At 47.0% G+C, this 57,671-nt stretch carries 47 protein-coding genes and 1 other RNA gene (1 of these 48 running past the window's edge); 34 read left to right on the top strand and 14 right to left on the bottom strand.

Features of this window, described 5'->3' with window-relative positions; translation table 11 throughout:
* Nucleotides 1-614: the 3' portion of an MFS transporter gene (locus Q1A08_RS14605; protein ID WP_299774184.1), read on the top strand. 589 nt of this gene lie to the left of the window's left edge; only the last 614 of its 1,203 coding nucleotides appear in the window; its start codon lies beyond the left edge, outside the window; the stop codon is at nucleotides 612-614.
* Nucleotides 615-739: 125 nt separating this feature from the next.
* Nucleotides 740-1,639: a hypothetical protein gene (locus Q1A08_RS14600; RefSeq protein ID WP_299774182.1), complete on the top strand. Its 900-nt coding sequence runs from the start codon at nucleotides 740-742 to the stop codon at nucleotides 1,637-1,639.
* Here Q1A08_RS14600 and Q1A08_RS14595 read toward each other — a convergent pair.
* Nucleotides 1,608-2,480, bottom strand: coding sequence for a LysR family transcriptional regulator (locus Q1A08_RS14595; protein ID WP_299774180.1), 873 nt, complete (start codon nucleotides 2,478-2,480; stop codon nucleotides 1,608-1,610). The two genes, Q1A08_RS14600 and Q1A08_RS14595, sit on opposite strands and share 32 nt — an antisense overlap.
* A gap of 243 nt (nucleotides 2,481-2,723) precedes the next feature.
* Between Q1A08_RS14595 and leuC the strand changes: the two genes are divergently transcribed.
* The 18 genes from leuC (at nucleotide 2,724) to Q1A08_RS14505 (ending at nucleotide 27,256) form a co-directional block, all read left to right on the top strand.
* Nucleotides 2,724-4,151, top strand: a complete 1,428-nt coding sequence (gene leuC, locus Q1A08_RS14590) for a 3-isopropylmalate dehydratase large subunit (protein WP_299774517.1) — start codon at nucleotides 2,724-2,726, stop codon at nucleotides 4,149-4,151.
* Nucleotides 4,152-4,171: 20 nt separating this feature from the next.
* On the top strand, nucleotides 4,172-4,816 hold the full coding sequence (gene leuD, locus Q1A08_RS14585; RefSeq protein WP_299774178.1) for a 3-isopropylmalate dehydratase small subunit: 645 nt from the start codon (nucleotides 4,172-4,174) through the stop codon (nucleotides 4,814-4,816).
* Nucleotides 4,817-4,874: 58 nt separating this feature from the next.
* A complete protein-coding gene (leuB, locus tag Q1A08_RS14580; RefSeq protein ID WP_299774176.1) occupies nucleotides 4,875-5,948 on the top strand; it encodes a 3-isopropylmalate dehydrogenase in 1,074 nt (357 codons plus the stop codon).
* A 279-nt stretch (nucleotides 5,949-6,227) separates the two neighbouring features.
* A complete protein-coding gene (asd, locus tag Q1A08_RS14575) occupies nucleotides 6,228-7,343 on the top strand; it encodes an aspartate-semialdehyde dehydrogenase (protein WP_299774174.1) in 1,116 nt (371 codons plus the stop codon).
* A gap of 530 nt (nucleotides 7,344-7,873) precedes the next feature.
* Nucleotides 7,874-11,092, top strand: a complete 3,219-nt coding sequence (locus Q1A08_RS14570) for a FimV/HubP family polar landmark protein (protein WP_299774172.1) — start codon at nucleotides 7,874-7,876, stop codon at nucleotides 11,090-11,092.
* A gap of 171 nt (nucleotides 11,093-11,263) precedes the next feature.
* Nucleotides 11,264-12,157: a tRNA pseudouridine(38-40) synthase TruA gene (gene truA / locus Q1A08_RS14565; protein ID WP_299774170.1), complete on the top strand. Its 894-nt coding sequence runs from the start codon at nucleotides 11,264-11,266 to the stop codon at nucleotides 12,155-12,157.
* Between the two features lie 21 nt (nucleotides 12,158-12,178).
* Nucleotides 12,179-12,838, top strand: coding sequence for a phosphoribosylanthranilate isomerase (locus Q1A08_RS14560; protein ID WP_299774168.1), 660 nt, complete (start codon nucleotides 12,179-12,181; stop codon nucleotides 12,836-12,838).
* Between the two features lie 393 nt (nucleotides 12,839-13,231).
* Entirely contained in the window at nucleotides 13,232-14,185 is a 954-nt protein-coding gene (gene accD, locus Q1A08_RS14555; protein ID WP_299774166.1) for an acetyl-CoA carboxylase, carboxyltransferase subunit beta, read from the top strand.
* A gap of 220 nt (nucleotides 14,186-14,405) precedes the next feature.
* Nucleotides 14,406-15,686, top strand: a complete 1,281-nt coding sequence (locus tag Q1A08_RS14550) for a folylpolyglutamate synthase/dihydrofolate synthase family protein (protein WP_299774164.1) — start codon at nucleotides 14,406-14,408, stop codon at nucleotides 15,684-15,686.
* Between the two features lie 89 nt (nucleotides 15,687-15,775).
* Nucleotides 15,776-16,519: an SPOR domain-containing protein gene (locus tag Q1A08_RS14545; RefSeq protein WP_299774162.1), complete on the top strand. Its 744-nt coding sequence runs from the start codon at nucleotides 15,776-15,778 to the stop codon at nucleotides 16,517-16,519.
* 61 nt (nucleotides 16,520-16,580) lie between these two features.
* Nucleotides 16,581-17,081 carry a CvpA family protein gene (locus Q1A08_RS14540; protein ID WP_299774160.1) on the top strand — a complete coding sequence of 167 codons (501 nt, stop codon included), beginning with the start codon at nucleotides 16,581-16,583 and terminating at the stop codon, nucleotides 17,079-17,081.
* A 51-nt stretch (nucleotides 17,082-17,132) separates the two neighbouring features.
* Nucleotides 17,133-18,656: an amidophosphoribosyltransferase gene (purF, locus tag Q1A08_RS14535; protein WP_299774158.1), complete on the top strand. Its 1,524-nt coding sequence runs from the start codon at nucleotides 17,133-17,135 to the stop codon at nucleotides 18,654-18,656.
* Nucleotides 18,657-18,914: 258 nt separating this feature from the next.
* The gene (locus tag Q1A08_RS14530; protein WP_299774156.1) at nucleotides 18,915-20,117 is read left to right on the top strand and encodes an O-succinylhomoserine sulfhydrylase; all 1,203 of its coding nucleotides are present in this window, start codon (nucleotides 18,915-18,917) and stop codon (nucleotides 20,115-20,117) included.
* A gap of 85 nt (nucleotides 20,118-20,202) precedes the next feature.
* On the top strand, nucleotides 20,203-21,114 hold the full coding sequence (locus Q1A08_RS14525; protein WP_299774516.1) for an AAA family ATPase: 912 nt from the start codon (nucleotides 20,203-20,205) through the stop codon (nucleotides 21,112-21,114).
* A 4-nt stretch (nucleotides 21,115-21,118) separates the two neighbouring features.
* On the top strand, nucleotides 21,119-22,192 hold the full coding sequence (locus Q1A08_RS14520) for a DUF58 domain-containing protein (protein ID WP_299774154.1): 1,074 nt from the start codon (nucleotides 21,119-21,121) through the stop codon (nucleotides 22,190-22,192).
* A complete protein-coding gene (locus Q1A08_RS14515; protein WP_299774152.1) occupies nucleotides 22,189-24,234 on the top strand; it encodes a DUF3488 and transglutaminase-like domain-containing protein in 2,046 nt (681 codons plus the stop codon). Before Q1A08_RS14520 ends, Q1A08_RS14515 begins: the two co-directional genes overlap by 4 nt.
* Before the next feature lie 204 nt (nucleotides 24,235-24,438).
* Entirely contained in the window at nucleotides 24,439-25,683 is a 1,245-nt protein-coding gene (locus tag Q1A08_RS14510; RefSeq protein WP_299774150.1) for a D-alanyl-D-alanine carboxypeptidase, read from the top strand.
* Between the two features lie 283 nt (nucleotides 25,684-25,966).
* Nucleotides 25,967-27,256 (top strand): ammonium transporter, encoded by a 1,290-nt coding sequence (locus tag Q1A08_RS14505; RefSeq protein WP_299774148.1) that lies wholly within the window; start codon nucleotides 25,967-25,969, stop codon nucleotides 27,254-27,256.
* Between the two features lie 105 nt (nucleotides 27,257-27,361).
* On the opposite strand, the gene Q1A08_RS14500 is transcribed toward Q1A08_RS14505, so the two are convergent.
* The 3 genes from Q1A08_RS14500 to Q1A08_RS14490 all read right to left on the bottom strand — a co-directional run bounded on the left by Q1A08_RS14500 (nucleotide 27,362) and on the right by Q1A08_RS14490 (nucleotide 30,891).
* Complete coding sequence (locus Q1A08_RS14500) at nucleotides 27,362-28,144, bottom strand: hypothetical protein (RefSeq protein WP_299774146.1); 783 nt, start codon at nucleotides 28,142-28,144, stop codon at nucleotides 27,362-27,364.
* A gap of 105 nt (nucleotides 28,145-28,249) precedes the next feature.
* Nucleotides 28,250-29,980, bottom strand: coding sequence for a sulfate permease (sulP, locus tag Q1A08_RS14495; protein WP_299774144.1), 1,731 nt, complete (start codon nucleotides 29,978-29,980; stop codon nucleotides 28,250-28,252).
* 38 nt (nucleotides 29,981-30,018) lie between these two features.
* Nucleotides 30,019-30,891, bottom strand: a complete 873-nt coding sequence (locus Q1A08_RS14490) for an MBL fold metallo-hydrolase (RefSeq protein ID WP_299774142.1) — start codon at nucleotides 30,889-30,891, stop codon at nucleotides 30,019-30,021.
* Between the two features lie 230 nt (nucleotides 30,892-31,121).
* On the opposite strand from Q1A08_RS14490, the gene Q1A08_RS14485 reads away from it, so the two are divergent.
* Genes Q1A08_RS14485 through Q1A08_RS14475 form a run of 3 tightly spaced genes read left to right on the top strand, consistent with a single transcriptional unit; the run spans nucleotide 31,122 to nucleotide 33,117 of the window.
* On the top strand, nucleotides 31,122-31,337 hold the full coding sequence (locus Q1A08_RS14485) for a hypothetical protein (RefSeq protein WP_299774140.1): 216 nt from the start codon (nucleotides 31,122-31,124) through the stop codon (nucleotides 31,335-31,337).
* An 11-nt stretch (nucleotides 31,338-31,348) separates the two neighbouring features.
* Nucleotides 31,349-31,552: a helix-turn-helix transcriptional regulator gene (locus tag Q1A08_RS14480; RefSeq protein ID WP_299774138.1), complete on the top strand. Its 204-nt coding sequence runs from the start codon at nucleotides 31,349-31,351 to the stop codon at nucleotides 31,550-31,552.
* Nucleotides 31,553-31,605: 53 nt separating this feature from the next.
* Entirely contained in the window at nucleotides 31,606-33,117 is a 1,512-nt protein-coding gene (locus Q1A08_RS14475) for a DUF1570 domain-containing protein (RefSeq protein WP_299774137.1), read from the top strand.
* A gap of 94 nt (nucleotides 33,118-33,211) precedes the next feature.
* On the opposite strand, the gene Q1A08_RS14470 is transcribed toward Q1A08_RS14475, so the two are convergent.
* Nucleotides 33,212-33,583, bottom strand: a complete 372-nt coding sequence (locus tag Q1A08_RS14470) for a YacL family protein (protein ID WP_299774135.1) — start codon at nucleotides 33,581-33,583, stop codon at nucleotides 33,212-33,214.
* A gap of 32 nt (nucleotides 33,584-33,615) precedes the next feature.
* A complete protein-coding gene (locus Q1A08_RS14465) occupies nucleotides 33,616-34,338 on the bottom strand; it encodes a spermidine synthase (RefSeq protein ID WP_299774134.1) in 723 nt (240 codons plus the stop codon).
* Between the two features lie 215 nt (nucleotides 34,339-34,553).
* Between Q1A08_RS14465 and Q1A08_RS14460 the strand changes: the two genes are divergently transcribed.
* Nucleotides 34,554-35,348 carry a hypothetical protein gene (locus tag Q1A08_RS14460; RefSeq protein ID WP_299774132.1) on the top strand — a complete coding sequence of 265 codons (795 nt, stop codon included), beginning with the start codon at nucleotides 34,554-34,556 and terminating at the stop codon, nucleotides 35,346-35,348.
* A gap of 91 nt (nucleotides 35,349-35,439) precedes the next feature.
* Here Q1A08_RS14460 and Q1A08_RS14455 read toward each other — a convergent pair whose 3' ends face one another.
* A complete protein-coding gene (locus Q1A08_RS14455; RefSeq protein ID WP_299774131.1) occupies nucleotides 35,440-35,997 on the bottom strand; it encodes a carboxymuconolactone decarboxylase family protein in 558 nt (185 codons plus the stop codon).
* 200 nt (nucleotides 35,998-36,197) lie between these two features.
* On the opposite strand from Q1A08_RS14455, the gene Q1A08_RS14450 reads away from it, so the two are divergent.
* On the top strand, nucleotides 36,198-36,776 hold the full coding sequence (locus Q1A08_RS14450) for a TetR/AcrR family transcriptional regulator (protein ID WP_299774129.1): 579 nt from the start codon (nucleotides 36,198-36,200) through the stop codon (nucleotides 36,774-36,776).
* A 55-nt stretch (nucleotides 36,777-36,831) separates the two neighbouring features.
* Here the strand turns inward: Q1A08_RS14450 and Q1A08_RS14445 are convergent, their stop codons facing one another.
* On the bottom strand, nucleotides 36,832-39,696 hold the full coding sequence (locus tag Q1A08_RS14445; RefSeq protein ID WP_299774128.1) for a hypothetical protein: 2,865 nt from the start codon (nucleotides 39,694-39,696) through the stop codon (nucleotides 36,832-36,834).
* Nucleotides 39,697-40,043: 347 nt separating this feature from the next.
* Between Q1A08_RS14445 and Q1A08_RS14440 the strand changes: the two genes are divergently transcribed.
* Nucleotides 40,044-40,424: a hypothetical protein gene (locus Q1A08_RS14440; protein ID WP_299774126.1), complete on the top strand. Its 381-nt coding sequence runs from the start codon at nucleotides 40,044-40,046 to the stop codon at nucleotides 40,422-40,424.
* Nucleotides 40,425-40,605: 181 nt separating this feature from the next.
* On the opposite strand, the gene Q1A08_RS14435 is transcribed toward Q1A08_RS14440, so the two are convergent.
* A complete protein-coding gene (locus Q1A08_RS14435; protein ID WP_299774124.1) occupies nucleotides 40,606-41,232 on the bottom strand; it encodes a CatA-like O-acetyltransferase in 627 nt (208 codons plus the stop codon).
* A 237-nt stretch (nucleotides 41,233-41,469) separates the two neighbouring features.
* Here Q1A08_RS14435 and Q1A08_RS14430 point away from each other — a divergent pair, with 237 nt between their 5' ends.
* Nucleotides 41,470-42,390 carry a sterol desaturase family protein gene (locus tag Q1A08_RS14430; protein ID WP_299774122.1) on the top strand — a complete coding sequence of 307 codons (921 nt, stop codon included), beginning with the start codon at nucleotides 41,470-41,472 and terminating at the stop codon, nucleotides 42,388-42,390.
* A 108-nt stretch (nucleotides 42,391-42,498) separates the two neighbouring features.
* The gene (gene chrA, locus Q1A08_RS14425; RefSeq protein WP_299774120.1) at nucleotides 42,499-43,710 is read left to right on the top strand and encodes a chromate efflux transporter; all 1,212 of its coding nucleotides are present in this window, start codon (nucleotides 42,499-42,501) and stop codon (nucleotides 43,708-43,710) included.
* Nucleotides 43,711-43,742: 32 nt separating this feature from the next.
* Here the strand turns inward: chrA and Q1A08_RS14420 are convergent, their stop codons facing one another.
* The 3 genes from Q1A08_RS14420 to rapA form a co-directional block, all read right to left on the bottom strand.
* A complete protein-coding gene (locus tag Q1A08_RS14420) occupies nucleotides 43,743-44,600 on the bottom strand; it encodes an RluA family pseudouridine synthase (RefSeq protein WP_299774119.1) in 858 nt (285 codons plus the stop codon).
* Nucleotides 44,601-44,619: 19 nt separating this feature from the next.
* On the bottom strand, nucleotides 44,620-44,901 hold the full coding sequence (locus Q1A08_RS14415; protein ID WP_299774117.1) for a hypothetical protein: 282 nt from the start codon (nucleotides 44,899-44,901) through the stop codon (nucleotides 44,620-44,622).
* A gap of 64 nt (nucleotides 44,902-44,965) precedes the next feature.
* Nucleotides 44,966-47,806 (bottom strand): RNA polymerase-associated protein RapA, encoded by a 2,841-nt coding sequence (gene rapA / locus Q1A08_RS14410; protein WP_299774115.1) that lies wholly within the window; start codon nucleotides 47,804-47,806, stop codon nucleotides 44,966-44,968.
* Between the two features lie 242 nt (nucleotides 47,807-48,048).
* Here rapA and Q1A08_RS14405 point away from each other — a divergent pair, with 242 nt between their 5' ends.
* The 3 genes from Q1A08_RS14405 (at nucleotide 48,049) to trxA (ending at nucleotide 51,414) form a co-directional block, all read left to right on the top strand.
* Nucleotides 48,049-48,948 carry an MBL fold metallo-hydrolase gene (locus Q1A08_RS14405; RefSeq protein ID WP_299774114.1) on the top strand — a complete coding sequence of 300 codons (900 nt, stop codon included), beginning with the start codon at nucleotides 48,049-48,051 and terminating at the stop codon, nucleotides 48,946-48,948.
* 513 nt (nucleotides 48,949-49,461) lie between these two features.
* The gene (locus tag Q1A08_RS14400; protein WP_299774113.1) at nucleotides 49,462-50,376 is read left to right on the top strand and encodes a GAF domain-containing protein; all 915 of its coding nucleotides are present in this window, start codon (nucleotides 49,462-49,464) and stop codon (nucleotides 50,374-50,376) included.
* Between the two features lie 183 nt (nucleotides 50,377-50,559).
* Entirely contained in the window at nucleotides 50,560-51,414 is an 855-nt protein-coding gene (gene trxA / locus Q1A08_RS14395; RefSeq protein WP_299774111.1) for a thioredoxin, read from the top strand.
* Nucleotides 51,415-51,548: 134 nt separating this feature from the next.
* Here trxA and Q1A08_RS14390 read toward each other — a convergent pair whose 3' ends face one another.
* On the bottom strand, nucleotides 51,549-52,160 hold the full coding sequence (locus Q1A08_RS14390) for a glutathione S-transferase (protein ID WP_299774109.1): 612 nt from the start codon (nucleotides 52,158-52,160) through the stop codon (nucleotides 51,549-51,551).
* Nucleotides 52,161-52,317: 157 nt separating this feature from the next.
* The gene (locus Q1A08_RS14385) at nucleotides 52,318-54,237 is read right to left on the bottom strand and encodes an EAL domain-containing protein (protein WP_299774108.1); all 1,920 of its coding nucleotides are present in this window, start codon (nucleotides 54,235-54,237) and stop codon (nucleotides 52,318-52,320) included.
* Between the two features lie 572 nt (nucleotides 54,238-54,809).
* On the opposite strand from Q1A08_RS14385, the gene Q1A08_RS14380 reads away from it, so the two are divergent.
* The 3 genes from Q1A08_RS14380 to dnaX form a co-directional block, all read left to right on the top strand.
* On the top strand, nucleotides 54,810-55,952 hold the full coding sequence (locus Q1A08_RS14380; protein WP_299774106.1) for a phosphoserine transaminase: 1,143 nt from the start codon (nucleotides 54,810-54,812) through the stop codon (nucleotides 55,950-55,952).
* Nucleotides 55,953-56,069: 117 nt separating this feature from the next.
* Nucleotides 56,070-56,166: signal recognition particle sRNA small type (gene ffs, locus Q1A08_RS14375), an RNA gene on the top strand.
* Between the two features lie 212 nt (nucleotides 56,167-56,378).
* Nucleotides 56,379-57,671: DNA polymerase III subunit gamma/tau (dnaX, locus tag Q1A08_RS14370; RefSeq protein WP_299774104.1), on the top strand; the 1,293-nt coding region annotated here is incomplete at its 3' end.

Raw genomic sequence — 57,671 nt, 5'->3', positions numbered from 1 at the left:
CTGTACTTGATAAAAGCAGTGACAATGCCCCAAGGGCAGGCTTTCTTGCCATTGTTAGTCGACGTGAAGTGTGGGTCTTTTTTACCGCCTCATTTTTCCTGCAGGTCAGTCACGGCGCCTATTACACATTTTTTTCTGTGTTATTGGAGCAGCATGGATATTCCGGCTTTGCCATTGGTTTGCTTTGGGCGCTGGGAGTGTTGGCCGAAATTATTTTATTTATGTATATGCCGGCCTTGCTAAGGCGGTTTGGTGCTCGTCTGCTGTTTTGGGCGGCCTTATTAGCGGCGGCGGCGCGTTGGTTATTAACGCCTGTGCTGGTAGATTCTTTGCTAGTGCTCATATTATTGCAGTGCTTACATGCTTTAACCTTTGGTGCGGCGCACGCTGTTTCTATCGAGTGGGTTCACCGCTTTTTTCCGAACAGTAGTCATGGCCAAGGACAAGCTTTGTATACAGCAATGTGTTTTGGGGCAGGTGGTGCTTTAGGTGCAATCCTGTGTGGGTACCTCTGGGACATTAGTCCATTTTGGTGTTTTGCTTTCTGTGCTGGAGCGGCATTAATTGGCTTTCTGCTGTCTTATTGGGGCATGCGTAAAGCTCGGCTCGATTAAGCTAAGATACAGCTTCTACTTGACGTCTTTGGGCGGCAAGAGTAGCGTATTTACAGTCTTGCCCGTCGGCAACAAGGATGTTCACAAATATAACAACTCGGGCGAATTTTGTACGGGGGTTTCTTATGTCAGCCAAGCTACGCTCTGCCTTATTGTATTCACAGTCAGTGGTTTTCTTTTTTTTAGCAAGCGCTGTGCATGTCTCAGCGCAAAACATAGAGCAGTGCCAGAAGATTAACTGTCGCTGCGATGGTTTGTGGAATGCCTGGGGTGAGGCCTGTAAAACGCAGGAAAGCCAGCTAATTGAACAGTGTTCCGATAATGAAGGGAAGATAAGCCGTTATTGCCATTGGCAGGGAGCGAATGCTTTTCCAACGGTTTTGTCTTCCCTGCAACCAGCCAAAGCCTATCGGGCTGATCAGCTAGAGCAAGCAGAAACCACTTTTAATTCGAAGCTGTGGTCAATGCAGCAGGATTTTAGCAGCAGCCAAGAGTTGTATAACAACGGGGATGCCAAATCCGCCGCTGCGATTGCAAAGCGAGTTGATAAGCAAGCAGCTGCGGCTATTTCACAGGGATTAGTGTTATTTAATTTGTATCGCCAACAAGAAGATGAAGAGACCCGAAACATAGCACTGGATCAATTACGCGGTAGCTTATCCGATCAGGAAAACCGCTTTTTGGCCTGGTCAGCGGCGATGTCAAAAGATGGGCAGCTTAAACTGGCAAGGCGTTTTGCGAGATACAGTGGCAATATGGCAGAAGCACAAGGGCTGCTGTTAGATGCTTTGGCTGAATTTGATTCTGCGGCCAATGCTTGGCAGCGTGCTGCTAATAGGGCAAAACAGCTGTTAGAGGCCAGCACCAAACCGAGAATATGGAAGTTCTATCGCGCCCAAGCGGCCAGCCGATATAGCAAGGCGGCATCTTCCGCACGCCGTTATTCTGGTAATGGTGACTCTCTTGCTGCTCAGGCTAATGACCTTTGGGAGATCAGTCTTCCGAGCGCTGCAAAGCCTGAATAAACGCCTGTGCGGCTTTAGATAGGCTGCGCCCCTGATGGTAAATGCAGCCGAGCTCTCGGCTGACTTCAAGCTGAGGTACTTCAATAGATGTCAGGGGACCATCAATCAAACTTTCGGGCAATACACTCCAACCAAGACCAATTGAAACCATCATTTTGATGGTTTCTAAATAGTTGGTAGCCATGCTGACATCAAGCGGTAAATGAAACTGATCGAATTGTCGCTTTAAAATTTGCCCGGTGAAAGTGCTCAAGTCAGGCAATATAGCTGGATGTTCACTAAGAGTTTTTAGCTCGATGGCTTTACCGTTGTTGAGCGGGTGTTCTTTGGCAACTACGCAGATCAATGGGTCGTGCCAGATATGTTCCGCAATCATCTTCTCGTGCTTCTGCGGTGCAAGGGTTACTACCGCAAGTTCCAATTGTCCGTGCAGAATTTTATCAGTAGCTTTTTCTGAATCGATAAAGTCTATAGCCAGTTTTACTTTGGGGTACTGTTGGGAAAACTGACGTAATACCGGTGGCAGCCGGTGTAGGCCGATATGGTGACTGGTGGCCATATTGAGCGTGCCACTGATCTCGCCGCTTTTGTCACTGATTAGGCGTCGGGTCTCCTCAACTTCCATCAGTATTTTATTGGCTCGTGGTAGCAGGGTTCTCCCGGCTTCAGTCAGATCGACAGTGCGGCCAATTCGGTCGAATAATTTACAGTCGAGCTGCTCTTCCAAGCTGGAAATACGTTTGCTAACCGCGGGCTGGGTCAAATGAAGTTTTTGTGCTGCGGCTGAAAAAGAGCGCAATTCAGCAACCGCACAAAAAGCATTCAGTGATTGTGTGTCCATAGTCCTTATTTCCAGTGCTCACTCAAAGGGTGAATAAGATTTATTCGAATTCCAAAATGGAATCGAATGTATGAAAAATATAAATTGGATTTATACATTTTGGGGGCATAGAATGCAATGCATACCCTGTAAAAAGCTGGGACTTTACTTCCCATGCAGCTGTATGGTTGGTGAAACACAAAGACCTGATAAGTAGACCTAAACAGCCTTGCCTAGCAGGCTGTTGCAATGAGAGACAAGAATATGTCCGCCAAGACCTTGTATGACAAGCTCTGGGATAGCCACTTCGTTAAAGAGCGCGATGATGGTTCGGCCCTGATTTATATTGATCGCCACGTGATTCATGAGGTGACTTCACCCCAGGCCTTTGAAGGTCTGCGTCTTGCGGAGCGCGATCTTTGGCGGGTTAACTCTGTTATTGCCACGCCAGATCACAATGTCCCGACCACTTCTGCAGAGCGCAGTGCGGGTGTCGCAGGCATTAAAGACGATGTCGCCCGTATCCAGGTGCAAACGCTTGATGATAACTGTGCTGATTTCGGCGTACGAGAATTCAAAATTAACGATCAGCGTCAAGGCATTGTGCATGTCATTGGCCCTGAGAGTGGCGCTTGCTTGCCGGGTATGACCATTGTTTGTGGTGATTCCCATACTTCTACCAATGGTGCCTTAGGGGCCTTAGCGCACGGTATTGGTACCTCAGAGGTTGAGCATGTGTTCGCAAGCCAGTGTTTGGTTGCCAAGAAAATGAAGAACATGCTGGTTAAGGTCGATGGCGAGCTTGGCCCGGGCGTTAGCCCGAAAGATGTGGTGTTAGCCATTATTGGCCAAATCGGCACTGCAGGTGGAACGGGTTTCGCTATTGAGTTCGGTGGTCAGGTATTTCGAGATATGTCCATGGAAGGCCGTATGACTGTGTGCAATATGGCTATTGAAGCCGGTGCTCGAGTAGGCATGGTTGCTGTGGACCAAACGACTTTGGATTATGTGAAAGGGCGCCCATATGCCCCCGCTGGCGATCAGTGGGATCTAGCTGAAGCGCAGTGGCGAGATCTGCACTCAGATGCGGATGCTCATTTTGATGCGGTAGTAGAAATCGATGGTGCTAGTATTGAGCCGCAAGTCAGCTGGGGTACGTCGCCAGAAATGGTACTTCCGGTATCGGCCAGTGTGCCAAACCCGGACAAAGAAAATGACCCGGTTAAGAAAGAAGGTATCGAGCGTGCCTTAGAATATATGGGCTTAAATGCCGATCAAGCGATTACCGATATCCAACTTGATCGAGTGTTTATTGGTTCTTGCACAAATTCCCGTATAGAAGATATGCGAGCCGCCGCAGCCGTTGTCAAAGGCCGCAAAAAAGCGGACAACGTTAAAGAAGCTATTGTTGTGCCTGGCTCAGGTTTGGTTAAAGCCCAAGCTGAAGAAGAAGGGCTTGATAAGATCTTTATCGAGGCGGGCCTCGAATGGCGCGAGCCGGGTTGTTCTATGTGCTTGGCCATGAATGCCGATAAGCTCGGTGCCGGCGAACATTGTGCCTCCACGTCAAATCGAAACTTTGAAGGTCGTCAAGGCTATGGTGGTCGCACCCATTTGGTTGGCCCAGAGATGGCAGCGGCGGCTGCGATTGCCGGCCATTTTATTGATGTACGTGAATTGATGCAGCAGTAAGTCAAGCAAAGGAAAATATTATGAAAGCATTTAGCCGTTTGCAGGGCTTGGTTGCACCGATGGATCGCGCCAATGTTGATACGGATTTGATTATCCCTAAGCAATTTTTGAAATCCATTAAGCGCAGTGGATTTGGCCCTAACTTATTTGATGAGTTGCGTTATTTGGATGAGGGCTATCCAGGTCAAGATAATAGTCAGCGCCCAATAAACCCAGAGTTTGCCTTAAATCAAGAGCGTTATCAGGGTGCGCAGATATTATTGGCACGTAAGAATTTTGGTTGCGGCTCAAGTCGTGAGCATGCTCCTTGGGCGCTTGATGATTTTGGTATTCGCTGCGTTATTGCGCCAAGTTTTGCCGATATCTTTTTTAACAACTGTTTTAAGAATGGCTTGTTGCCAGTGGTATTGCCTGAAGAAGTAGTCGATCAGCTGTTTCAGCAAATGTATGACAATGTAGGCTATAGCATTGTTGTAGATCTTGAAGCGCAAAAGGTAATTAGCCCAGACGGCAGTGAATACAGCTTTGAAGTTGATGCCTTCCGTCGCCGTTGCTTGTTAAATGGTTTGGATGATATAGGTTTAACCTTGCAGCATAGTGACGATATTAAACAGTTTGAACAGCAGCGCCGCGCCAGTTCGCCTTGGCTGTTTCAAGATTTATAAGTTGAATTGCTGCTTCCTTAAAGAGAAAGCAGCGCTAAATATTTAATTGGAATTTAGCATGTCAAAAACGGTATTGATTTTACCCGGTGACGGAATTGGTCCTGAGATTGTCGCCGAAGCAAAAAAAGTTCTCGATGCGATAAATAAGAGTGGCTCACTAGGCATTGAGTATAGCCATGGCAAGCTTGGGGGGGGCTCCATTGATGAGTGTGGTGTACCTCTGAGTGATGAAACCTTGGCGCTGGCGCGCGAGTCTGATGCGATTTTACTAGGCGCTGTTGGCGGCCCTAAATGGGATCAAATAGACGCCGCAATTCGCCCAGAGAAAGGTTTGTTGAAAATTCGCTCTGAGCTAGAGTTGTTCGCCAATTTGCGCCCAGCTATTTTGTATCCGCAGTTGGCCGAAGCGTCTACCTTAAAACCAGAAGTGGTTTCTGGTCTGGATATTTTGATTGTACGGGAGCTGACTGGCGGTATTTATTTTGGCCAGCCGCGTGGCATCCGCACACTAGAGAATGGTGAACGCCAAGGTTACAACACCTATGTTTATGCCGAGCATGAAATCGAGCGCATTGGTCGTAATGCTTTCGAAATGGCTCGCAAGCGTGGCAAGAAAGTGTGTTCAGTTGATAAGGCTAACGTGCTTGAGGCTACGGTATTGTGGCGCGAGGTGATGGATCGCTTGTCAGCTGAATATCCAGATGTAGAGCTAAGCCATATGTACGTGGATAACGCCGCGATGCAATTGGTTCGTGCGCCAAAACAGTTCGATGTGATTGTTACCGGTAATATGTTTGGTGATATTTTATCGGATGCAGCAGCAATGTTAACCGGTTCTATTGGTATGTTGCCTTCAGCATCTTTGGATAAAAACGGTTGCGGCATGTACGAGCCTTGTCATGGTTCGGCGCCAGATATCGCAGGGCAGGGCATCGCTAACCCACTGGCGACTATTTTGTCGGTAGCGATGATGTTGCGCTATTCACTGGATATGCCAGAGGCTGCCGTGCAAGTCGAAGAAGCTGTATCTAAAGTATTGGATCAAGGTTTGCGTACTGCTGACATTTATACCGATGGCATGCAAAAGGTTAGTACCAGCGAAATGGGTGATGCTGTAGTAGCTGCTCTTTAGTACTTGTTTAAAAAGTTAAAACCGCGAGCGCCATAGTTGTAGCACAAGTCGTATCAAAAAATAGTACGCTCGTTAAAAACCTAGGATGCAAACTCAAAAAGAGAAGCTCCTAGGAATTTAAGATCACCCATTGCCGTTTTTTAGTCAGTTAAAAAGTGGCTAAAAGATCGGTAAATAGGGTGGCTAGAATTAAAAGCTTAAGTGCGGTTATTAAACACCGCTTAAGCACCACAATAGCACCACATATAGCACGTCGAAGTACGTGAAAGAGAGAAAACAATGCGTGTAGGTTTTGTAGGTTGGCGCGGCATGGTGGGTTCCGTTTTAATGGAACGCATGCGCGCTGAAAATGATTTTAGTGGCCAAGATATAGAGCCGGTTTTTTATACGACTTCAAATGTGGGTGGTACGGGCCCTGACATTGGCCGCGATATTGAACCATTGCGGGATGCCTACGACATTGAAAGTTTAAGTAAGCTGGATGTTGTGTTGACCTGTCAGGGGGGAGATTATACCTCGGCAGTTTATGGAAAATTGCGTGAGACTGGTTGGCAGGGATATTGGATTGATGCCGCTTCAAGTCTTCGAATGGCTGACGATGCCATTATCGTTTTGGATCCTGTGAATAATAAGGTGATTCGAGAAGGCTTGGCCAAAGGTGTTAAAAATTACATCGGCGGTAACTGTACCGTCAGCTTAATGCTCATGGGGCTAGGTGGTTTGTTTAACGCGGGCTTGGTGGAATGGGTGAGTGCCATGACTTACCAAGCAGCATCCGGTGCTGGTGCACGCAATATGCGTGAGCTGATAGCGCAAATGGGCAGTATTCGTGACGCCGTCGCTCCAGAGCTGGCCGACCCTGCCAGTGCTATTTTGGAAATTGATCGCAAAGTGGCCGAGCATATGCGCAGCCAAGATTTGCCTACAGATGAGTTTGGTGTGCCTTTGGCTGGCAGTCTGCTGCCTTATATCGATCGCCAGCTGGATAATTTCCAAAGCCGTGAAGAATGGAAAGGGCAGGCAGAAACCAATAAAATCTTAGGCTTGGATGCAAGGCCAGTTCCGGTCGATGGCTTATGTGTGCGTGTTGGGGCGATGCGCTGTCACTCACAAGCTTTGACCATCAAGCTTAAGCAGGATGTACCTTTGGCTGATATTGAGTCAATGTTAGATGAGGCCAGCCAATGGTCTAAGGTTGTGCCTAATAACCGTGAGCAAACTTTGAGCGATTTAACGCCAACAGCGGTTACTGGGACTTTGACTGTACCGGTTGGTCGATTGCGCAAGATGAATATGGGGCCGCAGTATTTATCGGCCTTTACGGTAGGTGATCAGCTGCTGTGGGGGGCTGCAGAGCCCTTGCGCCGCATGTTGGCGATTCTACGAGAAGCTTAAGACGCCAGTTAAAGGTGGCCACAGCGAGTGGTCGCCTTTCATCTCTTTGGGTCAATGTCCCAGTATGCCTGTGATAGCCCTCTCATTTTTTATCTGAAACTTTCAATCTAGGCGGTTTCGCTCAATTAAAGCCCGAATAATGCCTCCTAAAACTGGGCGAATAGTTGCGAAAAGCCTATTTATATTGAATACTTACGTGCAATTGTGAAGAGATATTCTAGGCTTTATTCACATTTCTTAATAATGGCTCTGGGCGCTTATGCAGCTCAACTCTAAAGCTGATTAGCCGAAATGATAGGAATGATGCTTAAAGACTCGGGCGACTTGTAAGAGGCGTTCATGATTCACTACAGAGTTGGCACATTATCCACTGAATACTTTGGGCGACAAGTCTGAAGATCGGCGGATTTGTGCTTTGTGTTTTTTACGGTTTGTATGGTGTCTAACACAGAGGCGACATACAGCGTTGAGCACAAAGAGAGATAGGGGTTTTACTCCTCGAACCAAGCAAAAAATTAAAGGATCATCCTATGCGTCTTGGTAATTTGGCGGTAGCTATCGGTTTGGTTACAGCTATGTCGTCACCGGGTTTAAGTGCTTTAGGCCTCGGGGAGATAACATTACACTCCACATTAAACCAACCTCTAGATGCAGAAATTAAACTACTGCAAACTCGTGATTTGGATAAAGGTGAAATTCTAGCAACGTTGGCATCGAGTGATGACTTTAAGCGAGCAGGAATCGAGCGTAATTACTTTTTAACGGGCTTAAAGTTTACCGTTGATTTAAAAGCCCCTGGCGGCCCAGTGCTAAGAGTTCGAAGCGACCGTCAAGTTCAAGAGCCTTATTTAAACTTTTTGATTGAAACCCGCTGGCCTGCAGGGCGCATTTTACGTGAATACACCTTGCTGATGGATCTGCCGGTTTTTACCGAAGATGCTGCGCCAGCTGTTCAAGCCGCTAAACCTGCGGCACCGAAACCTCAAAATAAAGTTCAACGGCGCCCAAAACCGAGCGAGCCAGTAACTCGTCCGGTTGCTGAGCCAGAAAAGCCGCGTACTAGCGTTGCCCAAAATGATGTTGAATCCACTTCCAGTTACGGCCCTGTAGGTGCTAACGAAACTCTGTGGGGAATAGCTAGCCAGGTACGACCAAGCCGCGGTGCCAGTATTCAGCAAACCATGCTGGCTATTCAGCGCCTTAACCCAGAAGCTTTTATTGACGGCAATATCAACCGTCTACGTCGTGGACAAGTCTTAAGAATACCAACTGAGTCTGAAATCTCTCGTTTAACAACCCGTCAGGCTATTACTGAGGTTGCTCAGCAGAATACTGATTGGTCTGGCAATGCTAATGGTGATGTGGGTGCGCCAATTGATGCAGCATCTAGTCGTAATCGCCGCAATACTAGCTCCGAACAAGCGAGTGGTCGAGTGAGCTTGGCAAGCGCTAGTGAAACAGCTGGGTCGGCCAGCCGAGGTGCAGGTAGTGGCCAAGCAGAATTGAGCCAGGCCTTAGAGCAGCTAGATAAATCGCGTCGCGAGAATGATGAGCTAAAATCACGCCTGGCGGATTTAGAAGCGCAAATCGAAACCATGGAACGATTGGTTGAGGTGAGCAGCGAGCAAATGCGTGCCTTGCAGTTGGCTGCAGAGAAGGGGGGTGCGACGGTTGCTGATGAGACAGGGGAAGGTGTTATTGATCCGCTCAACGATGCTTATAAAGATAGCATCGAAAGCGCTTCCCAAGATTCTGAAAAGCTGGCTGAGTTAGTGCCTGATGAGCAAGCAGCTGATGATCGAAATACCGAATCAACCGAAGTAACAGCTAAGCCAGAGCCGGCTAAAGCCAAGCCAGCCCCGAAGAAGAAAGTTGCAGCCGTAGTAAGCACGCCAAAAGCTGAGCCTGGTATTGTTGATATGTTGATGGAAAACATCCTCTATATCGGCGGTGCCTTGGTGGCGGTTTTACTGGCAGCATGGGCCTTGTTGCGTCGCCGAAAGGACGACGATGAGGAGGCCGTAGAGCCTGAGTTGGCTGCCGCTGCTTTTGATAATCAGCTGGAGCAAAGCGAAGAGGTATCAGCTGAGCCAGAAGAAAGCGATGTTTTGTCCGAGGCCGATGTCTATATCGCCTACGGTAAATTCGATCAGGCCGAAGCGTTATTACAAGGCCATTTGAGCACCCAGTCTGACGATAGTGCTGCGCGACTAAAGTTGCTTGAAGTGTATAGCGAAGCTAAGAACTACACCGGCTTTGATGAGCAGGCTGATATTTTAGATAAGACGGCTGATGATGCCACACTTGCTAAAATTGCCAATTTACGTGAAAGCATGGGTGGTCCTGACAATGCCAGTGACGCACTTGATGCCCTTGGTTTAGAAATCAGTGACGAAGAGAAAAGCCTTGATGACTTGCAGTTAGATGCGGATGCTGACGAATTTGATCTGTCTGACATGGACTTTAGCTTGGATCAAGATTCAGATGGCCTTGACTCGGAGGGTTTGGATTCCGGAGCTTCAGAAGCGCAAGCGGAAGATGGTCTAGGGTCAATTGATGGTCTAGAGGAACTAAACCTTGATGGTGGCGAAGAAAACAGCAATGAACTGTCGGATATCGAGTTTGATCTCGCACTAGGTTTGGATGATGCCGCCGAAGGTGACGCTGTTAGTTTGAATGAGCCAGAAGTCGAAGTCGATGTAGAGCTCGATGCCTCAGCTCTAGAGGAGGAGATCGATGGTCTTGCTGATATTGAATTCGAGACTGCTTTCGATGAGCCTTTAGAGTCTGCATCTGAAGAGCTAGAAAATACAGCGTCCATAGTGGAAGAGGGCGCGGAAGAAAGTGCTGAAGATGCGCTTGCTGCTTTAGATGACTTTAGCTTAGAGGGTGATAATGAGCAGCTGTCTGCTGGCTTAGATGATATTGATTTAGACTTCTCGACACCCGATTTAGAAAGCACAGAAGCCTCGGCAGAAATTGATGAGCCAGCACTGCAATTGGATGAGAAAACAGCGGCGGTAGCGGCGGCTGGTGCTGCGGCACTTGGCACAACGGTGGTCGGCAGTCTGACTATGCACGATGAGACCGAGGCTGATCAAGAGCCCGCTACAGCTAGCGTCAGTGATGAGCTTGCTGGTGTCGATGGTTTGACAGAGGCTGATGATTTTGATTTGAGCTTGGAGCTCGATGCAAATACTGAAGACGATCTCGATTTAGGTGCCGACGGTGAGCTAGATTTAGCGGAACTCGACAAAGAGTTGGATTCAGAGCTGGATCTAAATGAAGAGCTGGACCTAGACACTGAGCTGGATCTGGATTCTAACGCGACTACTGAGCTATCTGATACTGAGGATTTCAGCTCTGATTTTGGAGAAGAAGCCAAAGATCTGGACGCCTTGGCAGCAAGTGATATGGATTTACCGGCTACCGATTTATCTGTTGGTGATTTGGCCGGTGGTGCTGAAGATCTTGGTGATGACTTGGCGGCCCTAGATATCTCCTTGGGCGATGACCCTGAGATCAATAGTGAGCTTGAAGAGAAGCCGGCCGAAGCGGCGAGCGAGCTCAGTAATGAGTTGGACTTTTTGGCCGACAGCGATGAAGTTGCGACTAAATTAGATCTGGCCCGCGCTTATATGGATATGGGGGATAAAGAAGGTGCCAAAGAAATCCTAGAGGAAGTTGTCAACGAGGGTGATGATGGCCAGCAAAAAGACGCCCAAGAACTGATCGACAGAATGTCATGATGATCTAAAGCTAAGCCCCTTATTTGACTATCTTAAAGGCCCACAAGGGCCTTTTTTATTGCTCGAATTTAATCATCGTATCACTGTGGCATCTTTTACTCTTTTTGTTTCAACAGCGTGGCTCAGTTACAATGCCTGCGATTTCCAAGCGATAGAGAATTTAACAAAAGAATGGTTCGAGCCTATAAAACAAATGGTGAAATATTGCCGGGACAAAGTTTGCCAGAAGGTGTTCAGCGTTACGCGGCCATTATTGAATACAATGGGGCGCGCTATCGTGGTTTTCAGCTACAAAAACACGATAAGCAAACCGTTCAAGAAACCTTGCAAAATGCTCTGAGCCAAGTAGCCAATGAAGAGGTTTCTTTGGTCTGTGCCGGTCGCACTGATGCCGGTGTGCACGCCAGCGCGCAAGTTGTGCACTTTGACAGTAAAGCCTTGCGCCCTAGTAAAGCTTGGGTGCAAGGCGTTAATACCGCGATGAGTCGGGATATTCGAGTTCGTTGGGCGGACCAAGTTTCAGCACAGTTTCATGCCCGTTTTAGTGCTGAGGCGCGCAGTTATCGCTATTTAATTTCGGATCAAGCTGTCTCCTCAGGGTTGCTCGAAGGACAAATAACCTGGTCTAAGTTTCCTCTTGATATTGAAGTCATGCAAACTGCCGCCGAGGCCTTGCTTGGCGAGCATGATTTCTCTTCATTTCGGGCGGCACAATGTCAGGCGCGCCATGCGATTCGAGAGCTGCAGGCGATTCAATTTTATCGCTTGCATGGCGGATTGATTGTTATGGAGATACGTGCCAATGCGTTTCTACACCATATGGTACGCAATATCGTTGGCGTCTTAATGGCGATTGGTAGTGGTCATAAACCTATTTGCTGGGCCCAGGAAGTACTGCTAGCTCAAGATCGTTGTGCAGCGGGAGTTACGGCGCCTGCATCGGGTTTGTATTTTGTTGCGGCTCACTACCCCGAGCACTTAGCCATACCTAAAATAGAGAAGGGGCCCTTGTGGCTGCCTGATGATCTGAACTTGGTAGGGCATCGGCAAGCAGCCAAGCAATAATATTGAAGACTAGAGGCAAAGATGAGTGCGAACAAGCTGTCGGCAGATAAGCCACAAGCAAGCAATAGAACCTTGGTAAAGGTTTGCGGATTCACCCAAGTAGAGCAGGCCAGGCAGGCGGCGCAAATGGGAGTTGATGCCCTTGGTCTGGTGTTTTATGGGCCAAGCCCTCGTTGTGTGGATATGGCGAGAGCCCAGGAGATTGCCGCTGTTGTTGCACCGTTTTGCAGTCTCGTTGGTTTGTTCGTGGATGAACAAGAAACCGTCGTTAAGCAGCTACTTAACAAACTGCCTTTGGACATCTTACAGTTTCATGGCGAAGAATCCCCTGAATATTGCGCCTCTTTTGGACGTCGTTATATGAAGGCAATCCGCATGTGCGAAGGCCTTGATTTGCAAGCGGAGATCGATCGCTATCAGGGGGCGAGCGCTATTTTGCTTGATGCCTATCTTCCGGGGGTGCCTGGAGGCACTGGCGAGAAGTTTGATTGGCAGAGAGTGCCTCAAGATTCTGCTGTGCCCATCGTTTTGGCGGGCGGCTTAGATGCCAATAATGTTGCGCAAGCGATAAAGCAAACGGCTGTCTATGGCGTTGATGTGAGTGGCGGAGTCGAGCGAGCAAAAGGGGACAAGTGTTTGTCCAAGATTGCGCAGTTTCTGAAGGCGGTGCGTACTTGCTGAGATTTCAGGCAAAGCCGCGTTCTTGCTCGGGCCTAGGCCGGCGATTTCCATAGGAGTTCAGCTAAGATTAAGGGCTAAGATTGCACTCTCGATGGGAGCTTAGTTTCCTAATTGCTGCCAGACCAGACAAATTGGAAAAAATAAGGGGGATTTTGCCACTGAATGAATATTTTAGTGTCACTTCCGCGCCCCATTATTTATCATAGCGCATTGAGAATTAATGATGACTCAGCCGGTACGTAGTTTAGCCTGGCTGATTAAAATCTAGGCAGTGTAAGAGCTGGATAGGCCGCCAAATTGGCACATAGGGCCTGACCCGAAGCCTACACCGCCTTGTGAGAAATACGATACCGTAACCGAGCTTATCGGTGACAATGAATCAGCGAGACAAATATGAGTTGGTTGGACAAAATTATTCCTAATTCTGTGCGCTCTGAAGGGCGTCGTGACGGTGCCAGCAAGGTACCAGAAGGGCTCTGGAAGAAGTGTGTCAAATGTGGATCGGTGCTTTATCGCCCAGAGCTCGAACGCAACGATGATGTATGTCCGAAATGTGACCACCATATGCGTATTGGTGCTCGAAAGCGCCTAGATATCTTCTTGGATAAAGAGGAGCGTGAGGAACTGGCTACCGAGGTTGAGCCAATTGATCGTCTAAAATTCAAAGACATCAAAAAGTACAAAGAACGCTTGAGTACTGCACAAAAAGCCACCGGCGAAAAAGATGCTTTAGTTGCCATGCGTGGTAGTTTGAAGGGCATGCCTGTTGTTGCGGTCGCTTTTGAGTTTGCCTTCCACGGTGGTTCGATGGGTTATGCTGTAGGTGAAAAATTCACTCGTGCTGCAAAGGTTGCTTTAGATGAAAATATCCCGCTAGTGTGTTTTTCGGCCACTGGTGGTGCGCGTATGCAAGAAGCGCTTATTTCATTGATGCAAATGGCGAAGACTTCGGCCATTATTGAGCGCTTAAAACAACAGGGAACACCTTATGTTTCCATTATGACTGACCCAGTATACGGTGGCGTGTCTGCAAGTTTGGCTCTATTAGGTGATATTAATGCGGCCGAGCCAGGCGCTCGAGCGGGCTTTGCTGGCCCAAATATCATTGAGCAAACTATTCGACAGAAGTTGCCAGCGGGATTTCAGCGCAGTGAGTTTTTGTTGGAGCATGGCGCTATCGACATGATCATTCACCGTAATGAGATGCGCGATCGTTTGGCTTCTTTGTTGGGTAAATTTACCAACTACAGTTGGGATGAATCGCAACTGCAAGAAGAGGTGGAGCCTGAAGAGGAATCTGAAGTCATTGAGGCTGAAGCGCCCCCTAAAGAAGGCGAAGACTCTTAAGTCTTTGCACGATTTAGCATTGTCAAAACCCGCTTCTTTATGAGCGGGTTTTCACTTTATAGTGCTGCAGATTGTGCTGTTAATAGCACTGTAGATAGTGTTGTAGATGCGCACCAAATAGCCTCGTAAGCTGCAAAATTAGCTGTCTGTGTTGAACTAATAGCTATAGATACGGTGGCAGCTGTGCTCGTTTTGGTCTCAATTTTTGTAACATCTTTTTATGTCTAATTCCTCAACACGTTCATTAAATCAGTGGCTACAATATATCGAAGCCCTGCATCCGAGTGAAATTGATATGGGGCTTGCGCGTGTGCGTGAAGTTGCAGAGCGAATGGGCCTGCCAGAGTCCCTGTCATCTCGCAAGGTGATAACTATTGCTGGTACTAATGGTAAAGGCTCTTGCGTTGCAAGTCTGGAAGCGTTGTTTGAGGCTTACACCAATAGCTCTCTAGCTCCCAGCGAAATCCGCTATGGTGCTTATACCTCCCCTCATTTTATAAATTACAATGAGCGTATTCGTCTGAACGGCGAAGATGCCAGTGATGATTTGATTTGCCTGGCCTTTAGTAAAATTGAGGCCGCTCGCCAAGAAATCAGCTTGAGCTATTTCGAATTTGCAACCCTGGCGGGCTTGCAGGTATTTGTCGATGCCGATTGTGATTATATTGTGCTCGAAGTTGGCTTGGGTGGCCGTTTAGATGCTGTCAATATTATTGATGCAGACATTGCTGTAGTTACGTCGATTGCGCTTGATCATCAAGATTGGCTAGGTAGCGACTTGGAGCAGATTGCTCGAGAAAAGGCTGGGATTTTTAGGGCGGAAAAAATAGCCATCAGCGCTAGCCCGCAAATGCCCAGTGGCGTAGCTGAGACGGCAAGGCAATTAGCAGCCGTGCATTGGCAGGTTCAGCAAGATTACAGCTACCGAGTATATGGTGGGCGCTTGTTTTTAAAGTTGGCGAGCAAGCAGCTGGATATTGCTATGCCAGGCTTGCCAATTCCCAGTGTGGCAGCCGCAGCACTGATTATTGAATTGCTGCAGCTGTGGCCTGGGGACGAGGCGTTCGCACAAGCCTTATCAGGTGTTCAGCTAACAGGTCGCTGTCAGCGTATTTCTTGGCAGGGGCGAGAACTTATTTTGGATGTTGCCCATAATCCTGCGGCCAGTGCCCATTTGCGCACTCAGTTGCGAGATGAAAAGAATGATTATTTGCTGCTTGGCGCCATGGCGGATAAAGATTTGGCCGGTATTATTGAGCCCTGGGCAGGCTCTGTGAAGCAGGCTTATTGCTGTGATTTGCCCAATACCCCTAGAGCTGCTTCTAGCAAGCTTTTATACTCTGAGTTTGCGGCGGCCGGTATTGCAAGTCAGGCCTTTACAGGTTTCGATGAGGCCTTTGCAGAGGCGCTTAGGTGCAGCCAGGAAGGTGATCGCATCATTATTATGGGCTCATTCTTTACCGTTGCCGCAGCGCTCAATCATTTGTCTTTGGAGCAATAGTGGCGGCTTGTCTAAATTGCGCCAGCGATTTAAGTAATAGGCTTGGGATTTATTAGGTAGAGCTGTACTCTAAGTGGCAGTTCCGCTTATTGAAGCAATTTAAGAGGTTAAGTATTCCAGTGGATGACGGCTTAAAACAACGGTTAGTTGGTGCAGTAGTATTGTCGGCGGTAGCTGTGCTATTTGTGCCGGTACTCTTTGATCAGCATGATAAGCATAAGGTCGATACTGTAAGCCAAATTCCGGCAATGCCTGATGTTGAGCCGGTAAACTATCAATCGCCAACTAAGGTTGAAGGTATAGATCAAGCCCCTAAACCAGAGCAAATGTTCCTACCCAGTGGGGGCGATCAGCAGGCAATTGTTGATGAGTCGGCCACTGTGGATTCTGCTGAGGCCGGGACTGCTCCTCTTGTTGCCAAAGCTAATGTTTCTAATTCCAGTGTTACAAAACCCAGTGTGTCTAAACCTAGTGCTTCTAAACCCAGCGCGTCTAAACCCAGTGCTTCTAAAAGTTCGGATCAGAAGCCTGCGAGTCAAAAGCCATCTGTGCAAGCGACGGCTAGCAACGATATTTTAAATGCCGATGGTACGCCCAATGCTTGGGTCTTGCAGCTTATTAGTAGTTCTTCCGAGGCTAAGGCTAAGGCGATTGTTAAACAACTGCAAGATGGCAACTATAGGGCCTATTATCGCTCAGCTAAAACTCCTAAGGGGTTGATTTATAGGGTTTTTGTTGGGCCAAAAATCAGCCGTCGAAAAGCTGAGCAGTTGAAGCGAGAGCTGGATAAGCTATTAAAGGTCGATGCCTTAATTCTACGCTTTCAGCCTTGAGCTAAGCTCTGGTAGAATGCGCGCAGTTTAGCCCTGTGGTGGGGCGTTATTGAGTAAAAATATGGCACTTATCTGGGCAGATTGGTTGATCTTGGGCATTATTGGGGCCTCGGCCTTGGTGGGTCTAATTCGCGGCCTGGTCAAAGAAGCGCTTTCATTGGTCAATCTGGCCGCAGCATTTCTAGTCGCCATGAGTTTTAAGGCTCAATTGGCCCCGATGCTGGGGGGTTGGTTGAGCACGCCATCGCTGAGAGAGCTTGCCGCCTTTGCGATATTGTTTTTGTTTACCTTGATAGCTGGCTCCTTACTCAACTATCTGTTGGGGCAGCTGGTGAGAGCCACTGGGCTTTCGGGGACTGACCGTCTTTTAGGTGTGCTGTTTGGTGCATTGCGCGGTGTGGCAATAGTACTGGCCATGATCATAATTATTCCAAAAATTCTCCCTGTTGAGCAGGACCCATGGTGGCAGGCATCTGCCATGATTAAGTATTTTAAAGGTATGGAAGGCTGGGCGATTGGCACAGCTGAGCAGGCCTTTGATTGGTTTAAATCTTTGTTTTAATTTGCTGCAAATTCGTTTGTAGCGCCGTGATTGTTTTGGAGCGTAGGCTTTATGTGTGGTGTCGTTGGTATAGTCGGCAAAAATGATGTCAATCTGCAGATTTATGATGCATTGACCATGTTACAACATCGGGGCCAAGATGCCGCCGGTATCATGACTTGCCACGAGGGGCGTCTGGCCCAGCACAAGGCAAATGGTTTGGTGAGTGATGTCTTCCGTACTCGCCACATGCAACGTTTAGTCGGTAACTATGGTATCGGCCATGTACGTTATCCTACCGCCGGTAGCTCAGGCCCAGCGCAAGCACAGCCTTTCTATGTGAATTCGCCTTATGGTATTGCACTGGCCCATAACGGTAACCTCACCAACACCGAAGAAGTTGAGCGCGATTTGCTTCAAAATGACTTGCGCCATATGAATACCGATTCTGATTCGGAACTGCTTCTCAACGTATTCGCTCATGAATTATTGGAGCAAAATAAAGCCAAGCCATTGCCGGCCGACTTTTTCAACGCGATACGTGAACTACATAAGCGTGTACGTGGCGGCTACGCCTGTGTGGCACTGGTTGCTAACTACGGCATTATCGCCTTCCGTGACCCCCAAGGGATTCGCCCTCTAGTCTACGGTAGTCGCGAAACGGCCAATGGCACCGAGTACATGATTGCCTCTGAAAGTGTTGCGCTGGATGTTAGTGGTTTTACCATTGAGCGTGATGTGGCCCCAGGTGAAGCGATTTTTATTAGTAAAGAAGGAGAGCTATTCAGCGAAGTCTGTGCTGATGAAGTAAGCTTGGCTCCATGCATCTTTGAGCATGTGTATTTTGCTCGTCCAGATTCCATTATCGACGGTGTCTCTGTATACAAGTCACGTTTACGTCAAGGTGAGCGATTGGCGGATAAAATCTTGCGTGAACGTCCAGATCACGATATTGATGTAGTGATTCCGATTCCGGACAGTAGTCGTGTTGCAGGGCAGGCTTTGGCCCACAATCTGAATGTTAAATTCCGCGAAGGGCTGGTTAAGAACCGCTACATTGGTCGTACCTTTATTATGCCCGGCCAGCAGCAGCGTAAAAAGTCCGTGCGCCAAAAGCTCAATGCCATCGAGCTTGAATTTAAGGGCAAAAACGTATTGTTAGTAGATGACTCTATTGTGCGCGGTACGACTTGTCAGCAGATTATCCAAATGGCCCGTGATGCCGGTGCCAATAAGGTTTATTTCGCCTCTGCAGCGCCAGCCGTTAAATACCCGAATGTTTACGGCATCGATATGCCTTCGGCCAGTGAATTGATTGCCAGTGGCCAAACCGATGAAGAAGTTTGCAAAGAGATTGGCGCTGATTGGCTGCTGTATCAAGACTTGGACGACTTGGTAGCCGCATCTAAAGACGGTAACCCAGATATTGATCAGTTTGAGTGCTCAGTTTTCACCGGTGAGTACCTAACTGGCGATATTGATGATAGTTACTTTGCTAGGTTAGAAGCTGCTCGCAGCGATAGTGCCAAAGCTAAAAAAGTCGATAATTCGGATGATACTGCGGTAATCGGTATTCATAACGGCGCAGTAGAGTAAGCAGCTACCGTTTTAGGTAATAGCTATATAAGTAGCTGTTATTTGGTATCCGAGCTGTGCTCGGGCTACACTAAAGCCTTTTGTGGCTTTTAGACTATAGAGCCTAGGGTTATACCCTGGGCTTTTTTGTTTGGCTGAAAGTTAAGCGGCATTCTTTTTATGCTGCCAAGCTTCGTGATCATGCGAATATAGAATCCTATACAGATTTATGCTCAGCTCAATATTGTGCCTGAGTTTGACCTTAACAATGGCAATCCCATGAACCAAGAATTTTTAGATTTGTGTCAGCTAGACACCTTAGGTATCCGAGCTGGACATCATCGTACTGCTGAGGGCGAGCACAGTGAGCCGTTATTCAACACCTCTAGCTATGTGTTTGAATCGGCTGCCGATGCCGCTGCTAAGTTTGCTGGTGACGTAGAGGGGAATGTGTACTCTCGCTATACCAACCCTACGGTTAAGATCTTTCAGGATCGAATTGCGGCCTTAGAGGGGGCCGAAGCGGCAGTAGCCACATCGTCGGGTATGGCGGCAATCTTATCGGTTTGCATGGCTTTGCTTAAGCCAGGTGATGAAGTTCTGGTTTCGCGCAGTGTTTTTGGTACTACTAGCAATTTGTTTGGCAAATTTCTGGTTAAATTTGGTATTTCCGTTAAATTTGTTGAGCTTGCGAAGCTACAAGATTGGCAGGCGGCGATAAGCCCTTCAACGCAAATGCTATTTCTGGAAACACCGTCAAACCCTTTGTGCGATGTTGCGGATCTTGAAGCTCTGTCGGCTTTGGCAAAAGCTAATAATTGTCGGCTAGTGGTCGATAATTGTTTCTGTACGCCAGCCTTACAGCGCCCCCTTGAACTTGGTGCCGATATTGTTGTGCATTCTGCGACCAAATATCTCGATGGCCAAGGCCGCTGTGTTGGCGGTGTCGCCGTTGGTAATAAAGCGGATATGGAAGAAGTTTTGGGCTTTGTGCGAACCGCTGGCCCAACCATGTCGGCATTTAATGCATGGGTATTTTTAAAAGGCTTAGAGACCTTGCGTTTGCGTATGGATGCTCACTGCCAGAATGCTCAAAAACTAGCTGAGTGGTTGCAAGGTCAGGATGCGATTGAACAAGTTTATTACGCAGGCCTACTGGACCACCCTGGACATGAGTTGGCCAAGAAACAGCAGCGTGGCTTTGGTGGTGTGTTATCGTTTAAATTGAAGGTGAGCGATGAAGCGCAGCGCAGAGCGGCGGCTTGGCGTTTTATTGATGCCACCCGTCTAGTTTCTCTGACAGCTAACTTGGGTGATGTTAAAACCACCATCGTACACCCGGCAACCACCACTCATTCGCGTTTGAGTGATGAAGAAAAAGTAGAAGCGGGTATAAGTGAAAACTTAATACGCATCGCTGTCGGCTTAGAAGATATTAATGATTTGATCGTTGATATGGAGCGTGGCTTAGCCGCTCTGTAAACGCGATATATTGATGGCGCATTCTGTGTCGCCTCGGTAGATGCTTCCGTTTTGTATGGCCTAAAAGGAGACACCCTTGAGCCACTTGGTATTGCAGCAATCCATTGCGCAGCTTGGCAAAGTTGTATTGGGTAAAGAGCCTCAAATAAAATTAGCCATGGCCTGTTTGCTGGCAAAAGGGCATTTACTTATAGAAGATTTGCCGGGCATGGGAAAAACAACTTTAGCCCATGCTTTGGCAGCGGTTTTAGGATTGCAATATCAGCGAGTACAGTTTACCAGCGATATGCTGCCAGCCGACTTATTGGGTATTTCTGTTTTTGATGCTCAAAATAGTAAATTTGATTTTCACCCTGGTCCCATTTTTACCCAGTTAATGCTAGCGGATGAAATTAACCGCAGTACTCCTAAAACGCAAAGCGCATTGCTTGAGGCCATGGAAGAAGGGCAGGTGAGCATAGAGGGCGAAACGCGACCTTTGCCCCAGCCGTTTTTTGTTTTGGCCACTCAGAACCCTGTGCACCAGTCGGGTACCTTTCCCTTACCAGAATCTCAACTCGATCGCTTTTTAATGCGAATTTCACTCGGCTATCCTAGTGCTGCAGCGGAACGCATGCTATTAAAGGGCATAAACCCAAGGTCCTTATTGAAAAATCTGCAATCCACCATGAGTCTGCAGCAGTTGGCGGATTTGCAGGATCAGGCCCAAGCGATTCATGCCAGTGATCATGTCCTGGATTATGTTCAGCGCCTTATTCAGTTTAGCCGCGAGTACGAAGGATTTAGCTACGGAATTTCTCCACGTGGTGCCTTAGCTTTGATTTCTGCGGCCAAAGCTTGGGCTCTTATTGAAGGGCGTGAGCATCTAATCCCTGAAGATGTTCAAGCGGTTATGCCAGCGGTGATGGAGCACCGCTTGCGGGCCAGCAGCCATGGTGCGGCGGCTGAGGCCCTAGTTGATATCGTCTTGAATGCAGTGGATGTAATACAGGGCTAGCACCATGCCTAGTGGCCTTAATCCAGCATCGAAAAAGAACCCTGTTTTGCAAAAGCGCGATTCAATTAAAACTGGCTGGCTAGCGGCTTGGCGTCGTCGGGTTAGACGCTGGGCGTTAAAGCGTCGGCCTGCCCAAAGTTCATTTGTGCTGGATAGAAATAATCTTTTTATCTTTCCAACCGGGGCAGGTTTTGCACTGTTGCTGGTTATCTTTCTAATGTGGTTGTTGGGCACCAACTACGATAATAATTTAGTATTGGCGTTGGCTTTTTTACTCGCCAGTATTCTCATCAGCTGTATTTTGCATACACATGCCAGTTTGGCTGGCTTGAAGATCGAAGTCTCTAAGTTACAAGAAGGGTTTGCTGGAGACGAGCTTGGTGCAGAGTTACGTTTAAGCCGTCAGGGAAAACGGAAATATCACGATGTGCGATTGTTCTGGGCCGGACAATACCCTAAAGCCGTAACGGTAGACCAGGCGGATGCTAGCTACGTCTCATTAAGCATCAATGCCGTTCGCCGTGGCATTATCGCACCGCCATTGCTATGTGTAGAAAGTCGCTATCCCCTGGGGCTTTTGCGTTGTTGGGCTTGGTTAAAGTTTGATACCTCTGTGCTGGTGTATCCTAAACCCGTAGAGGCAGGTCCGCTACCAGCAACGGCGAGTGATGAAGGTAGCGGTGACAGCGAGCCAGTATTATTAGATGGCGCCGAGGATTTCAGCGGTTTTCATAGTTACCGTGATGGCGAATCTCTAAAACACGTTTCATGGAAACATTACGCTCAGGGCAAGGGCATGTTCGTCAAAGATTTTCAGTCTTATGCTGATGAGCAGCTCTGGGTAGATTGGAATGCCTTGCCGGGGATGGATCGTGAAGCACGTTTGCAACGTTTATGTGATTGGCTGTTAATCTTAGCTGATGGCAGTCAGCCTTTCGGTATGCGACTACCTGGGCAAACAATTGCGCCTGCTACGGGTATATCTCATCGTTTAAATTGTTTACGAGCTTTAGCAAATTTCGAGGCCAATCAGCTGGCGAGCCTAAGTAGCAATTACTACTTGGAAGGCAAGCTATGAGTTTGATCTATCAAATTCCGCGTCCAGCGCTTTGGTGGCTTTTACTCGCTCAAGGGGCTGTTATCTTGCCTTTAATGCAATATTTGCCCCTATGGTTGATAGCGGTCTGGGCGGTGTGTGTTGGCTGGCGCATACAGGTTGTGCGCGGAGTTTTTGATGCACCCAAGGTTATGGTAAAGGTACCCTTGGCGCTGACTATGGTTGTTGCCTTGGTGCTGAGTTATGGCAAATTATTTGCCTTAGAGCCTTTGGTTGCTTTATTGCTGCTGGCATTTTTACTGAAGCTTTTGGAGCTACAATCGCAGCGAGATGTATTGCTTCTTTTATTGCTGGGCTTTTTTGTGGCGTCTACGCAATTATTGTTTTCCACCAGCATCATTGCGTTTTTGTACGCGATAATTTCTTTTACCTTTTTGATGGCCGCATTTATGGCCTTGCATACTGCGACGGCCACACACTCTTTTTGGCATAGCCTTAAGACCTCCTCAGTAATTACATTACAGGCAATACCTTTAGCCTTGGTGTTATTTTTTATTATGCCTCGGATTGGTTCGCTCTGGACTGTGCCCTTGTCGGATGGGAATGCTAAAACCGGTTTTAGCGATTCTATGGAGCCTGGCAATATAAGCCAGCTTAGCAAAGATTACTCGCCGGCTTTTCGAGTAGACTTTACAGATAAGAAAGCGCCTGTTCAGAGCAGCTTGTACTGGCGGGGCTTAAGCTTAAGCAGTTTTGATGGCCGTCGTTGGGAGCTTCCCTTTCAAGATCGCGATGATAATATGCGCTATAGAAGAATTGCCCAAGAGCAGAGAAAACACAACTATGGTTGGCAAGTCGAGTTTGCCAGTTATCGTAGGAAAGATAACTCTCCCTATATTGATTATCAGGTCATGATGGAGGCCAGTTTTCAACCTTGGCTATTTGCTTTAACTACCGCCAGTGTTGGGGCTAAAGATGTTTTAAGCACACCTGATTATTTGTTTTTAAGTAAAAGACCAGTTTCACAGCGATTTTTATATCAGGCTCGCTCTTACCCGGAGTTTAAAAGGCAAGGTCAGTCCCTTGGACCAAGTGAGCGCTATCAAAATACCCTGTTACCGTCGGGGAGCAATCCTAGGGCTACTGCTTTGGCTCAACAGTGGCGTGAGGCAGGCGATAGTGACCGCAGAGTGATCGCGAATGCGATGAGGCTTTTCCAGCGTGAGTTTGCTTATAGTTTGCAAGATACTTTATTAAGTGAGCTAAACCCCGTTGACGATTTTCTTTTTAGTAGAAAGCGTGGCTATTGCGAGCACTTTGCCAGTGCGTTTGTGGTCTTAATGCGCGCGGCAGATATTCCAGCACGCGTTGTATTGGGCTATCAAGGTGGACAATGGAACGAAGAAGAAAAGTACTTGTTGGTAAGCCAAGCAGACGCACACGCCTGGGCTGAGGTTTGGTTGCCAGAGCAAGGTTGGACTCGAGTGGACCCGACCAGTGCGGTTGCCCCTGAACGAATTGAGTTGGGCTTTCGCGATTATATTCAGCAGAGCAGTACAGCCAATGAGCAGAACGGTTTTGCGGAGCTACGTCAATCACCGTTACTGATGCAGTTACAAATGCAATTAGATGCCATAAATTACAGCTGGCAAAGCTGGGTTCTCAGTTATGACCAAGATCAGCAAATGATCTTTTTTCAAAAGGTTCTAGGTGGACAGGAACACTGGCGAATTGTTGCGGTATTAATGGGAGCTTCAACATTCATGTTGGCTTTGCTGGCCTTATGGTTGTGGTGGCGCGCGCGTCCAGAAGCGCCTGCAGCAGAGTTAGTGCCTTGGTTAGAGCTGGAAAAGAAACTGGCCGCAGGGGGGTGGATTAGAGAGCCCGGTGAAACACCGCAGCAATTTAGCTCACGTGTTTCTAGGCAACGACCCGATTTGGAGGTCTTGTTAGAACGCTATACCAAAATGGCCTATACCTTACTTTATATTCCGATTGGCTCAGATCAGCATCAGCAACTACTAAAAGATCTAGCGGGCTTACGAAACTCTATCCGGCTATAGAGCTCTAAGGACTGGCGATAATATACCTTTTATTGCCTAGCATTCGATGGCAGAATCCTGCACTAACTTTGTTGCTTGGCAAACTGTGCGCAGTAGATTGCGTCGTAGAGCGTTTTAACTAGCCAGTACCAAGCAAATTTAACAAGCCACTGTGCTTACTATAATTATAGATTTGAATAGATAGTTGAAATAATGATCAAAAATATGTTTTTAGCCATAAGCCGTATGGGGCACTTGGTAGGCAGCGGTCTTTTTACGCGCGACATTATTAAGCGCGACATTCTTAACAAAGTGTTTCTGATTTCGATCGCTGCCACGCTCATGCCGGCTGTTGCTCAGGCTAAACCTCTCGCTGACTACTTAAAGGAAGTTAAAGCGATGCCAGAGGCCAGCTTGTTGACGGCAAAAGGCGGAGGGGCAGTCGATATCCGCAGTGATAAACCGTTAATTCCTGCATCTACCATGAAATTATTAGTCGCTTATTTGGCTCTAGAGCATTGGGGAGAGGATCATCGGCTCAGCACGGACTTTTATCTGCAGGGTGATACTCTTTGGGTGAAAGGTTTAGGGGATCCGAATTTAACATCCGAAGAGCTTGAGTTGGTCGCGCTGGCTTTGGATAAGACAATAGATCTTACTAAAGTTAAGAAGTTGGCGGTTGATCATAGCTTTTTTCCAGAGATTCGCCTGGACGGACGAGGAAAATCCAACAACCCTTATGACGCTGCAAATTCAGCTTTGGGTGTGAATTACAATACCGTTTATTTAAAGCGCGACCGCCGTGGTTTGTATTCCGGTGAAGCCCAAACACCTATGACGCCTATGGCAAAGAAATTAGGGCGTTGGGTAAAGGGTAGTTATCGTATGAGTTTGCCTGGCGGGCGAGATAAGGCTGCGCAATATTTTGCACAGGTTTTTAGTCAGATAGTGTTTGCTAAGCAGTTGCCTTTAGAAATAGCAGTAGTGCCAGCGACTGCCGATAAAATTTATACCCACAAAAACTCATTAACGATCGCCAGAGTTGTTGAGCAATTACTCGAGTACTCAAACAATTACACCACCAATCAGTTGTTTCTACTATTAGGCGCAGAAGCAAATGGTGGTGTGGTTTCCGAACAAGCGGCGATAGATTATGCGAGTAAAACATTTCGGGAAAAGTTTGGCTGGCAAGACTTTACAATTTACGACGGAGCTGGCTTGTCGCGTAACAATCGTTTAAGCACCAAGCAATTGCTTTCTGTTGCTGAAGCTTTGCGACCTTGGCGCTGGTTACTGCCAAGTGCTAGGGATCATATCCGTGCAAAAACTGGGACCATGCTTCGTATCAGTAGCTTGGCGGGTTTTTACCGTGACAGCGAAGATAAATGGCGTGCTTTTGCTTTAATGATCAACGATCAGGATGTCACCTTTGATTATCGCTTCCGCCTATCTGAACAATTAGGGCGTTAATTGAGCTATTTCTTTCTAGGAGTGCTCTTTAAGAGTGACTTAGAATAGCCTCCTGCCTCGGTGCATCATAGTGGTGCACCTCTCATTACCTTTTCTCTTTTCTGCTATCTATTAGTGCAGTTTTTCAATTGAATCTTTCCCCCTGCTGGTGCGGATGGCCTTTAGTATGCCTTATCACAAGGCATTTCAAGATTTTCATCGCTTAGGCACGATTACTGCTATACAGCTATCGAAGTGGCTTTTAGAGCCTATAACAACCATAGCAATTAATGAGACGTGCTTTATGAAACGATTTTTACCATTGGCCTTACTCGGGGGAGTTTTGCCAAATACGGTATATGCAGAGGCCTTAAATGGTGCGAATACCGCTTGGATTCTGACAGCCACTGCCTTGGTATTGTTTATGACATTACCTGGCTTATCCCTGTTCTATGCAGGATTGGTACGCAGCAAGAACGTTTTGTCAGTTCTTATGCAATGTTTCGCAATCGCCTGTATCGCTTCAATACTCTGGTTGATGTTTGGCTATAGCCTTGCCTTCGCAGAGGGCAATAGTTGGATTGGTGATTTTAGTAAAGCGTTTTTGTATGGCATCAATGCAGAAACACTCAGTGGTGATATTCCAGAACCTTTGTTCTTTATTTTCCAAATGACCTTTGCGGTGATCACCCCAGCATTGATTGTGGGCGCCTTTGCAGAGCGTATGAAGTTTTCTTCCATGCTACTATTTAGTGCGGCTTGGCTAATTTTGGTTTATGCACCTGTCTGTCATTGGGTATGGGGTGGCGGCTGGTTGCAGCAAATGGGTTTGCTAGATTTTGCGGGTGGCACAGTGGTTCATGTCACCGCTGGTGTTGGTGCTTTAGTCGCAGCAATGGTGATTGGCAATCGTCGAGGTTATCCTCGAACGCCAATGCCTCCTCACAATCTCACTATGACAGTGACCGGTGCGGGCATGTTATGGGTCGGCTGGTTTGGTTTTAATGGTGGCTCTGCGCTGGCTGCGAATGGTGATGCGGCTATGGCCATGCTGGTAACCCATATCTCTGCAGCAGCGGGCTCCTTAGCTTGGATGACCATCGAATGGTTACGCCATGGTAAACCCAGTGTTCTTGGTATTGTAACGGGTATGGTTGCTGGTCTTGGTACCATTACCCCGGCGTCAGGTTTCGTTGGGCCAGGCGGTGCGCTTGTTATCGGCTTAGTTGCGGGTGTCGTGTGTTTTTACGCTACGCAATGGATCAAGCGTAAGCTATTAATTGATGACTCCTTGGATGTTTTCCCGGTGCACGGAGTTGGTGGCATTATTGGTACATTATTGGCCGGTGTGTTTGCTTCACAAGAACTCGGAGTGTTCTCTGGCTGGGGTTATGCTGATGGTATTGAAACTATGGCGGCCCAAGTTTGGGTGCAATTTGTTGGCGTTTCTGCGACCTTTATCTATACCGCTGTTGTTAGCTTTATTTTGTTGAAGATCGTATCCAAACTAACCAGTGGTATTCGTGTGAGCGATGAAGAAGAAGTCGAAGGTCTAGACATCGTATTGCATGAAGAGATGGGATATAAACTGTAATTGTTTGCCTGCCCGAGGCGGGACCTATGGTCCCGTTTTTCTTAATTACTACCTACCGAGCTAAATAAGAAACTAAATAATTAAGAAGCCATATAACTTAGCAAGTTATTTAGTTATTAAGCGGCCAAACTCAAAGGTCCTTTCTTGATTTTTAAGGCAAGCCTTTCTGACCCACATGGTTTCTCCAGCATTATCAATAATCTTAAAGCAGTTTCCTTTACCATCACTAAAATGTTCAACACCGCTTTGATCGATATAGTTACCAACGTCTATACTTTGGCGTCTGCGGTTAAAATCTCTCAACTCTTCACTGTGTAGTTTCTGCCTTAAACGGTTATCAAATACGGTGTTATGGGCTTCGGTGTTTTTGCTCTCATGTTGCTTAATACTGCCGTCAAAATACAATTCTTCTTCTTTGATAATTGATTGAATTAGATCGTAATCGAGTGTTGTCGCCTTAACATTTGATTCGGGGTGCACCGTGGCTTCTTTCGGGGGGGGAGATTCTATGGAAGACGTTGATTCAATATCCTGATTCTTTTCACGTTCAGTGCTCATGGTCTCGGCTGCTTGATGCTCTATACTTTTTTCTTTCTCTGTCTTCGTGACGGATGGATTTATTTCTTGCAATCTAACGCTTAAGGTCGCTTGCTCTTCAGTGGCTTCAAAGTCTGGCTGGCTCAACAAGGCGAGGCTGATAAAAATAACAAATGCCGCAAGGCTGCTGACGAGTGCGGCGCCATCCCAAGGTGATACGAGATTCTTCGGGGGACAAAAATCTGGGTCTGTAGTGGCTAAATATTCGGGAACAGTGAAGCCTAGCCTAGCAAGGTCAGCACCTATATGGCGATTATCTATCGCTATTGAAAGATCCTTATCTAAATCCACTTACCCAGACCCACGGCACTATCACTCTATGATTGATAGTGTTGTTGGGCCTTCTTTTCTGCAATTAGTTCCTAAAATCAGCTACGCTGAGCAATTGGCGCGGGCTTATATTCTAGGAGTGAGTGTGGCGTCGAGTTCATTACAGAGCTGGTTGAAGGCTTGGTACTGACTTAAGAACACCTTGCCGCTGATATCGCTTAGAAAGTTTGACTGCTTGAGCTGGTCCATCACAGGGCCTTTAACCTCGGATAAATGAAACTGAATGCCGGCGTGATGTAAACGTTCGTTCAAGGATTCAAGCCCCTCTAGAGCAGAGTAGTCAATGCTGTTTATTGCTGAACACATCAATACCACATGCTCAATACCTTCGCGGCTAATGGCTTCACTATAGAGCGCATCCTCTAGGTAGCGGATATTGGCGAAGTACAAGCTTTCATCAACACGGGCGCTCAATACAGCACCGCTGCATATCACTTTATGTCGATCTTTATTACGAAAGTGCTGGGTGCCTGGTACTAAACCAACCTCAGCAATGTGAGGACGAGATGTCTTCCAAAGATGTAACGCTAGGGAAATTCCAACACCCGCCATAATGCCAGCTTCCACACCCTGAAGTAACACAAATAGCAAAGTGCAAAGCAGGGCTGCAAAATCAATTTTACTAAAACGCCATGTATCTCTGATGGAGCGCCATTCAATCAAGGTGCTAACAGCGACGATAATGGTGGCCGCGAGAGTAGCATGGGGCAGAAAAAAGAAAATAGGCGTTAAAAACATGGTGGTGATAGCGATGCCGAAGGCAGTAAAAACGCCTGCCATCGGGCTGACAGCTCCCGCATCATAACTTACAACAGAGCGAGCAAAGCCACCTGTAACTGGGTATCCGGTAGAGCAGGCCGCTGCGATATTGGCCGCACCCAAACCCATAAGCTCTTGATTGGCTTCAATGCGTTGACGGCGTTTCGCCGCTAAAGATTGAGCGACAGAAACCGATTCCACAAAACCGATCAAGCTGATCATTATTGCTGCTGGTAGTAGCTCTTGAATCAAGGGCCAGTTGGTTTCAGGTAATTGTAGCGTGGGTAAACCGGCCGGAATTTGGCCCACGATTGAAAGGCCCGCTTGATCAAGCTTGAACAGTTGAACACATAGAATGGCGAGTGCCACCGCTATAATGGGCCCAGCTTTACCTAATAGATTGGCTGTATCTGTCGATAGACCTAAGTGCTTTAGTAATGTGGAAAAATACCGGCGGCATAGTAGCAATAAAGCTAAACTGAAAAGGCCGACGAGCAATGCTACACTGTTGAATTGATCGCTGGCCTGTAAAAATGTAGAAAATATTTCTGGTAAATTGTGGCCACTTACGGGAATGGCCAAAAAGTGTTTTAACTGGCTGATGGCAATCAGTATTGCTGAGCCAGTAATAAAACCTGACATTACCGGTTGCGAGAGCAAGCTGGCTAGCCAACCTAGGCGCAACAGGCCCATTGTGAGTAATACCGCACCAGAAAGAAACGCTAATAACAAAGCGGCCGCAATGGCTTGTTCGCCAGTGTATTGGCTAATGGTACTGGCCGTTAAAAGCGAAATAATCGCCACCGGACCGACGGCTAACACTCGGCTGCTGCCAAAAATAGCATAGGCTAATAAGGGTAAAATACTTGCGTATAAGCCCATTTGCGCTGGCAAACCAGCGAGCATTGCGTAGGCTAAACTTTGCGGGATTAGCAAAATCGTAACGATAATGGCCGCTAGGGCATCGGCAGGAAGATCTGCTTTACGATAGTCTTTTTGCCAGGGTACGAGTTTTGGCCAGAAAGATTTAGCGTTCATTTGTTGTCAGCCCTATAGGTGTTTACAGCCGCTTTGCCTCAAAGAGCATCCAAGGGTATTTTGAGGTAGCATTTGCCATTACTTTCGGGGGGCGGTTTATGGCCGGCGCGCATATTGATTTGTACCGAAGGTAGAATCAATCTTGGCATCGCCAATTGCGCATCTCGGTTTTGTCGCATGCTGACAAATTCGGCTTCACTTTGTTGGGCCAGGTGAATATTTTCTCGCTGGGCTGCAATGGTGCTTTCCCATTGATATTCACTGCGACCTTCAGGAAGATAATCATGGCAGAGAAATACGCGGGTATTGCCATCGAGTCGAAGCAGCTTCTGAATGGATTGATAAAGAGTGCGAGCATCTCCGCCTGGAAAGTCACAGCGTGCAGTACCGTAATCGGGCATAAAGAGCGTATCGCCGACAAAGAGTGCATCTTCAACAAAATAGCTAACACAAGCTGGTGTGTGGCCTGGGGTATGAATGACTTTTGCGTTTAGTTTTCCAATGGTGAATTCATCACCGTCGCAAAACAACTGGTCGAACTGTTTGCCGTCACGCTTGAATTCGGGTTCGGCATTGAATAAATCACCAAACACATTTTGCACCTGGGTAATGTGCACTCCAATGGCGATCTTGCCGCCCAGCTGTTTTTGAAGATAAGGTGCAGCCGATAAGTGATCGGCGTGAACATGCGTTTCTAGAAGCCATTCAAGTTTTAAACCTTCCGCTTTAACTAATGCAATTAAACGATCGGCATTATGGGTTGAGCTACGCCCAGAGGCTGGGTCGTAATCCAATACTGAGTCTACGATGGCGCAAGCATTGCTTGCGGGGTCCTTCACCAGATAACTGATGGTATAGGTATCTGGGTCGAAAAAACCGCGAACCTGGGGAGAGTTGGCTGTGCTAGACATTTGAAAATCCTAATATACGCGTAGAGCCTAGCTTATTCCTCCTATTTTTTTATGTCAAATATGGAATAAGCTTATACCTTAAAGGAATATTATAATTTGGTTTGAATTATCGATTTAAGTATTGAAGTTATCGTTAATCGATAATATATTTCCTGGCAGCTACTCTGTTGCTGTTATTTTGTTTTTGATACTTGTTCAGCAACCGCTCATTCAGTATTGGAGCTAAGGACATGGAAGAGAGTGTAAATATTCGAGACAGAATCCAGGGCTTGTCTAAGTGGATGGTTCGCTTGATGTATTTATTGGGTTTGCTATTGCCGCTACTTATTATCATATACGATGGTTACACGCTAACTGTGCTGATTAGCTTATTGGCATTGTCTTTATTCAATGCGCTGCTGCGCTACGGCACGGCATTACGATCCGAAAATGAATTGACCATATAGGAACAAAAGCTATGCCTATAGTGGTAAATCTAGATGTGATGTTGGCTAAGCGCAAAGTTAGCTCAAAAGAGCTGGCTGAAAAAATTGGAATTACGCCGCAAAACCTATCCGTGCTTAAGACGGGTAGGGCAAAGGCCATACGTCTTGAAACACTAGAGAAAATTTGTCGAGTTTTGGATTGCCAGCCTGGTGATTTGATTGAGTTCAGAGAGTAAATCTGCCTAACAATTGGAATATATAGTAAAACAAGGAAGCTGGGAGTAGTTACATGCTATCTAATAAATCTAAAGTAGAGCTTTTTACCTTATTTTTTTGGGGACTTTCATTGATCTCTGCAACGGCAGTTAATGCTGAGTTGCTAGAAGAAGATTGGCTCCGTATTGAAAGTAACCACTTTACGGTGTATAGCGCTCTGGATGAAAAGAAGTCGAGGGAAATAGTATTTAACCTTGAAGCATTTAGGCGCGCTGCTTTGGCGCTTACTAATATTCATCAGGCAAAGCCCAGAGTCCCCACCAAAATATATTTGGTAAAGAAGTCGCACCTTTCGGAATTAGACATCTCTCGGAATATCGCAGGGTACATACGGCCTGGAGTTGATAAAAATACAATTTTCGTTTCCCACAGTCCAAGATTTGATGGTAGTACCGTTATCTATCATGAGTATGTACATTTTCTATTGAGGAACCACTCTCAGCAACGTTATCCTCGTTGGTATGATGAGGGCTTTGCTGAATACTTGGCTTCCGTAAAAACAACTGACAAGCATTTCCAGGTGGGGCAAATTGCTGAGCACAGGCTGTCGAGCCTACAATATGGCGATTGGTTAAATGTACGAAGTGTAATCAACCCAATAAAAATGGATCAGTGGTCAGATGAAAAGTATTCTCAATTCTATGCGAACGCTTGGTTGTTAGTGCACTTTTTAAATAATCACCCTGATTTTAAAGGGCGGCTTTCTGAAAGTCTAAGCAAGTACTTTCAATTGAAAAATCAGGGTGTCGACAATGTTGAAGCGTTTGAGAATGCCTTTTCTATAAAGGTTAGCCGCCTAAATGCAAGGCTAAAGAGCTATTTCCGTAGAGGAAGAGCCAAAGCGACCCAGTACGATAAAGCAATTTTGCTAAACGGGATTAGTGTCAATATTCATTCTATGCCAAAAACTGAAGCAGCATTAGTTTTATCTGAGTTTGCGGTGGCGTCGAAAAAAGAATTGGCTCGAAAGTGGTTAGAAGAAGCCGGGAAAAATCCTGATCAGTTGGTAAAGGTTAATCTTTTAGAGAAGGAGCTATCGATCGGAAGAAATAGGAAGGATAGCGAAAAATTAAGTGAATACTTAGTGGATGACTTTTCCGAAGAACTGAGTGATTTTGAAGATTTGATTCAGCAAGCCGGAAATATTGTTGATTACCTTCAAGCAACTAGGAGTCGTGATCCAGATATGATCTCGCTTGCTAGAGCCTATTTATTGAAGGCTTGGAAGCAAGATAAGGAATCCCCAGCAGTATATTTTTATTATGGGAAGTTGTATCTCATCGAAGGTAGAGATTCAGCGAAGGCAATAGATATGTTGGCTGAGGCGGAGTACTTTCTTCCTGCTAACTTGCAAATTAGGCTTAATTTTGCGAGAGCATTGGCATGGGCAGGAAAGAACTCCGAGGCGTACGCCAAAGCAGAGTCTGTGGCAAATTGGACCCATGAAGGCTCAGGTAATCATAAGTACGCCAAGCGCTTAATGAAGAAAATTAGTTCATCTCAAGATTCAGATAAAAAGCAATAATCAAAAATTCTAAGGAGCCGAACAGTCTGCTCAAGTGGCTACTGTTTGGCTTTTGAATGAATCTAGCTTTACGTGAGATAAAGGTGCACCAAATCTAGTTATTACCATGCGTATTAATAAAATGCCGCCATTCCAGCAAAACATCTTTAAAATCTGCCAAGCCGCAGGCTGAGCGAAGCTCGCTCTCATAGAGTTCGGTGTTTTCAGGTAGTTCAGTTTCCATGTCTAAACTATTGGCTAAGATTTCCACTTCATCATCACTGATGAGAAGGCGAAATTCTCGGCCTTGCTGCTGATGTTGCAGGCTTTCTTTTGCTTCAATTTTTAAAACCGTTTCTAGCAGTTTATTGATGTTCTCAATGTGGTGACCAAGCTCATCATTAAACCAGCGCCCTAAAGCTTCATGTCCCATGGAAAAATCTATGGCTATTTGCTGTTGTTCATTTTGACTAATGGAATATTCCATGGGTACCTCGTGCTAAATCAGCTGGCTGCTATTTAGGCCAGCTTACAAACGTAAACAGAGTTGGTGGACTCTTGATTCATGAAGGGGTTATAAAAAGAGACAATATGAGAATTGACCTCTGGGAACACCGTTCTCAGCAGAGCCTCGAAATTGGCTTCGGGAAGGTTTTGCGACCACATAGCGAATACGCCTTCAGCTTGCAGTTTCTTCGCCATATTGGCTAAGTTTTCTGTACTGTAAAAACCGGCATTTTCGGAGTTTAGGTATTCAGTAGGCGAATGATCGATATCAAGCAATATCGCATCGAACTTTTTACTATGGTCATTTGGGTCAAAGTTCAGCGCGGGATCGCTGGCGAGCTCGAAAAAACTGCCTAGAATATAGCGATTACGCGGGTCGGCATTCAGTTCTTTGCCAAGCGGGACAAGTTCTTGCTGGTGCCATTCAATAACGGTTTCTATCGCATCAACCACCAGCAGCTCACTCACCCGCGAATCGCGCAAAGCCGCGGCGGCGGTGTAGCCCAAACCAAGCCCGCCAACCACCACTGAAAGCTGTTGCTTATCGCTTGCCGCTAAGCCCAAATCCGCAAGAGCCTCCTCGGCATCAACAAACATGCTGGACATCAGAAATTCATCATTGAGTTTCACTTCATAGATGTCCCGGTCACCAAGCGCAGGAATCTTGCGACGGCGCAGGCTGATATCACCTAGTGGCGACGTTTGATGATCAATCTCTTCAAATAACAATGACATGGTATCGAGCGGCTAATTAGCGGGCGCTAGAGTTTAACATACCAAGCAAGGTATAGCCTCAATCTATGGCGAATGTGGGTATTGATCGTTCGATGTTCAATGTGGCTTAAATAAACAATCAAAAGGCCGAATTTCGTATCATATCGAAGCCGCCTAACGCCGCTCTAAACGATAGAGTGGCGCCTGAAGTGTTTATACGTAAAAGGGCGGTAATAATGCGATTAAGACATCAGAGTTGGCTAATTGGATTCACAGTCTTATTGGCGATGTACAGCAACGCTACGAAAGCAGCATTGATCAATTCTGGGAGTGATTTTGTCGTAGACACGAGTTTGTCTTTGACTTGGATACGCGATGGCAACTTGGCCAAAACTCTATGTGATGCCGGTGATCCGGTGTTTACTGGCTGGAGTAGTACGGTAGACGATACTCCTGCTGATATCTGTTTGGCCAATGGCGCAATGACTTGGGCTGATGCCGAAGCTTGGGTGGCTAGGCTGAACAGTGTGAACTACTTAGGTTTCTCAGATTGGCGTCAGCCTGTTGCTATGCAGCCCGATGCCAGTTGCGAAACTGCTCCAGCTTATGGCTTTAATTGTACAGGCAGTGAATTAGGGCATCTATTTAATGTCAGCTTGGCAAACCCGAACCATGCGGGTACGGGAGCTACTGGGGGCGCTGCCGGTACAGGCTGTGGAGTAGGTGGGCCAGTGACTATGGCCCCGGATCAATGTTTACAGAATCTTGCGGGCTTTCAAAATGTTTGGTCCCCATTTTACTGGACAGGATCTACGATGGCGGGAATTCCCGCTAATGCTGTGAGCTTTAGTGTGGCTAGAGGGGAGCAGCAAAATGGCAGTAAGCTCACTAATCGTAGCTTCGTATGGCTTGTGCGCAGCGGTATGGTCAGTGTCCCAACTGAGGCAGTACCGATTGCCCCAGTGGGATTCTATTTTTCGATGATGTTGTTTCTTATCTATTTTGCTCGCAAGAAACTTATTTGCTCGTAAGTAACTTTTTTTGCTCGTAAGTAAGTTAGTCGCTAGAAATATTGGGAAGGGTACCAGACGGCAAGGCAGTGAGTGCCTTGCCTGGGTACAACTACGCCGTAGGCTTTTTCCATGCCAGTGGCTCAGAGCCCTTATCGAGCGGCGTTTGCATTAAGTGGTTGGCATAGTTGGATATTGTCTTATGGGCGATTCCAATAATCACATCCATAATATTTTCCTTACTGTAACCTGCATCTAAAAAAGCCTGTACTTGAGCGTCGTCTGTCCAGCCGCGTTGGCGGATCATTATCAGTGTAAACTGGCGTAAGGCTTCTAGCTTGGGATCTTCATAGCTGCTTACATTTCTGGCGGAATCTATCACTCCTTGATCAATTTTATCCATCATAGCTAAGCCAGTATGGCCGGTCATGCAGTATTCACAGCCGTGTTCCGCGTTAGCGGTAAACCACATAACATGTTGTTGCTCTTTTGTGAGGCTGCCCTTTACTACCGCTTTTGAAAGGGCCATATAAGCATCGGCCGCTGCTGGTGATTCTGATAGGCCAGCTATCATATTGGGGATCATGCCATAGCCGGCTTGTGCTTTTTCCAGTAGGGCTTTGCGTTTTGGATTGTCGGTTTCCGTTGTATGAAAAGTGAACTCTGCCATGTTTATGCTCTCTTTGGGCGTTCTGCATTGTTTTAATCTTATTGTACATGTGTGTACAATAAGATTAAAACAGAGTTCTACAGCTAAAAATAGGGGCAATGCTGACAAGGCTTTTCTATAATGACCTGGCTACTGCATCTTAGAAGCAACAAATAAATATAAAGCACACTCATTGAAGTAATGATTAACCGGTAATACCTATGACGAGAGCTAGACAATTTGATCGTGAAGTAGCTTTAGACTTAGCTATGAATGAGTTTTGGCAAAAAGGTTACTCAGCAGTATCGGTTAAGTCTCTTTGTGAGCAATTAGGAATAACTCGCTCAAGCTTTTATCACAGCTTTGGCTCATTGGATGCTTTATTTGAAGAGGCGATGGGACTGTACCTAAGATACAACCCAATGTTGGAACTTGAAAACCCTAAGTTGACGGCTATTCAGGCTATACGTCGTTGCTTTAAAGTGCTGTGCAAGTTGCGCGCTAAAGATAAAGAGCATCGAGGCTGTTTGATCATGAATAATCTTAATGAAAGCTATGCAATGCCCGCCAAGACAGCTAAATCGCTACAGGCAAAAATAGACAATAGCATAAACACCCTTGAGGCAACTATTGAACGCGGCAAGGTAGAAGGTTTGATTAGCCCAGCCCAGAACAGTAGGGCGCTGGCCTTGTGTTTACAATCTTTAGCTACGGGCATCAACACGCTTTCTATGCAAGTACATAGTGAAGAGGAGCTTTGGGGAATTGCAGACACTACCCTAAGCGGCCTTGGTTTTTAGTTTTCTTGACGGCCTATCACGCAATTCTAGTCCTTGAGGAGGCATCAAGAGATAGCTAAGGATCAAAGCTGATGATGCCGTTATTGATAAGAGCTTGAAGAATGGCCGCCTCGCCATTTGCCAAGCTACTTAGATCTATATCGGCGAGCACTATTTCTTGAGTGTTGCCATTAAATGAGCCATTGCCATCTACATCGATGCGGATAACCGTATCGGTGATGCCATTGTTAAGCGTGGGGCGGACATTGCCTTCAATGGAATTCAGGTGATCCGTGTTTGGTAGCATTTGATCGGTGCTGATAAATTGGATATCCAAGAAATCGGTGATATCGTCGCCCGCAGCAGGATCGTAATTGACTAAAAGATCGGATAAATTGATAACATCTTCAGCGGTATTAAAATTATAGATAGTGTCTTGGTTTGTAACACTACTGCTTGAATTATCAGCTTGAGAAAATACAAAGGTATCGTTACCGGCGCCGCCATCCATAACATCCAGCCCACGACCGCCGCGAATTAGGTCATCGCCATCACCACCGGAAATGCTGTCATCCCAATTGCCGCCATCGATATTATCATTGCCATCGCCGCCTAAAATAATATCCATCCCGGTATTGCCGATCAGTGTATCGTTGCCTTCTCCGCCATCAATTAAATCATCCCAGCCGCCACCATCAATGGTGTCATGGCCTTCACCGCCATAGTTTTTATCTTTGCCGTTACCGGAATTTAATACATCGTCACCTTGGCCGCCGTGTAGCTCGTCGAATCCAGTTTGGCCCAAAATGGTGTCATTGCCTTCTCCACCATATAGTGCATCCCAGCCGCCACCGCCGTCTATGGTATCGTCTCCATCTAAGCCGGTGATCTGATCATTGCCGTCCAATCCAAAAAGATTGTCGCCACTGTTTAGGTTGGTACCTTGGATAATATTGGCGCCACTTGTAGGTACGACTAAGGTGAGTGTTGCATCGCTGTTTTGGGAAAAGCTGTCGCTGATGGTGTAGCCAATTTGCTCATCGTTATCAATATTCTGTGTGGCTGGCTGAAACTGATAGCTGCCATCACGACTAAAGATCAAAACACTTAGGTCATCTTGATTGTGTAAAGTTAAAACGCCATTGGCGCTTACAGAATAATTATAGTTTTGGCCACTATTAGTTAAGCCGCTTTGATTAACTACTGGAGTATCTAAACTGATAAGACTGCCGCGATACAATATTTGACTGACTCTAACTGGGCCGCTGAAAGTGTCGGCGCCTGTACCTGTTAGTACATTGCCACTAATCAGTTGCCCATGAAATTCAGCGTTGTCGTCATTGGCCTGCAAAATAGGGGTGGCAATAATTTGCTCGAGTAGCGATGTGTCGCTGCTGCTAATGGCGTTGCCGGCCGCATCGAGGTTGCTAGCAAGGACGGTGACGGTATCACCTTGATTGAAGCTGCTCAGATCTACGTTAATCGTAAACTGTCCTGAGCTGTCTAGGTTTGCCTGGGTTTGAATTTGATTGCCACTTTGATCCTGAATCGTCAGTTCAACAAAGTTATTGGCACCGGCTTCTCGCGCGACCTGGCCAGAAATATTGGTATTAGCAGCATCGCTAACATTAATAAGCTCGTCACCACCGTCGAGAATGCTAACAGAGATACGACCTTGATTGAGTGAGTCAATTCGACTGTCGTCGTCGGCTGTTAATTTGTTTCCGGCTTTATCGATTACCTGGGCGGTAGCCGTAACTTTGTCGCCACTTTGAAAACCGTCAAGATTAACAAACGCTTCATAGCGACCAGTGCCATCGATGGTTGCACTGATCTCCCGTTTGTTTGAGCTTTCGTCGACAATGACAAGCACAACGGTATCGCCTGCTTGCAGCTCGCTGCTGTCTACAGTTCCGTGTAAGCGAACACTGCCAAGTTCTGCTGCACTTAGTAACTCATCACCGCCATCATCTATATTAACGCTTAAGCTTCCGTCTACGGCATTATCAATAATACTGCTATCGCGCGCTTCCAAGGAGTTGCCGGCGATATCAAGCACTGTAGCGAGAACTTTAACTTCGCCGACAAAGTTACTGACATTAAGCTCTATGCTGTAATTGCCATTTTCATCAAGTGTAGCGCTAGTATTGATGAGCTGGTCATTGCTATCACTGATGCGCAGAGTCACCTGTTGCCCTGCAACAAGTTCAGAGCCTTGAAACTGCCCGCTAATGGTCAAAGGGTTTTGTTCTTCGACATTGATAATATTATCGCCGCCGTCTTGAATATTTACGCTGAGCGTACCAGCGACGGCCAAATCGACAAGGCTGTCATCTTGGCTGCTTAATTGATTGCCTGCAATGTCGCTTAAGGTTGCGGTTGCCGTCAGTATATCGCCATCACTGAAATCACTAAGATTGAATAGGGCTTGATAGTTAGCCGTATCATCGAGCAAAGCGCTGCTGCTGACCGTTTGTCCATCTTGGTTGCTAACCGTAATTTGAATGATACTCCCTGGCACTGCTTCATAGCCTGTCGCTGCGCCACTGATCAGCACCGAATGGACCTCTTGCTGGTTTAGTAGCCCGTCAGAACCGTCTTGTATTGCAACACTTAACTCCGCTAGAACTTCGGTATCGCTATTAGGGGATTCTGCCAAACTATTAAAGCTCGCCGCATCGCCGGCCTGTGTTTGGAATCCGGCAAGCGGCAATACTGCATCACCGTTCAATGTGAAGCGCACAGCATTAGCGAGGCTGGAGGCTGCGCCACCTTGAGCGCCCGCCGCAGAGGGGTCGAGATTTAGAATATCCTCAAGGGTATTACCTTGGGCGAGTAATTCTTCGATTTTGTTAACGGAAGAGAACAACTCTGTATCAGCACTTGGCGTTTGTTCTTGGCTATGTTGCTGCTTTGATTTAATCGGTCCTTTGATAGCCATAAATCTAATCTCTCCCGCGTGGCTTTGATGCTTAGCTGTATTGGTGCTGGTGCTGGTGCTGGTGCTAATTTCCTAATGTATTTATAAAAATAGGTGCTTTTGCCCCAAATGCAATAATGTGAAATCTATCACAAGAATTCTGTATTTGAGCTGAGCGAGAGAAAGAGGGATAAAAATAGGAAGAAAGTGCTAGTTTGACTTACTCAGGATTTGATAGGGCAATACTTAGCACTCGATGAGGCGCTTGGAGAGCTTCGCCTGGTAAGCCAATGTAATCGGAAATTTCGCTAGCCTTGGTAAAAATAACGTCAGATTTTGGGAATACTTAATTTGACATGAGGTCTGCTATGAAAATTCAAGGTTTACGTTTAACTGTTCTAATCATGCTTACGTCAGCTTGCGCTTTGGCTTCCGCATTGACTCAAGCTGAAGATGCATCGGCCCCCTTGGCCGCTTACGAAGTTATAACGGGGGAAACGGATTTAACCGATGAGCCATTTGAGCAGCAGCTGATTGTAAAGTGCCCGGAGGGTAAGCGTGCATTGGGCGCTGGTTGGGCGGTCTTGGATAAAGCCGGTGCGATTAAGCAAGGCAAGGTTAGTTATTTTATGCCTTCTTATGATGGCTCAGGCTGGATGATCAATGCCTCTGATGATAGCGATTGGCTAGGGGCCTGGAAAATTCGTATGCGGGTTATGTGTGCCAAGGTTCAGATGTTTGATTTTTAGATTTTTAGATTTTTAGATTTTTAGATTTGGGTCTTATGGCGTGAATCTCAGGCGCTCTAAATAACACGACTTTTTATTTGCCGGTGTCCTCAAAAGGCTCCCGGTCATTATTTTCATCGATGGTAGTGCTCTCGTCGTTTCGTTTTTCGGGCTAAGTGCCTCTTAGCCCGCCTTTTTAATTTTAGAATTCATTAATTAGACCCTGTAGGGATTCTATATATAGGCCCATATGATAGCCATCTACAAAGCCATGATGTACATGAACGGAAAAGGGTAGGTTTAATGATTTTCCTTCTTTTTGAAGCTTGCCAATGGAAATTTTTGGGCAGCTTTCATCAGCCTTAAACGTTCTTGCGTGGCTCATGCTACTAAACCCAAGCCAGGGTAGCGCCGAAAAATGCAAGGTGTCGGGTCGAGCAGAATCTTCGTCCAGTAAAATTTGTTGGGCGTTCAGCGCTTGCTCCGTTTTATTTTTGTAATCTCGGCAGTGTTGCTCAAAATTGTTAGTAAACTCGACAAAGCCGAAGCTAAACAGCTTGTTTTCTCGAAGAAATACATTGGATATATGAATGGTTTCAAAGTTGTAGACCTCATCGCCCACAATGCGATAGCGCATATTCTCAATTCTATTAGCGGCTTTGGTGGCTAAAAAAAGTAGAGCAGCGCTAAAGGAAAATCCTTTGGTTTTACTTTGTTGGTAGAGCTTTGCAACTTCCAGTTCCACACAGATACCCCAGTAGGGTTCTTGGGCGCATCGGTAAAATTCAAAATGCTCATTGCGCGGCCAGTTTGCCAGATCGATCTTCACAGAGGGCTCCTTTATTTAAGCTGCGCATCTTATGGTGAAGTCGATTAAATGTCATTTAATAATCTGCATTTGACCTGCTCTTGAAATAAGGGGTAACATTGTTTCCTGTCGTATGGAGGATTCATAGGGATCAAACCTAAGCGTGAATTCCAGTGTGTGGCTGCCGCCCGCACGGCGATCAAGCTGATGCATGCGAGCATAATAATAAACAAGACCAATTCTAAATAAGAATTTACTATGCAACGTTTAATGCCCTATGTCGCTTTTCCCTTAGTTTTAGTCGGTGGCTTGCTGCTGTGTTATAGCTTGTTTGCTCCTTTAGAAGAGCCTGCTTTAGCCCCGTTTGTTGTCATGCTGTGCTGGACCATCCCTTGGATGCTGCTATTGGAGTGGTGGACTCCCTTTCGTCAGCAATGGACTGAGAGCCACGGGGATGTGTTAACCGATACTATCTATTTATTTCTGATTCAATCCCTGTGGCCGCGCTTACTTTCCGCTATTTGGATCACTCTCTTGGCTTCGGCCACTATCTGGTTTAGCGAGAATTTTAACTTTTTTTCAGGGCAAGCTTGGCCCCAGGATTGGCCATTGCTAGCGCAGCTGGTCTTGGCGTTAGTGTTGGCCGAGTTTGGCCGTTATTGGGTTCACCGTTGGGCCCACGAAATATCATTTCTTTGGCGCTTCCATGCTGTGCACCACAGTGCTGAGCGCTTATATTGGCTAAATGCCGGCCGTTTTCACCCGGTAGAAAAGATCCTCTTACATATTCCTGAGACAGTACCGTTTATTTTGCTAGGCGCCAACGCGGAGGTGTTGGCATTGTATTTTGTGACTACAGGTATACACGGATTGTTTCAACATTCTAATATTCGCTTAAAGCTTGGGCCCTTGAATTATATTTTTGCCATGGCCGAGCTACACCGGTTTCATCATTCAAAGATTATTCGTGAATCTAATACCAATTATGGCAACAACCTAATTATTTGGGATCTAGTGTTTGGCACCTTTTATTGGCCCAAAGACCGAGAAGTGACCGAAATAGGCTTGTTAAACCCAGAATACCCCAAAGGCTTTATCGGGCAGCTAAAAGCACCGTTTCATAAAGGCAAGTTAGATAAGCCTGCTGACTATGCTAGCAACCCAGAAAAATACCAGTAAGGCTTATTTAAAACAGCAGGGGCCTTTGTGATTCTGTAAAACAGCGCCTGCCTTGGTTCTGTCATTTAGTCGGCTTAGAATAGCTGATTTAATGGATAGCCAGGTGCCATGAACACAGCCAATTCAAAATCTGCCCCCGAGAAGAATGCCGGTGTATTTGAAGTCTTTGTAGAATTCTTAAAGCTCGGACTAAGCTCCTTTGGTGGGCCAGTTGCTCATATTGGTTTTTTTCAGAGGCGTTTTGTTGATCAATTGGCTTGGTTAAACAGCAAAGAGTTCGCAAGTCTATTGGCCCTCTGTCAGTTTTTGCCGGGGCCCGCTAGTAGCCAGTTGGGTTTTGCAATTGCCTTACGACGTGCTGGACTTGGTGCTGCAGTGTTGGCATTTTTGGCCTTTACCCTACCATCTGTACTTTTACTGCTCACGTTAGTAGCGCTGACGCCGTATATGCCTGAGTGGCTCTATGGCAGTATTCTCAACGCACTAAAGCTGCTTGCGGTTGTTGTAGTAGCCGATGCCCTATGGGGAATGGGGCAGAGTTTATGCGATAGCTTATTCAAGCGTTTTTTAGCCATTGCAGTGGCTTTGCTATTGTCGTTTAGCAATATCGGCCCTTGGTCTTTACTGGTTGTGGCGGCCTTACTTGGATTGCTATTTATCCCGGTTGCTGACAAGCCTGCTGTAGTTCACAAGACCGTTAAGGTCAAAGCTTCTTCGCTACTTTACTTGTTCACCTTCTTGAGTTTCTTGCTATTGGCCGTGTTACCTAAATCAATTTTTGCGCCTGAAGGAGAGTTGGCTCTATTGTGGTATTTGGCCAGTGAGTTTTATCAAGCGGGCGCTTTGGTGTTTGGTGGCGGCCATGTCATGCTACCGTTGCTGCAAGGCAGCCTATTGGATACTGCTTTAGTCAGTGAGGCTGAATTTCTGAGTGCCTATGGGGCGGCACAAATTGTTCCGGGGCCGATGTTTAGTATTGCGGCTTATTTGGGCGCTGTTGCGGGAGGAGAGCAGCTGTCTTTACTTGCTGCTGGAGTGTCTCTGTTGGCGATATTCTTACCAGGCTTTCTGCTGCTGTTGGCAGTATTACCTTATTGGCAAAGATTAATGGCGAATGCTCAACTGGCGGCTGTGGTGGCTGGTGTTAACGCTGCTGTAGTTGGCTTATTGTTGGCGAGCTTTTATCAGCCAGTGCTTAGCAGCGCTATCCATTCTTGGCTAGACATCGTGATCGTTGTTTTGGGTTTTTATGCCATTCGAATTTTAAAGTGGCCCTTGTTGTCTATCTTGCCGATGTTGTTATTGGCGGGAGCGGTATAGAGCTTTTTCGGATGCTGAGCCCAGATGTTTCTTTAGCCTAGCCAGTCTTGGCTGTCAATTTCATAATGTTGCTGGTCACCATGATGATCCTGAAAGACAAGGCTCTGGGCGCATAGCTGTAGTTTCTGAGATTCTCTGAGCGCTGTTTCTTCCCTTTTTCCTACTTTGGCAACATTGGGGTTATAAATCTTGTCACCGATTAGAGGAAAGCCTAATAGGGCGGCATGGCGCCTTACTTGATGTTTGCGGCCGCTAAGAATCTTTACAGCCACTAGGCTGCGGTTCTGATCAAGTTGATTGAGCAGGGTGAATTCACTGTGAGCCGCCTTTTCATCTAGCTCCGTATCAACGACTTTTGATTCGCTAGGAAAACTGCCTTCGACAATAATGTGGTAGCGTTTATCGATAGTGTGAGCGGCAAATAGCTCGCTTAGATGGCGTGCGGCGGCTTTATTGTGGGCCAGCAATATTAGCCCGCAAGCGTCTTGATCGAGCCGGTGGACAATACGACAGGGGCGGCTAAGCTGCTGCTCGGCCACTCTGACTAGGGCGCAGTGGTCTCCGTAGCGGCTGCCTTGGCTGCGCATTCCACGGGGTTTTACCCAAACGCTATAATCCGTTTTGTCCTCGAGCAATTCTGCCTGTAGGGCTTGCTCTGCCAAAATCGCGGGGTGGTAGTAAAAGTGTAGCTGCTCGATATCTTGGCAGTGTTCGCTATTACGCCGCAGTGGAATGACTCTTTTACCACGCTGTCGCCAAACAGCGCCTTTGCTCATGGCTTGTTTAATAAGGCTGCGTGATAGCCCGGTATGCTGGTTTAACAAATCCAATGGGCGAGCCGACTGTTCATGGTCTGATATTTTTAGATGAAACTCTGTTGGCTCGTTCATGCTATTGCCGCTTGCTCGCCTAGTGAGCGTCGAACATTTGAATCATATAGCCGCTGTCCAGGGCCTCGGCTAATGCCTTATCATTTTTAACCATCTCGGCATCCAGCTTATCATTGGGAATCAATTTTCGTTTCTCGATGTGAATATCGTGAAAGCCTTCTTTAAATAGTAAAATTTGTGCTAATTTTTCGGCGCCAAACATATCTTTAAAATCGATATAAATGATAAAGGGAATACTATCGCCAATTTTAAACCCTGGCTGTTCTTTTTTTGATTTGGCGCTTGCTGAGAAAATAAACATAATAAATCCAAGGCCGCATCATGATGCGGCACGGTTGTAGGTCTAATAATGATTGCAATAGATGCTAGGTTGTTAAGGCAATGCGAATAGCATCAAGATTGAGCTTGGCCGTCCCGATGGCTTCGCAGATTAAGGCGCGCTTTTGAATCAAGTGTTCAACTTCTTCTTGTCGAATATTGGGGTTCACTTGGGCTAATGCCTGCAAACGCTCAATTTCTTCGCCAAGTTGATCATTGGCCCTATCTAAAGCAGCTTGTCGTTGCGTTTCTTGCTCGGGGGCTGCCATTTGCTCGGCTTTATCGATCAAACCGGTAATAGCGTCGCGCCCTTGGCGAGCAATCTCTTGGGCGGTTCGCTTCGGTATTTTCTGGCCTAGCTGATTAAAGTGTTCAACTTTAATGATATTGGAAAAGTCTTTGTCATTGGCATCTACCACGACGCGAACCGCTTGCACGGGCATATAGCGATTAATTTGTAAATGTTTGGGGGCTTGGCAGCTCATGGTGAAAATAGCCTCAAGCAACAAGTTGCCAGCTTTTAACGGTGGTAACTTAATGCTGCAAATACAAGTGTTGCCCTTATCGCCGCTGCGGATCATGTCCATCGCGCCAACCACCATTGGGTGCTCCCAACTTAGGAACTGCATATCATCGCGGTGTAAGGCCTTTTGTCGACTCACCGTGCCGGTAAAGCCGTCTTCAGGAAGACCTGGGAAGTGGCCTTCGCGCATATGATCACCTGGACGCATAATCAAGGTTGCTTCACTATGCGCTTCGCTCTCAACGCCATAACTGTCGAATACTTTCTCAAGGTAGTCGAGTAGCTCACCGTCGTTTTCATGCTCGCTGATATTGTCGACCAGCTCGGCGGCGTGTTCTTTATTAAAAGAACTTAGTTCAAGTAGGTGGTTGCGACCTTCGGCTAGTTTGGCATTCAAGGCCTCGCGGGCTTCGAAGGTATTTTGATGCAGTTCGCTGTGGTCGGCATCGGCCTGAAGCAGTGCTTGATTAAGCTCTTCAGCAAATTGCTGGCGCAAATGGTGGGCGCCAGGACAAGCATGTTCAAAGGCATTCAAGCCCTGGTGGTACCAGTTGAGAAGAACTTCTTGTGCCGTATTTTGGTAGTAGGGCACATGTATCTGGACAGTATTTTCTTGTCCAATACGATCTAAGCGACCGATACGCTGTTCTAGCAAATCTGGGTTGCTTGGCAGATCAAACAATATTAAGTGTTGGGCAAACTGGAAGTTGCGGCCCTCACTGCCAATCTCAGAGCAGATCAAAATATCGGCACCATCTTCTTGATCAGCAAAGTAGGCGGCCGCACGATCTCGCTCTAACAAGCTCATGCCTTCGTGGAATACGGCGCTGGCCAAGCCCATGCGTAAACGAATATGGGATTCTAAATCCAATGCAGTGTCGGCATGATGGCAAATCAATAAGGTTTTTTCATGGCGATGTTGTTTTAACCAATCCTTTAGCCACTGCACGCGGTCATCGTGATTGAGCCAGCTTAGCCCCCATTGATGCTCGGCTTGTAAAACGCCATCTAAGCCCTGCTCAAGCTCGCTATGTTGGTCGACCCAGCCCTGAGGTTTTGCCAACGGGTAGGGGATCAGTTTGCGGCTTGGGAAGCCGGCGATATTGTCACGGGTGTTACGCATCAACACTCGCCCAGTTCCGTGCTGGTCAAGAATTCTGCCGATGGCGTATTGGGCGGCTTGCTCAGCGTTTAATTGCTGATAATGGCTCCATTGGTGTTCACCCAGCCAATCTTGCAATTGCTGTGTCTGTTCTTCACTTAACTCGCTCGCATTTTGCAAGGCTACCACCAGCTGATTAACTGCGGTGTAGTCGTCTTCTTCAGCTAGGTATTGTTCAAGGCTTGGATAGCGGTCAGGATCTAGCAGCTGTAAGCGGGCAAAGTGACCTTCAACGCCAAGTTGCTCGGGCGTTGCCGTTAATAGTAATAGGCCGCGGCTATGCTCAGCCAGTTGCTGCACGCATTGGTACTCTTGACTCGGGCCGGCCTCGCTCCACTCGAGGTGATGGGCTTCGTCGACGACTAATAGATCCCAGTCGCAGGCCAAAGCATCTTGCAAGCGCTCAGGGTTTTCGCTCAAAAAGCTCAGCTGGGTAATAATCAACTGACTGCTGTCGAATGGATTTTCATCCTCTTCGACCGCTTCGCAGCGGCCTTTGTCGATAATGCTAAAGCTTAAATTAAAGCGACGCAGCATCTCGACCAGCCATTGGTGAACTAAACTGTCTGGTAGCACAATCAGCACTCGCTCGGCCATGCCGGTAAACAGTTGCTTGTGAATGATCATGCCGGCTTCGATGGTTTTACCTAGGCCAACTTCATCGGCCAATAAGACGCGTGGAGCGTAGCGGCTGGCTACCTGCTCGGCGATATAGAGCTGATGGGGCAGAAGCTGCACGCGGGCGCCAGAGAGGCCTTGCACGGGCTGATTGCCAATGGCTTCAAGCTCTTGCAAGGTTCGGTAACGCAGTGCAAAACTGCGAGGGGAGTCCAATTGACCAGCAAATAAGCGATCTTTCGGCGCGCTAAACTGAATAAAGCTGGTGAGTTCTAATTCACTGACATTAACCTCATCACCACTCTCGGTACGCCCGGCATACAATAATATACCTTCGTCTTCTTCAATCACTTCGATGGTAAAGCGTTGATTGTCGATGGTGCTGACTTCATCACCCTTGTGATAAATCACCCGATTAAGAGGGGCGTTGTTTACCGCATAGTGACGGCGTTCGCCTACTGCAGGGAAGCTGATTTCCACCATGCGCTCATTGGAGTCGACAATGATGCCAAGGCCTAGTTCGGCTTCGGTATTACTTACCCAGCGTTGGCCGGGACAAAAGCTGTGTATCGATAAATCTGACAAGAGAAATCCTGTTTTATGCTGGTGACGCTTAAAATAAAGGCGGCGATGATAGGTCTATGTGGCGGTGCTGACAAGGCTTCATCCCGCGAAGCTGGCATTAACTCGGGCTTATATGGCAATTTAAGATGCCTTGCGTTATTGGATGGTTAACAGGCATTCGCCTTTTTGTTACCTTAGCAGGCTGTCGAGTCATAGGCCTTTGGCTCTAATAATAGTTCATAGCGACTCAGTGAGAGGAAATTATGCCCGCCAAATTAATCAAAACCGTCAGTACCATAGCTGCTTTGCTTAGTGTAAGTGCCATGGTATCGGCCCAGCAAGACTTTTCAAAGGTTGAAATTACGCACCAGCCGGTTGCGGGTTCAATATTCATGTTGCAAGGCTCAGGCGGTAATATCGCTTTGCTGGTGGGCGAGCAGGGCAACTTAATGGTGGATGATCAATACGAACCATTGGCGCCTAAAATTAAAGCAGCGATCGCAAAGTTGAGCCAGCAGCCGGTACGCTATGTCTTGAATACCCATTGGCATTTCGACCATACCGGCGGCAACGCTGAATTTAATACCGGCGAAGCCTTGCTGATCGCACAAGATAATGTACGAAGCCGCATGTTAAGTGGCGGTGAAATCAAAGCGTTCAACGCCAAAATACCACCGGCCAAAAAAGAAGCTCTACCAGAACTAACCTTTAAAGAGCGTATGCAACTGTATTTTGCGGGCGAAGATATTGAAGCCCTAGCGGCGCCCAATGCCCACACGGATGGCGATGCTGTGGTGTTCTTTAAAAGCAGCAATGTTGTGCATATGGGGGATTTGTATTTCAAGGGCGTCTTTCCATTTGTTGACCTAAGTAGCGGCGGCTCTGTGCCGGGTGTTTTGGCAGCGGTCGAGGCTGCATTGGAACGAATGGACGACAAAACAAAGGTAATTCCTGGTCACGGTAGTTTGAGTAACAAAGCTGAATTAAGTGAATACCGCGATATGTTAAAAGCTTCTATTGCGGCTGTGGCACCATTAAAGAAGGCTGGTAAGAGTTTGCAGGACGTACAAGCTGCCAAGCCTCTGGCTCAACTTAATGAGCACTACGGCGGTGGCTTTATCAAGCCTGATCTTTGGTTGCAGTTTGTTTACCAAAGCTTGTAAGCCTGCCTAAAAAGCCCCTTTTAAAGGGGCTTTTTCTTTAATTCCTGTCTCCTTTTATTAATAAAAAGCGCTATAGCATGAGTAAGTAAGCTCTATAGCTGCGTAAAACTATCCTCTTCGGTCTCGTTGTTTTGAGTCTCGTTAAACCACCTTGCAGCCTGCTGTTATTGCCGAGCTAATCCTGTCTTAATTGCCTAATAAATAGTGCTTAATTGAACCTAGCCTGACTAAAAACAACAAAAACTTAATTATCACTAGAAAACCAATCAAAAGTACTAGGTGATTTAGTTGTCTTTATGAGGTTTATCACCGATATTTGTCTTATAGCGTAGTTTTTGTTTTTGAAGCTTGAGGGATGAATAAGCAATGCTATGTTTTATAGAGGTTGTCCATCACTGGATGTTATGGCACCTCGATCTTGGCGAGCCATGTGCTCATAAACTCTGCTAGAAGTATTAGCTGCGCACTCCAGGCAGTTTGTTCCACAAAGTGCCCAACAAAGGGGTTACACGAGTGATTAATAAGGATCAATGGCTATTAGAGTCAGACTCTGCAAATTTCTGTCTCAATAAATGGCAAAAAACCGTCGGCCTCATGGCTGAGTTATACGACGCCCCAGTAGGTCTAATTATCCAGGCCAATCGCCAGGGCTTTCAATACACCGCATCTAACTTTGGCAATCGAGGGCCCTATCCGGCGGGTATGACCTACGCACCAGATGCCAATGTATTTGCTAAAGCCGTTGTAGAAAGCGGTGAAACTCTATACGTCGCCGATGCCCAGGCTGACCCGCGCTGGTCTGATAATCCTGAGGTTGTAGAAGAGGGCTTCTGCTCTTTCCTAGGAATGCCAATTCTATGGCCTGATGGCACGGCCTTTGGTTGTATTTGCGTAATGGATCATTCCATTACGGCCTATGGCGATGCTTTCATGCGATTGATGGTGCAGTTGCGTGATTTGATTGAGCAGGATCTACAGTTATGGGATCAGTTTGAATTAATGCGCGAAATGGCGCTTAAGGATCATCCTGATGATATGTACAACGCCCAGGGCTTAAGTACATTGGGCCAGTCTTGCATGCAATTTGCTCGGCGCTATGGCTTTGATATTGGCGTTATAGGTGTCAGCGTTGAAGGCTTGAGTCGAAGTGAAGACGACAGCTATGAAAAAGCCCTCGCGACGATAGGCGAGACCATCCAAACCCGCTTGCGTGGTTCGGATGTGGTGGCCCGTATGCGAGATGACAGCTTTGTTGTGGTTGCCTTGGCGAATAGCCCTGAGGAAATCGAATTATTAAGCCAGCGTCTTCAGGAAGCTGTTGATACGCTTGGTGAGGCTTATAGCTTGTCTTGTACCCAGCAGTTCTATCCTTTGGATAAAGCTCCAAATGTCGAAGCTATGTTGAGCGGCGCGGCGGCTGTCGCTTAGTCAGATTGCCATAGGAGCTAGTCTAAAGCAGCGAGTCTCAAGCGCTTCGTTTTGAGGCTCGTTCATTTCTCTCTTTTCCTTGAATTTCAGTATACTTACCCCCATTTCAAATATATAAGAAGCGTTGCCGCTGGGAACCCCGCTGAGCAAGCTAAAATTTCAAACTATTCTTGGAAGCCTTAAATGAGCGAGTTTATTGTTGATATCACCATGGAAAATGCCCAGCAGTTGCTGATCGATGAATCTATGCAGCGGCCAGTGGTCATCGACTTTTGGGCGGATTGGTGCGGCCCTTGTAAAAGCCTTATGCCGATCTTGGAAAGCTTGGCTAATGAGTACGCTGGAGCCTTCTTGTTGGCTAAAGTTAATGCCGATGAGCAACAACAAATCGCTGCTCAATTTGGCGTACGCAGTCTGCCAACGGTAGTGGTGATGCAAAATGGCCAGCCGGTAGACGGTTTTCAAGGAGCGCAAAGCGAGCTGCAGGTTCGTGAAGTTTTAGCGAAATACTTGCCTAAACCTTGGGATGCCTTGTTACAGCAAGCTGCACCTTTACTGCAGGACGAACAGTGGGCCGAAGCGCTAGAGCTATTGCGCCAAGCTTATGAATTATCATCTTCAGATATTGCCATCGGTAAAACACTGGCCCGCGTTTATCTGGAGCTGAATCGCTGCGCTGAAGCCGAAGCCATTATTCAAAGTATTCCAATGGCTGAACAAGATGCACAATATGAGCAGCTGTTGGCCCTGTTGGATCTGAAGCAGAATGCGGCCAAATCCCCAAAAGTTACAGCACTAGAAGAAGCCTTGGCAGCAGACCCTGAAAATATCGACTTGCAATTGCAGTTAGCCATTCAATATTCCCAACACCAACATTCTGAAGAGGCGCTGGAGCTTTTGTTGAGCATGTTGCGTAAAGATATCAACTGCAAAGAAGGTGAGGTGAAAAAGACCACTTTAGATATCATCGCTGCACTGGGTAAAGCTGATCCTTTGGCGATCAAATATCAACGTCAGGTTTTTAGCTTGCTTTACTAGGGCATGAATCGCCATTGCACGGCGATAGCTACTAGAATGAAAACAAGAGTGCGGAATAAACAAAGAAATAAAAAGGGCCGAGAAGTTTGGCCCTTTTTATTTGATACTAGTTTGCTAACTTATTTAGCAACTTTTTAAGCCTGCGCACTTGGGCGTGCTGAAACGGCTTCACGCCAGCGTAGTAGGTTTGTGTGACGCTCTTCTGGGTTTAGTTTCATAACGCGGGCAAAGTCGATAGCGCATATTGCGGTGATATCGGCAATGCTGAAGCTATCACCTGCGATAAACTCATTTTGGCTGAGTTGGTGATCTAAAACATCATAAAACTTAACTGCTTGTTCGCCGCAAACTTCACCCCATTCTTTTACTGGTGTTTCGCGATCTTTAAAGTACCCGGTCACATTTCTAAAGCAAAAGCCGACGTTCATCATTAGATTAAACTCAACCAGGCGCTGCCACATATCAATGCGGGCTTTCTCTTCTGGAGTGCTACCCATTAGCGGGGTATTGCTAGGGTCAGATTCCTCAAAGTAACGGCAAATAGATACGGTTTCGCTGATGTAGTTGCCATTGTCCAATTCTAACACTGGGATTCTGCCGCCTGGGTTCTTGGCCAAAAACTCAGGGCTGATATTTTCACCCGCTACAATATCCACCTGCACATACTCGATGTCGATATCTTTTTCAGCTAAAAACATGCGTACGCGTCGGCCGTTGGGGGTGGTTTTGGTTTCGAATATTCTCATGCTTCAATCCTGTGCTGGGTTTTGAGCTTATATTAGAGCTTCAAATATCGAGAAACAATAGAAATTCTAAACCTGTATGGTCTGCCCGCTGAGTTTAACTTTTCTTTTTCGGGTCATTGTCAGAAAGACTGGTAAAGTGTCAGTTTTCGCGGGGGCTTCAGTTAGAGCTTAGGTTGAGTTCACCTTGGTTGTCTTCACTGTCTTCTTTGCCAATAGAGCGGGTAATATCAAAGCTTGGGTCCAGCAAGCGACGATGCTGCTCTTGAATAAAGTCCTCAAGGTGTGATGCTGGCATAGGGCGCGCAAATAGGCTGCCTTGAAACAAATCGCAGCCATAGGTTTTTAGCAATAGCAGATGGTGCCTGAGTTCAACACCCTCAGCGACGACCTGCAGGCGATAATGTTGGCCAATCGCTAAAATGGATTTTACCAATACCACATCATCATTATTGTGTTCGAGTTCGCTGATAAAAGAGGTATCAATTTTCAGTTCTCGTATGGGCAACTTTTTCAAATAGCTCAACGAAGAAAAGCCGGTTCCGAAATCATCCAGCGAAGTATAAATGCCCATATCCCGTAGGCGATGGATCAACTCTACCATGCTGTTGAGATCTGACATGAAAGTGTTTTCAGTAATCTCTAACATTAGGAAGCCCGGCGGCAAATCATGCTTTTCGCAGAGGGCTTCAATAATCTTGATAAAGCTTGGGTGTTCAAATTGTTGTGGGCTAACATTAACCGATAAGCGTATGCGATGATCAGGGTGCAAGCGAAGGTTAAGTTTATGAATTTCAGCCACAGCATTTTGCAGCACACGTTTGCCAAGCTCGATAATAATGCCGGACTCTTCGGCAATAGGGATAAAGGTGCCTGGACTGATGTCTCCCCACTCAGGGTGGTTCCAGCGACAAAGCGCCTCAACCGCGACAGGGCGGTAGTGTCGATCAAATTGTAGTTGGTAATTTAAATCGAGCTGCTCATTCGCGAGTGCTTTATGCAGTTCGTTTTCCATGGCGATACGTCGATCTACCGCCTCGTAAATAGAGGCGTGAAAAACTTGCACACGATTACGACCATCTTGTTTGGCCAGATACATCGCCATATCGGCTTTCTGTAAGGCTGACTCACTGGATTCGTCACCTAATGGAAATACCATAACGCCGATACTGGCGGTGATATGGCAATCGCCAGATTCAAGGGGTATAGGGGACTCTAGTGATTGTAGTAGCTTATCGGCCAGGTGGCTGGCATGAGAGGTGGCGGTTTCAATGTTGCTGTCTAAATCTTCCATCAGCACGACAAATTCATCACCGCCTAGGCGAGCCAGTGTATCTTGGCTACGAATTAATCCTTGTAGTCGAGCAGAGAACAATTGCAGTAGTTCATCGCCCGCTGCATGGCCACGTGAGTCATTAATATTTTTAAATCGATCAAGGTCGATAAACAGCAAGGCCAATTTATGTGAGCGCCGACGAGAATTCTCAAAACTCTGTTCTAGCCTATCCAAAAACAGACGGCGGTTGGGAAGGCCGGTTAGGGCGTCATAATATGCAAGGTAGATGGCTTCTTCCTGGGCACGTTTTCGTTCGCTGATGTCACGAAAAACAACCTGTAACACCTCGCCACCTTCAATGGGCAGCGCGGTAAGTAGAATTTCTACCGGAATGGCATAATTGTCTTTGGTGCGGGCCTGCCATTCAAAGGTGTGGCTGCCTTGACTATGCGTTTTAAAAATCATTTCCTGGAATTTTTCCAGGCTTAGGGAGCTTTCTGTTTTGCTAATTCGTACCAGCTGCATTAAACCCATGCCAAGCACATCGTGCTTGGCGCTGTAGCCAAATAATTTTAGTGCGGCTTGGTTGCAGTCCATGACGGCGCGTGACTGAAGGACAAAATGTGCGTCGCCGGAAGCTTCAAACAAAATGCGGTATTTTTCTTCGCTGCGCTGGAGTTTTTGCTCAATGCGCTTCCAGCGGTTCAGGTCTTCGTTGAGCAGGCGATTGGTCTCGGCCAGCGCTTCGATTTGCTCATAGCTTGCTTGCGAGTTCAGCTTGTTAGCTTCTTCGTCTTTTATCATTATGGCTATTTACCTATTACTGCAGCCGCCAGGCAGCCTGAGAGCGACTCAGACGCCCGTCTATTGGGGGCCTTAGGTATTGCTGAAGTAGCAATTGGCTTATTTGCAATGTCCATTGATTCCTTAGCCCTGTTCATCTGCTTGCCAACTTTTACCTGACTGATTGCCTGACCTTCCATTTCTGTAAAAGGGTATTATTTTTGGTTCTACTTCTTCGTCCTTGGTAGGCATTTAAGCGATAGATGTTCCAGTGTCATCGAAAACGCAGTAATTGTTAAGTGCCCTAGAAGATGACAACTTGCTTTAAAGCGCTATTTTAGGTGCCAAATTAGCACCGTTCGATTGGACTGCTACTCCTATTAGCCTAGCCCTTTTTTGGCGTTATACAAACCGCAGCGCGATTCTAATTAGGCCAAAGTGCTAAAAAATAACGTGAATCTTCTCTGGGTACTATCAGTCGAAGGTATGTGCTTGGCAATAAGAAAGAACAATACCTGAAATGCTGAATTCTGGCATAATGCGCCACCTGATCAATCTGCCTATTGTTAGGCTCCGATGTAACGAGGCTGTGCATGAGCGCTTTGCTAAAACCGACTGATAAACCCCTTAATCCACATTTTTCTTCTGGTCCATGTAGTAAACGTCCTGCTTACTCTGTTTCGGCCTTAGATATTAGTACTTTAGGACGATCTCACCGTTCCAGCGTGGGTAAGGCGGCTTTGCAGAAGGCCTGTGAGCAAACAGCTGACTTATTGGGCTTGCCAGAGGGCTACCGAGTTGGGATTGTGCCGGCTTCAGATACCGGAGCTGTGGAGATGGCGCTGTGGTCCTTATTAGGGCAGCGCCCCGTCGATGTACTAGCATGGGAGTCATTTGGTCGTGGCTGGATGACGGATATCTCCAAGCAATTGCGCCTTGATAATGTGCGCCTGATTGAAGCGGATTATGGTTTCTTGCCTGATCTAAGCCAAGCAAACTCGAACCACGATATTGTCTTTACTTGGAACGGCACCACTTCAGGGGTGCGGGTCCCCAATGCCGATTGGATTGCGGACGACCGCGAAGGGCTAACGATTTGCGATGCAACTTCGGCGGTATTTGCCATGGACATGCCTTGGCATAAGCTCGATGTGATTACGTTCTCGTGGCAAAAGGTGCTTGGTGGGGAAGGCGCACATGGAATGTTGATCTTGAGTCCACGTGCGGTTGAGCGCTTAGAGAGCTACCAGCCACCTTGGCCTTTGCCGAAGATCTTTCGTTTAACGAAAAATGGCAAGTTGATCGAAGGCATTTTTAAAGGTGCTACCATCAATACGCCTTCTATGCTGGCGGTGGCCGATTATTTAGATGCCCTGAATTGGGTTGAAGAAAATGGCGGCTTGCCTTGGGCTGTCGCAAAAGCTGAAGCCAATTTGGCTGAAGTACATAAGTTTGTCGCAGAAAATGATTGGATTGATTTTCTGGCAAAGGATCCGGAGACCTTATCAAGCACCAGTGTGTGTCTAACTCTGCAGGCGAGTGGGGAACAGCTAAGGGACATATGTACACTGTTGGCTGAAGAGAATATTGCCTTCGATATCGAATCCTATCGAGATGCGCCCGCTGGCTTGCGCATTTGGTGCGGCGCCACTGTTGAATCCGCTGATTTGGCCAAGATGTTACCTTGGTTAGCCTGGGCCTATCAGGAGGTATGTGGGTCTGAATTGGCTTGTTGAGAGCTTTAAATTGCTCTAAATATCAACAGGCTGAGCGGCCTTTGAGCAGCGTGAAAGCTGGGCTTGCATGTTGCTCAAAAAGCACGGATAATGCCGCGCTCTTGCAATGGTGGCTCTTGTCGGTCCTCTCGCAATGATTAGCTACGAACCCCGCCAGGCCCGGAAGGGAGCAACGGTAGTAGTGACGTCATGTGCCGGGGTGTGGCTGGCTTGAGCCGCCACCCAAGCTTTCCTTATCGTTTAAATCTCCCCTTATTACTTTTCGATTGAAGCACCTTAGCCGGTAATATATTTCTGAGTTCGCCTTATCTGTCTTTGTGGGCTAGATATTTGATTTGCTTGGCAAATAAAGCGTTCCTACCGTAGTGGCCACTGGCTGGTCTGGGATATAATGGCGCAATCGTAGAATAGGAATAAGCAACCGCAATGAGCTATCAGGTATTGGCGCGCAAATGGCGCCCACGTATTTTTCGTGAAATGGTTGGGCAAGAGCATGTGCTCAGGGCTTTGATCAATGCCCTAGACCATAATCGATTGCACCATGCTTATCTATTCACCGGTACCCGCGGTGTCGGTAAAACCACTATCGCTCGTATCTTGGCGAAGTGCTTAAACTGCGAGCAGGGAGTGTCATCAGAACCCTGTGGCCAATGCGGGGCCTGTATAGAAATTGCCGAGGGCCGATTCGTAGATCTCATTGAGGTGGATGCGGCCTCAAAAACCAAAGTAGAAGATACTCGTGAGCTTCTCGATAATGTGCAGTATGCGCCGACTCGAGGGCGCTACAAGGTGTACCTTATCGATGAGGTTCATATGCTCTCCAACAGCAGTTTTAATGCGCTGCTAAAAACACTTGAAGAGCCACCTCCGCATGTGAAATTCTTACTGGCCACTACCGACCCTCAAAAGCTACCAGTAACCGTGCTGTCGCGCTGTTTGCAGTTCAACTTAAAGAACATGAACCCTGAGCGCATTGTCGGCCATCTACAGTTTATTCTCGATAAAGAAATGGTGCCCTTTGAAGAGCCGGCACTATGGCAACTTGGCAGGGCAGCCGATGGCAGTATGCGCGATGCCTTGAGTTTAACCGATCAGGCTATCGCATTTGGTAGCGGCAAAGTGCACGAAGCTGAAGTACGGGCCATGTTGGGCACTTTGGATCAATCTCATATCGTATCGATCTGTCAGGCGCTCGCTATGGCTGATGGTAGCCAAGCTCTTGCGATCGTCGCTCAAATGGCTGAGCAGGCCCCCGATTATGATTCTGCACTGGCCGAATTGCTGGCGCTGCTGCATCGAGTGGCAATCGCTCAGGCGGTTCCAGATGCCGTGGATAATAGTGCTGGCGACCGAGAACAGGTTATTGCATTGGCCCAGCAAATGGCGGCTGAAGATGTGCAGCTGTTTTACCAAACGGCTTTGCTAGCCCGTCGAGACTTGCCTCTTTCGCCAGACCCACGTGGTGGCTTTGAGATGGCTGTTTTGCGGATGCTCGCCTTTAAACCGCAGGGCGTGCCTAAGGTACCAAATAAACCTTTAGCGAATAATGCTCCTGTAGCGGCTGTGAGCGTCGCTGCAGATGTTGTTGAGTCGAATAGTGCTGTTGCAAGTGCAGAATCCCAGATCGAAAATCCTGCTGCACCTGCACCTGCACCTGCACCTGCACCTGCACCTGCACCTGCACCTGCACCTGCACCTGCACCTGCACCTGCACCTGCA

Origin of the sequence: uncultured Pseudoteredinibacter sp. (genome assembly GCF_947500695.1) — a bacterium.
In the GTDB taxonomy this organism is placed as follows: Bacteria; Pseudomonadota; Gammaproteobacteria; order Pseudomonadales; family Cellvibrionaceae; genus Pseudoteredinibacter.
This window is presented reverse-complemented; position numbering and strand designations above follow the sequence as displayed.

What these genes read in the sequence shown, in the direction of transcription:
- leuD (WP_299774178.1), top strand. Translation starts at nt 4,172, where the DNA reads ATGAAAGCATTTAGCCGTTTGCAGGGCTTGGTTGCACCGATGGATCGC.
- Q1A08_RS14600 (WP_299774182.1), top strand. Translation starts at nt 740, where the DNA reads ATGTCAGCCAAGCTACGCTCTGCCTTATTGTATTCACAGTCAGTGGTT.
- Q1A08_RS14490 (WP_299774142.1), bottom strand. Translation starts at nt 30,891, where the DNA reads ATGTCTAGCACAGCCAACTCTCCCCAGGTTCGCGGTTTTTTCGACCCA.
- Q1A08_RS14570 (WP_299774172.1), top strand. Translation starts at nt 7,874, where the DNA reads ATGCGTCTTGGTAATTTGGCGGTAGCTATCGGTTTGGTTACAGCTATG.
- Q1A08_RS14480 (WP_299774138.1), top strand. Translation starts at nt 31,349, where the DNA reads ATGCCTATAGTGGTAAATCTAGATGTGATGTTGGCTAAGCGCAAAGTT.
- Q1A08_RS14510 (WP_299774150.1), top strand. Translation starts at nt 24,439, where the DNA reads ATGTTTTTAGCCATAAGCCGTATGGGGCACTTGGTAGGCAGCGGTCTT.
- leuC (WP_299774517.1), top strand. Translation starts at nt 2,724, where the DNA reads ATGTCCGCCAAGACCTTGTATGACAAGCTCTGGGATAGCCACTTCGTT.
- asd (WP_299774174.1), top strand. Translation starts at nt 6,228, where the DNA reads ATGCGTGTAGGTTTTGTAGGTTGGCGCGGCATGGTGGGTTCCGTTTTA.
- Q1A08_RS14540 (WP_299774160.1), top strand. Translation starts at nt 16,581, where the DNA reads ATGGCACTTATCTGGGCAGATTGGTTGATCTTGGGCATTATTGGGGCC.
- Q1A08_RS14560 (WP_299774168.1), top strand. Translation starts at nt 12,179, where the DNA reads ATGAGTGCGAACAAGCTGTCGGCAGATAAGCCACAAGCAAGCAATAGA.
- Q1A08_RS14595 (WP_299774180.1), bottom strand. Translation starts at nt 2,480, where the DNA reads ATGGACACACAATCACTGAATGCTTTTTGTGCGGTTGCTGAATTGCGC.
- Q1A08_RS14460 (WP_299774132.1), top strand. Translation starts at nt 34,554, where the DNA reads ATGCGATTAAGACATCAGAGTTGGCTAATTGGATTCACAGTCTTATTG.
- purF (WP_299774158.1), top strand. Translation starts at nt 17,133, where the DNA reads ATGTGTGGTGTCGTTGGTATAGTCGGCAAAAATGATGTCAATCTGCAG.
- Q1A08_RS14380 (WP_299774106.1), top strand. Translation starts at nt 54,810, where the DNA reads ATGAGCGCTTTGCTAAAACCGACTGATAAACCCCTTAATCCACATTTT.
- Q1A08_RS14440 (WP_299774126.1), top strand. Translation starts at nt 40,044, where the DNA reads ATGAAAATTCAAGGTTTACGTTTAACTGTTCTAATCATGCTTACGTCA.
- Q1A08_RS14550 (WP_299774164.1), top strand. Translation starts at nt 14,406, where the DNA reads ATGTCTAATTCCTCAACACGTTCATTAAATCAGTGGCTACAATATATC.
- Q1A08_RS14520 (WP_299774154.1), top strand. Translation starts at nt 21,119, where the DNA reads ATGCCTAGTGGCCTTAATCCAGCATCGAAAAAGAACCCTGTTTTGCAA.
- Q1A08_RS14515 (WP_299774152.1), top strand. Translation starts at nt 22,189, where the DNA reads ATGAGTTTGATCTATCAAATTCCGCGTCCAGCGCTTTGGTGGCTTTTA.
- accD (WP_299774166.1), top strand. Translation starts at nt 13,232, where the DNA reads ATGAGTTGGTTGGACAAAATTATTCCTAATTCTGTGCGCTCTGAAGGG.
- Q1A08_RS14505 (WP_299774148.1), top strand. Translation starts at nt 25,967, where the DNA reads ATGAAACGATTTTTACCATTGGCCTTACTCGGGGGAGTTTTGCCAAAT.
- Q1A08_RS14450 (WP_299774129.1), top strand. Translation starts at nt 36,198, where the DNA reads ATGACGAGAGCTAGACAATTTGATCGTGAAGTAGCTTTAGACTTAGCT.
- Q1A08_RS14385 (WP_299774108.1), bottom strand. Translation starts at nt 54,237, where the DNA reads ATGATAAAAGACGAAGAAGCTAACAAGCTGAACTCGCAAGCAAGCTAT.
- Q1A08_RS14485 (WP_299774140.1), top strand. Translation starts at nt 31,122, where the DNA reads ATGGAAGAGAGTGTAAATATTCGAGACAGAATCCAGGGCTTGTCTAAG.
- Q1A08_RS14475 (WP_299774137.1), top strand. Translation starts at nt 31,606, where the DNA reads ATGCTATCTAATAAATCTAAAGTAGAGCTTTTTACCTTATTTTTTTGG.
- Q1A08_RS14470 (WP_299774135.1), bottom strand. Translation starts at nt 33,583, where the DNA reads ATGGAATATTCCATTAGTCAAAATGAACAACAGCAAATAGCCATAGAT.
- sulP (WP_299774144.1), bottom strand. Translation starts at nt 29,980, where the DNA reads ATGAACGCTAAATCTTTCTGGCCAAAACTCGTACCCTGGCAAAAAGAC.
- Q1A08_RS14430 (WP_299774122.1), top strand. Translation starts at nt 41,470, where the DNA reads ATGCAACGTTTAATGCCCTATGTCGCTTTTCCCTTAGTTTTAGTCGGT.
- trxA (WP_299774111.1), top strand. Translation starts at nt 50,560, where the DNA reads ATGAGCGAGTTTATTGTTGATATCACCATGGAAAATGCCCAGCAGTTG.
- truA (WP_299774170.1), top strand. Translation starts at nt 11,264, where the DNA reads ATGGTTCGAGCCTATAAAACAAATGGTGAAATATTGCCGGGACAAAGT.
- Q1A08_RS14465 (WP_299774134.1), bottom strand. Translation starts at nt 34,338, where the DNA reads ATGTCATTGTTATTTGAAGAGATTGATCATCAAACGTCGCCACTAGGT.
- Q1A08_RS14530 (WP_299774156.1), top strand. Translation starts at nt 18,915, where the DNA reads ATGAACCAAGAATTTTTAGATTTGTGTCAGCTAGACACCTTAGGTATC.
- chrA (WP_299774120.1), top strand. Translation starts at nt 42,499, where the DNA reads ATGAACACAGCCAATTCAAAATCTGCCCCCGAGAAGAATGCCGGTGTA.
- Q1A08_RS14415 (WP_299774117.1), bottom strand. Translation starts at nt 44,901, where the DNA reads ATGTTTATTTTCTCAGCAAGCGCCAAATCAAAAAAAGAACAGCCAGGG.
- Q1A08_RS14390 (WP_299774109.1), bottom strand. Translation starts at nt 52,160, where the DNA reads ATGAGAATATTCGAAACCAAAACCACCCCCAACGGCCGACGCGTACGC.
- Q1A08_RS14445 (WP_299774128.1), bottom strand. Translation starts at nt 39,696, where the DNA reads ATGGCTATCAAAGGACCGATTAAATCAAAGCAGCAACATAGCCAAGAA.
- Q1A08_RS14420 (WP_299774119.1), bottom strand. Translation starts at nt 44,600, where the DNA reads ATGAACGAGCCAACAGAGTTTCATCTAAAAATATCAGACCATGAACAG.
- Q1A08_RS14455 (WP_299774131.1), bottom strand. Translation starts at nt 35,997, where the DNA reads ATGGCAGAGTTCACTTTTCATACAACGGAAACCGACAATCCAAAACGC.
- leuB (WP_299774176.1), top strand. Translation starts at nt 4,875, where the DNA reads ATGTCAAAAACGGTATTGATTTTACCCGGTGACGGAATTGGTCCTGAG.
- Q1A08_RS14405 (WP_299774114.1), top strand. Translation starts at nt 48,049, where the DNA reads ATGCCCGCCAAATTAATCAAAACCGTCAGTACCATAGCTGCTTTGCTT.